Source organism: Acidovorax sp. K2F (assembly GCF_025246485.1).
Classification (GTDB): Bacteria; Pseudomonadota; Gammaproteobacteria; order Burkholderiales; family Burkholderiaceae_C; genus Acidovorax; species Acidovorax delafieldii.
Window position 1 is genome coordinate 1 of record NZ_JAOBSQ010000017.1, and the last position, 49948, is coordinate 49948.

Genomic DNA, 49948 nt, shown 5'->3' on the forward strand with positions numbered 1-49948 from the left:
GAAGCTGCCACACCGGAGGTCGGTGCTATCGAGATGTCGCACATTTCGCAGGCCCAGGGTTGGCCAAGCACATGGGCGCGCTCCAGATGGCGAAAGCTCAGCTGTGCCTGGCCTGCGTTGTCAGCAGTCTTGGCTGCCTGCAGTTCAGCATCCACGGCGGGGCGGATTCTTGTTCCAAACGTTGTCATGCTCAGGCCTTGTTTGACACGCCGCGCAGCAGGCGCAGGCCGTTGATCACCACCAGAAGGCTGGCCCCCATGTCGGCGAAGACAGCCATCCACATGGACGCGCTTCCGAACACGGCGAGGACCAGGAACAAGGCCTTGATGCCCAGGGCGAACACGATGTTCTGCAAAAGGATGTTGCGTGTGCGCCGAGAGAGCCTTATGACCTCGGGGATGCGTCGCAGATCGTCATTCATGATGACGATGTCTGCGGCTTCCATGGCCGTGTCCGTGCCCGCGGCGCCCATGGCAATGCCGATGTCGGAACGTGCAAGCGCCGGGGCATCGTTGATCCCGTCCCCAGTCATCGCGGTGCGACCGTGTTCAGCCTGCATTTTCTCGATGGCAGACAGCTTGTCCTCGGGTAGCAGATTTCCTTGCGCCTTGTCGATGCCCGCCTGCTTAGCAATGGCCTGCGCCGTCGACACGTTGTCACCTGTGAGCATGACCGACGCGACGCCGAGCTCGTGCAACTGCTCTATGGCCTCGCGCGAGCTGTCTTTGATTGTGTCAGCCACAGCAAAGATGGCAAGAACCTCCCGTTCATCCGCCAGAAGGGTGACCGTGCGCCCCTTGGCTTCGTGGCTGGCGAGCAGTTCCTCTATCGCTGGTGAGCACAGTCCCCGCTCTTCGATAAGGCGGTGATTCCCCAGCACCAGCGTCTGTCCTTGAAGTTGGGCTTCTATGCCCCTGCCGGCAAGCGCCTTGAAACCGCTCACACCGCCTTCTCCGGCATCCAGGCCCTGTGCGATGGCCTTCGATACAGGGTGATCCGAATGTCCTGCGAGATCCGCCGCCCATCGAAGCACAACAGCTTCAGGCTGCTGGGATGCAAGAACGGCCTTCTCCACGAGCTTCGGCTTGCCTTCCGTGATCGTCCCGGTCTTGTCCAGCGCGATGGCCTTGAGCTTGTGTGCATCTTCGAGGTACACCCCACCCTTGATTAGGATCCCGCGGCGAGCCGCCGATGCGAGCCCGCTGACCACCGTGACAGGGGTTGCAATCACCAGGGCGCAGGGGCATGCGATGACCAGCAAGACCAGCGCCTTGTACAGCGCCTGCATCCATGTGAAGTCCAGGAACACAGGGGTCAGGACTGCGACCAGGACAGCGATGATGAACACCGCTGGCGTATAGATGGCCGCAAACCGATCAACGAATTGTTGTGTCGGAGCCCGCGAGCCCTGGGCTTGCTCGACCGACTGGATGATGCGGGCCAAGGTTGTATTGCTTGCTGCGGCCGTCACCGTGATTTCAATGGTGCCGGTCTCGTTGATCGTGCCTGCGAATACGGGGTCGCCCTGCACCTTGTCCACCGGGATACTCTCTCCCGTAACCGGTGCCTGGTTGACAGCGCTGGTACCGCTGGCCACGGTCCCGTCGAGCGGTATACGCGCACCAGGCTTCACGCGAACGATCGTGTCTATTTGCACATCCGCCGCCGGCGTCATCGTCCAGCTTCCGTCGGGCTGGCGGACTTCAGCGGTATCTGGCGTGAGGTCGAGCAGGCTCTTGATCGCATTTCTAGCCCGGTCGACTGCCCGTCCTTCAATCAGCTCGGCGATAGCGTACAAGGCCATCACCATGGCAGCCTCTGGCCACTGACCAATGAGGAAGGCCCCGGTCACGGCGACGGTCATCAGGGCATTGATGTTCAGGCGCCCTTGCATGAGCGCTGCGAAGCCCTTGCGGTAGGTGGAGAAGCCTGCGAGCCAGATCGCTGCGGCCGCAACGGCCATGCCGATGCCCTTGAACACCGTGGTGTCCGGTGCGAAGAAAGACAGGGTCTCCGCAGCAATTGCCAGCGCAAGTGCCAGCACCATCCGCCAAAGTCCTTCTGCCGTATTGCCGTGGTCATCGCTATCAGCCCCACCTTGGGTAGGCGCCGCAGGCTCCGGATTGAAGCCCGCCTTGCGGATTGCAGCCACAGCCTCAGGGATCACGTCCTCAGGCGCGTCGATCGTCAGAGTGCGCGCACCCAACTGGAAGCCCAGCCCTCGCACACCCGATATGGGCTCCAGCGCGCGCCGGATTTCGCTCTCTTCAGCGGCACAGTCCATCGTTGAGATTCGGAACACGGTCCCCTTCGATACGAAACCCGCAGGGGGAGCGGGTGCTGGCGCCGATGCCTTCGCGTCTGCAGCGCAGCAGGCGTCTGCAGCATGGTCGTTGTAGGCGTTCTCTTTCGAATTCATGGTGTTGGTTCCTTGGTGTAATGTGATTGGAAACCTTCAAGTAACTTCAGAGTCAAGCGCTGCGATGTGTTGACTGCGGCGCCAACCCGGGCGGGTGGAAATCTGCATGGCGGCTTCTACTTTTTGGCCTTCACGACCTCCTGGGAAACCAGGTCTGCCAGCTGCTTTGCTCCGAAACTGGGAAGCGCGCGACCATTGACAAAGAAGGTCGGCGTCTTGTTGACCTGGAGCGCGGTGAGATCCTGCACATCCTGCTGGATGACAGCATCCATCGTTGGGGCAGCCATATCCGCCTGCGCGCGTTGCAGGTCCAAACCAGCTTGCGCTGCCGCCCTAGAGGCCAGCTCCAGGCGAGGGGAGCCGTGGTCTGCCCAGCTTGGCTGCGTGTCGAGCAAGGACTCAAGCACGGGAACGAATCGATCTTGCTTGCGCGCGGCTTCCAGCAGCTTGACCACCTGATCTGCGCCCCTGTGAAAGGGGGCGTACCTGATCACCAACCGAACATCGGAGGGGTATTGCCGCATCAGGTCTTTGACGATGGGATAGAAGGCGCGGCACGTCTCGCACGCGGGATCAAAGAACTCCACGATGGTGACCGGCGCTTCGCGAGGACCCAGGACCGGTGAGTGCATCCGCACAAGGTGCTCGGACTGGCTGATGGCGATTGCTTGCTGATCCAACTGTGCGTTGCGCTGGTATACGTATGCACCAACAGCGAAGGCACCTGCTGAAACGATCAGCACAAGGGCGACGATTGCTTTTCTAGAGATCATGACGGGTTCCGCGCAGGTAGACGAAGAGGAGCGCTGCTATGGCAGCGAAGGATGCAAACGAGAGCCAAGGCAGCTCCAGACCCCAAAAGATGCTGAGCTTCTGGTTGGCGCAAGACACTCCTGCGGAGCATGGGATCCACGCCTGAGGAACCAGCCCTGCCACCAGGAGGCTGTGATAGCCAGCGATCACCAAGCCAGTGAGTGCCATCGGCAACGCGTAGACAGCTCCTCGGCGGTCTTCTGCGTACAGTGACATGCCAAGGACCAGAGCGATGGGGAACATGGCGATGCGCTGGTACCAGCACAGCACGCACGGTGTCATGCCCATGACTTCGCCGATGAACACGGCACTGCCGGTGGCCACGATCGAGACCAGCCAGGCGCACAGGAGTGGTAGCCAAGGCCTGCTCATGGGCACCAGCCCTGCGTGCGAGATTTGAAAGCGCGCGCCCGTGTGGTGCTACGCGCCCATGAGATCAGTAGGCCGCACGAAACGTCGGCAAAGACCATGGGAACTCCCTGAAACGAACGGACAGGCCAGCTACAGCACGGCGGGCTGGCTCGCGAGTTGGCAGCGGTTTCGGTGAGGAACCGATGCCCTGGTCAGGCCAGGGCGCGCCACTGCGGGCGTTCAGGGCGGAGAGGCGCGGGAGGAGGTTTCAGTGCAAACGCGATTGCACCAAAAAATTCATGGACCGCCGCGATAGCGGCAATGAGGCTGGGTTGTGGTGCGGCCGGGTTGTGCGAATGACAGACGCCGCAGTCCAGGTCGGCCCCGGAGGCATCCGTTTGCTGCGAAGAATCGAGAGCGATCTCGTACACCGGACCCACGTCAAAAGGGTTCTCCTGCGATTGCAAGATCTCAAGACCATGCACGCCGGCAATATGCGCGGCACCGCGTGCATCTTTGTGCGCGTAAGGAGCCACTGCAGCCCAGCACAGTTGCAAAGGCAACAGTGCGATGAGCAGAGCGAGCAGTTTGGAACGCATTCGAAAATTGTAGTGGCCCCGCCTGGGAACCACCACTGCGAATGGCTGTGCCCCATGCAAAACATGGGAAGAATCGGCCCTACGAAGATGCCCGGATAACGCCAAGTTTTCGCGCAGATTACATCTCTGCAAGGTAGGCCCATGTCAGGCGAAATTTGTTGACCTTGAAGCCACTACAAGCTTTCAAATAGCCCCATCACGACATGCACAGGAGGATGTGATGGGTTTCTTCAACAAGCTTTTCAGTGGACACCACGGCGGTGGCCGCGGCCATCATGGCGGACATTACCGAGACAGTGACCACAATCGCAGCTATGGCAACGGATACAACACCCCGCGACCAGCAAACCTCGTCGCGTGCGCGAGCTGCGGCTGCGCGAACCAGCCAGGGGCAAGGTTTTGCCAACAGTGTGGAACCAGTATGGTCGCAACGCAGTGCACCAAGTGCTCTACGGTAATCGCACCCAGTGCACGATTTTGCGGGTCCTGCGGTCAGGCCAGAGGGTGACCGAAATCTACGTGCCGGCATGCCGAGCACTCGATTCGGGCGTGGGGCGCTCACACAGTGCCACGGGTGACGGCATCCGGGTCAGGACGTCGGTCAGGCCGCAACACATCTACACGATGCAAGGGGAGCAGCGTGCCATTGGAGTTTCTTCGAGAGATCGAAACTGGCACCTTGCCAAAGCAGGTAACGAAGACTGGGGACATCGACCTGCTTCGTCTGCTCTCCGCAGCAGGGATGGTTGAAGCAGACCTACCAGACGTAGCAGGCTCGGGCACGGCGACGGTTCGCCGGATCACTGGTCTTGGTCGTGCATGGCTCGCCGCGAACAGGAGCAGTGCAGCAACTTCGGCGTCTTCGTCGGGCCCCCTGGCTTGAGTCCAATGCGCATCAACGTGCCTGCTTGGTTCCTGGGTGCTGCGAACACATGACGAACTTGTAATCTCTCGGTGCGCAACTTGTCGGCATGCGGTCAGCAGACTGTCACATGTGCAATGTAGAGCGTCCAACGGTTGGTGCGGTCTGCAGTGCACGTTGATTCCAACCAAGGAGATATCTCATGGCAGTCCGTACCGTACTCACCGCTCTCTCTTTCGTAGCCCTTGCAGCCCCGGCAATGGCAAGCAGCGTCATCCACTCTGCGCCGACAGAACTGGGCTACACCACCCATCCAGAACATGCCGAGGTTGGCAAGTCGCGCGAACAGGTTCTCGCCGAAATGGACCAGTCCAAGAAAGACGGCACGTGGCAGTACCACCGCTTCGGTGCACCAGTTCCGGTGAAAGGCAAGGCCATAACCCGCGAAGAAGTGCTGGCTGACCTGGAGCGCTCTCAGAAGCACCCAAGCTGGGCGGCACGCCGCGTTGGTGCACCAGTCCCGGCCGTTCCCGCCCCCTGATCCCAACTGCGTTGATTGCACGTCAAACCCTCGATGTCGGGGTTTGGCTGGCAGCAATGAGTCTTGACTCTGGACCTATGCAAAGGTCTTCACCAGTACAAGGCCAATCTCGGTCTTGCCATTGGTACTGGCTGCGGTCGTGCGGCCTCCGTGCATGCGCGCAATCGCCGAGGTGATGGCCAAACCTAGTCCATGGTTCTTCTGCCCATGCTCACGGGAAGCAGAGGCGCGGAAGAACCGATCAAATATACGTCCCAGGATCTCAGGCGAGACCATTTCGCCTTGGTTCGCGACGACCAAGCTCACCTCTGTGTCTGACACGATGACTATGTTCACTTCGATGGCAGTGCCCCGTTTCGCGTATTGGGTTGCGTTCCCGATCAGGTTGGACACGGCGCGCCGAAGTAGCGGTTCATCGAAATGGCCGGAGCTATCGCCTGAGACCTTCAGTCGCAAATCAGCATCCGCCAGTGCGGCCTCATGGTAATCAGCCACTCGTTCGACGATTGCCGCAAGGCTTGGGACAAATGAACGTCTTGCAGTGGCGCCCCTGTCTGCCTGCGACAGAAACAGCATGTCGTTGATGATGCCAGTGAGGCGGTGAAGTTCTTCCAGGTTGGAGGACAAAACTTCCTCCATATCGAAGTTCCCTGGTCGTCGCAGCGCCAGCTCATTGCTGGCGACGAGCGTTGCCAAAGGGGTTCGCAGCTCGTGCGAAACGTCAGCGTTGAATCCCTCGAGTTGGGTGTATGCAAGATCCAGTCGGCCGAGCAAGCCGTTGAACTGCTCCACCAGAGGTACAAGCTCTGCGGGCTGACCGGCACCGTCCAAGCGCGGGCGCAAGTTGTCAGCGGACAAGGACCTCAGCTGGTACGCAAGCTGTCGCACTGGGGCCAGGCCGTAGCTCACGATGGACATGCCTCCCAGCGAGATGACGAAGGTCCCCACAACTGCGGCTATCGCCAACGTGATGGCCAGCCGGTTCAGGTGCTGGACATCGGAGGAGATGTTCATTGACAAGTCGACGTTGAAAGTCTGGCCTTTTCCGTCGGTGGGCTGGACGGCGAACATCCTCGACACCCTCCGAGAATTGTCCGGGGATGGTGCAGCTTTCGGGAACACCATGTCCCCATCCTGGGTGCGGACGAGCACGCGAAAATCTTCGTGCCCAATCAGGAAATCGCTCAACGGATGCTCCTGCGAGCTTTCCTTGGCATGCTCGTCGATGTTGCTCAATAGGTGCCTGACGATAGCTTCCTTCTGAGTGAGCGTTTCGACCTGGCGCTGCCTGAGGTTGTGGGCCGTGACCAAGTAAACGACAAGGCAGACGATGCCCAGGCCCACGAGGCTCTGCGCAGCGAGCCAAAGCGATAGACGAGCGCGCAGCGAGTGCGCGCGTGGCAGGGGGTTCATTGCTCTCGCTCTTCCATCACATAACCCATGCCACGCACCGTGTGCAGCAAGGTCTTGTCAAAGGGCAAGTCCATCTTCGTGCGCAGCCGTCGAATCGCCACCTCCACCACATTGGTGTCGCTGTCGAAGTTCATGTCCCAGACCTGTTCTGCAATTTCGGTGCGAGAAAGAACTTCGCCCTTTCGTCGCAGGAACAATGCGAGCAGCAAGAACTCCTTTGCCGTGAGTTCAAGCCTCTGGCCTCCACGCGTAGCCTTGCGGCGTATCAGGTCGAGTTCAAGGTTCGCGATGCCCAGCACGGTCGGCTCGCCAGCATCCTTGGCGCCGTGCGCCCGGCGAAGCAGCACCTGCACGCGGGCAGATAGTTCTGAGAAGGCGAAGGGTTTGACCAGGTAGTCGTCAGCACCGGTTTGCAAGCCGCGCACCCGGTCTTCGACACTGACCCGGGCGGTGAGCATCAGGACGGGGGTCTGCTTCGTCTTGCGAAACGCCGTCAAAAGCGTGAACCCGTCAATGCCAGGCAGCATGCCATCGAGTATCAGAAGGTCGTACCCACCCTCCAGTGCCATGTGCAGACCATCGACACCGTTGTGGACGATATCAACGTTGTGCCCCGCTTCGCCAAGCCCTTTCTTGAGGTACTCGGCGAGTTTGATCTCATCTTCAATGACCAAGATTTTCATTCGTTGATTCTCCTGGAGATCGACCGCGGAGCCGATTACAAATTCGTAATCTGGGTGTCTGCAACTTGTCCCCCACGCCTTTCTAGAGTTCGCACCAGGTCCTCGCACGCGGCGAGAACCATGTCAACAGGCGAACACTATGAATAAGCAGGCAAAACTCATTCTCTCGCTGACTACAGCAGCATTTCTGGCCCCGAGTGCGGCGATGGCCTCATCCCTGTACCACGAGGCAGGAGGCGAGGTCGGTGCAACAACCCATCCCAGCCATGTATCAGATGACCTGCTGCGTGGCGACGTCCAGAAAACAGTTGACGCGGCTCGAAAAGATGGCTCGCTCGATATTCTGTCGCGCGGAGGAGTGGTGCCGACGAAGTCCACAGAACCTGCAAAAACCAGAGAACAAGTACGCGCAGAGTTTCTGAATATGACTCCCGAAGAGAGGATACGGCTACTACGGGAGCGTGGAGGCCGCTAAACGGGCGTACGCAGCAAAATAGGGGGTGAGAGCAACTGATCGCCCCCGGGCTAGTTCCATCGCGTCGCAGAAGACATGGTGCGATTGCTAATTCTTTCTTCAGTACATGCAGGCCGATTGTGGGTCGATTCAGCGTACTGTTCAATGCTCTCGACGTCAGATGAGTTTCAGACTGCGCGGCTTCACGGAGCCCGGGCGACGGCCTACCCGTTGGGGGCAGTGGCTCCCGCGACGCCCTGCCATGCCAGCAGAGAGACTGGTGCTATGGATCAGTGTGTACGTGGCGCTGGCCTACAACGGTTCTTTTTTGAAGGCGAGCACGGCTGGCCGTGACTGGTTGGCACTGGACACATGGGTGTATGCCAGCGCACTGGTGGTTGCCTTGATTGCGCTGCACGGGCTGATCTTCAGCGCCGCTGTGGTCTGTTGGAGCGTTCGGCCTTTGCTCACTGCATCAGTGCTGGTTGCAGCCTTTGCAACCTTCTACATGCAACGCTATGGCGTCTATTACGATCCCAGCATGCTGCGCAATGTGCTGCGGACAGACACCGCTGAAGCCAGCGAGCTGATCACCTGGAGCTTGATCGCCCATGCCTCGCTGTACTCGGTGGTGCCATTGTGGGCGATATGGCGCATTCGCTTTACCCAGACTTCCTTGTGGCGTGCCGTCCTGCGGCGCCTCGTTTTCAGCGCTGCGTGCGCCATGGCGCTGGTGGCCGCCGTGCTCCTCATCTTCCAGGACTTTTCTGCGTTGATGAGAAACCAAAAGGAGCTGCGGTACCTCATCACTCCCGCCAACGTGATCTACTCGACAGCTCGGGTCTTGTCGGCCGATGTCGATACACCCAAGTCCCGGCAATCCGTCGGCCTGGATGCTCGCATGGCAGCACCAACAAAGACCCAAAAGCCGAAGCTGCTGTTCCTTGTAGTAGGAGAGACGGTGCGTGCTGGAAATTGGGGACTCAATGGCTATGAGCGCCAGACTTCACCGAACCTTCAAGCGTTGAACGCAGTCAACTTTGGCGACGTCACCGCCTGCGGAACAGACACGGAAACGTCACTTCCTTGTATGTTCTCGGCGATTGGACGGCGAGACTACGATGAAGCTCGAATTCGCTCATCCGAGTCGCTACTCCATGTTCTGGCACGGGCCGGCATCACGGTGCACTGGAAGGACAATCAGTCGGGCTGCAAGGGCGTCTGCGATGGCCTCAGCAACATCCCGGTGGACCCGCTTGCCGCTGCAGCACTTTGTTCTGAGGGGAGATGTCTCGACGAAGTGCTTCTTCAGGGGTTGGAGTCCGTCACTGAGACTTCTGACACTACGACGGTTGTGGTCCTGCACATGCTCGGCAACCACGGGCCCGCCTATTTCAAGCGCTACCCTGCAGCCTTCAGGCGTTTCGAACCTACCTGTGATACGGGCGAGTTGCGCAAGTGTGATCGCCAGAGCATCGTGAATGCCTATGACAATGCGGTGCTCTACACCGACCATGTTCTGGGCCAGGCCATAGCTTTTCTCAAGCGCCAGGAGAGCCGCTTCGATACGGCGATGCTCTACGTGTCCGACCACGGCGAGTCGCTGGGCGAGAAAGGGCTGTTTCTTCACGGCCTGCCCAGAGCAATTGCACCAGACGAACAGACCAAGGTGCCTATGGTCTGGTGGCTGTCGGAAGGCTTCAAGGAGAGCCGTGGGATCAACAGCGCCTGCTTGAAGGAGAAGGCGTCGGCCGCCTTGTCGCATGACAACCTCTTCCACTCTGTGCTCGGGCTGCTAGGTGTCTCGACCCAGGTCTATGAAATGGACCTGGACATTTCGGCGGCGTGCAGGCCGATTGACTGAAAGATCCAGGCTGGCGCGCTTGGGCGCCCCGCCTCAATGGCGAGTGCGTTGATCAGAACCCGTTCGTCTTCGGGCTCGCAGTTGGGTCAACCTTCGGTCTCGCATGCGATTGGCCAGACGCTGGCTGTACTTTATGCCTTTGGTTCGCTCCGGATGGCGTTTCAGCCAAATGCGGCGGACCCGCCAGAACGTCAGCACCGTGGCGATCAGGCTGATCCATATCCAAATCAGCTTAGCCGCTAGTCCGTGACCCATGGCCTAAGACGTTTCTGAACTGTGTTGTTGCCTGCATGAAACGGGGCGCCTGCCGTAGTGCAATCACATTCAAGCGCCCCGCCGCACCTTGGATTACTTGAGGGTGAATCGAACCGAGGCGACGGATTTGCCGCCTTTGGTGACTGCCGCAACGGCTTTCGTTCCTGCTGCCACCTTGAAGCTGCCCGAAGCTTCCAGCTTTCCATCGACTGGCAACAGCTGGACGTCCTGCTTCTCAGTACCGGTCAACAGCGTGACCTTTGCCGCCATTCCAGCAACGTCTGCAGGCTTGCCATGGTCGCGGACGTAGAGCTGCAGCTTGTCGGTGCCGGACACAAGCTCATAGTCCACGTCTTTTGCCTGGGCCACTACACCGCCATGCAGCGGCTTTGTGTCGTGGTTGTCTGCGGCGATTGCTGCGCCGGAAATGAATACGGTGAGTGCGAGGAGAAGCTTGGTTGCTTTCATTGGATTTCCTTTGCTGAACAGAATAAAAAATGGGCCCCGCAAACTGCGGGGCCCGAAGGCCCATTACTGGGCGGAGGGAACTGGGTGTACAGGTTCTGCGGTCACGTCCTCAACCTGCTCGTCAGGCTTGTGGGCCAGGCGATAAAGGATGGGCAGGACCAAGAGCGTCAGGAGCGTCGAGGAAAGAATGCCGCCGATCACAACGGTGGCCAACGGGCGCTGCACCTCGGCCCCGGTTCCCGTAGCGATGGCCATTGGGATGAAGCCCAGAGAAGCAACGAGTGCCGTCATGAGCACGGGACGCAGACGTGTCAGCGCGCCTTCACGGATCGCATCGTCCAGTGCAACGCCTTCCTCTCTCAACGTGCGGATGTAGGAGATCATCACCAGGCCGTTGAGCACCGCGACCCCTGAGAGTGCGATGAAGCCAACTGCCGCGGAGATCGACATGGGGATGTCGCGAAGCCAAAGCGCAAGGATGCCCCCCGTCAGCGCGAAAGGAATGCCCGTGAACACCAGCAGGCCGTCCTTGGCATTTCCGAACATTGCGAACAGCAGCACGAATACGAGCAACAGTGAGACGGGCACCACAATCTGCAGGCGCTTGGAGGCAGACTGCAGGTTCTCAAACGTGCCGCCCCAGCTTGTCCAGTAGCCCGTCGGGATCTTGATCTGCGCCAGGCCTTGTTCGGCTTCTGCAACGAAGGAGCCCACATCGCGGCCGCGCACGTTGGCGCTCACCACGATGCGCCGCTTGCCGTTCTCGCGGCTGACCTGGTTAGGGCCGGGGGCGAGCTCAAAGGAAGCGACTTCGGCAAGTGGGATGAAGTTGGTCCGCGCTTCCGCAGTGCCCGCTGAGCGAGGCAGCGGGATGGGCAGTCGCTTCATGCCTTCCATGTCATTGCGGATCGCTTCGGGCAGGCGCACCAGGATGTCAAATCGCCGATCACCCTCGAACATCGTTCCGGCTTCACGTCCACCGATGGCTGTGGCCACCGTGTCCTGGATGTCGGCCACGTTCAGGCCATAGCGAGCCGCCTTCTGGCGGTCGATATTCACCGTGAGCATCGGCAGCCCGGTTGTCTGCTCGACCTTCACCTCCGATGCCCCTTGGATCTTCTGCAGCATCGAAGAGATCTCTTCTGCCGACTTGTTCAGGACGTCCATGTCGTCCCCGAAGATCTTGACCGCGACGTCGCTGCGCACGCCGGAGATAAGTTCGTTGAAGCGCAACTGGATCGGCTGCGAGAACTCGTAGTTGTTGCCGGGAATCTTGCCGACCACCTCTTGGATGGCGGTAAGCAGTTCGTCACGAGTCTTGCGTGGCTCGGGCCATTGGTCCATGGGCTTGAGCATGATGTACCCGTCCGAGATGTTCGGCGGCATGGGGTCCGAGGCAATTTCTGCAGTGCCGGTTCTGGCAAATACCCGGTCGATTTCAGGGAACTTCTCTTTCAGCGTCCCTTCGATCTGGCGCTGCATGGCGATAGATTGCGAGAGGCTGGTACCGGGGATTCGCAGCGCCTGGATGGCAAGGTCACCCTCATTGAGTTGGGGAACGAACTCGCTGCCCATTCGGGTCGCGATCAATCCGCAGAGCACCACGGCCACTGCGGCAATGGAGAGCACTACTGCCTTGGCGGACATGACGCGATCCAGGAGCGGCGCATAGATTCGCTTCGCATGGCCGAGCAGGAAGTTTTCCTTCTCGCTGACCCGGTTGCCTATGAACAGTGCGACTGCGGCGGGGATGAAAGTCACCGACAGGATCATTGCGCCGACAAGTGCCGCGACCACGGTAAACGCCATCGGGTGGAACATCTTTCCTTCGACGCCAGTGAGGGCGAAGATCGGCAGGTACACCACCATGATGATGAGCTGACCAAACAGAAGGGCGCGGCGAGACTCTTTCGATGCCAGAAACACTTCATGGAAGCGCTCGGCCCGTGTCAGTGGTCGACCATGGTGGGCTTGGGCGTGCGCCAGGCGGCGAACGCAGTTCTCCACGATCACAACCGCGCCGTCAATGATGATGCCGAAGTCCAGCGCTCCAAGGCTCATCAGGTTGGCACTGACCTTGTAGTTCACCATGCCGGTGAACGTGAAAAGCATCGACAGCGGAATCACCGTTGCCGTGATCACCGCAGCCCGGATATTGCCCAGGAAAAGGAAGAGGATCACGATCACCAGGATCGCGCCTTCCATGAGGTTCTTCTTCACCGTGCTGATGGCCTTGTCCACCAGGACAGTGCGGTCGTAGACGGTGACCGCGTGCACGCCTTCTGGCAAGTTGCGGTTGATCTCCACCATCTTCTTGTCCACGGCTTGCGACACGGTACGGCTGTTCTCGCCGATGAGCATGAAGACCGTACCGAGCACGACCTCACGGCCGTTGTCCGTGGCAGCGCCAGTGCGCAGTTCCCGGCCGATCGATACGTCGGCGACATCCCGCACACGCACAGGGACACCGTTGGCACTGCTCAAGATCACGTTGCCGATATCTTCCATCGACTTGACCTGGCCAGGGGCGCGAACCAGGTACTGTTCGCCGCGCTTCTCGATGTAGCCCGCGCCAACGTTGCCGTTGTTGCGGTCCAGAGCAGTGACGATGTCTTGCAGCGTCACGCCGAGGGATGCCAGGCGCTCGGGGATTGGCGCAATCTGGTATTCCTTCGCAAAACCGCCGATGGAGTTGATTTCGGTGACGCCTGGAACATTGCGCAGCTGCGGCTTGATGATCCAATCCTGGATTTCACGCAGGTCTGTCGGGGTGTAGGGGTTGCCGTCTGGCTTCTTGGCTCCATCCTTGGTTTCAACCGTCCACAGGTAGATTTCGCCCAGGCCGGTCGAGATAGGTCCCAGCGCAGGGGTGATGCCTGCCGGCAACTTATCCCGGGCCTCCTGGATGCGTTCGTTCACCAACTGGCGCGCGAAGTAGATGTCGGTGCCGTCCTTGAAGATCACCGTGACCTGGGAAAGGCCGTAGCGTGACAACGACCGGGTCTGCTCCAGATTGGGGAGACCGGCCATGACCGTCTCGATGGGGTAGGTCACGCGCTGCTCTGTCTCCAGTGGTGAGTAACCGGCGGCTTGCGTGTTGATCTGCACCTGGACGTTGGTGATGTCCGGAACAGCGTCGATGGGAAGCTTCTGGTAGTTGAAGACGCCCAGGGCACCCATTGCAATGGCAGCGAGCAGCACCAGCCATCGCTGCTCGATCGAAAATCGAATCAGTTTTTCAAACATGTGTGAGGCTCCGTGATCAGTGCGTGTGCTCGGCGGACGCCTTGCCCAGTTCGGACTTCACGACGAAGCTGCCGGACGCTGCGTAGGGCGTTCCGGGCTTGATGCCCTGAAGAACCTCGATACGCTTGCCATCGCTGCGTCCCAACTGCACGGGCTGGGCAATGAAGCCTCCATTGACCTTGAGGAAGACAACAGGCTTGTCCCCAACCGTCTGGACTGCGTCTGCAGCGATCGTCACGGGCACAGTTGCCTCATCAGCCACGACCTCGACGTTCACGAACAGGCCTGGCCGCCATGCTCCCTTGGGGTTATCCAACACCACCCGCGCCTTGGCGGTTCGGGTTTGCTCACCGATGAGCGCGCCCACGAAGGCCACAGTGCCCGTCGCTGAAGCGTCGAACGCGGTGGCCTTGATGGTGACTTTCTCACCGACCCGCACGAGAGGGAGATCCTTGGCTGGAACGTTGATTTCCGCCCACACCTGGCTCAGATCAGAAATCGTGAACACGGCGGCGTCTTCCTTGACGGCTTCGCCGAGGCTCAGATGCTTCTCGATGACGATCCCATCAAAGGGCGCACGCAGCTCAAGCCGGTTCAGGCCCGAGGCGGAAGAGGACGACAGACCCAATGCCCCCAACTTCTGGTTGGCGTTGGCGACAGCAACTTCGGCTTCGTTGAGTGCCTGCTTGGCCTGCAGGTAGTCCTGCTCCGCCGAGACCTTCTGCTCCCAAAGCTTCTTCTCCCGCTCGTAGGTCGTCTTTGCCAAGGCCATGCGCTTTTGGGCCGTCTGCAGCTCGCTGCGCTGCTCCGATGCTGTGGGACTCGCGATAGCGGCCAGCACCTGCCCCTTCTTGACGACCTGGCCCAAGCTGGCGTTAACGCTTTCCACCACGCCAGCAAGGCGTGGAACCACGTGCGAGGTGCGATCTTCGTTGAGGCGGATCTCGCCGGGCAGCAGCAGCGCAGACTTGATGCTCGCAGCAGATGCCGAGTCAACGCCGATGGCTGCCGCCTTGATCTGGGCATCGGTCAGCTCGACCTTGCCTTCTTCCTTGCTCATCACGAACATGAAAGGCTCATTGCCCTTTTGCGCAATGATCTCGATGTCAAACGCGTGTGGTTCTGCCACGCTCTCGCGGCTCACCCACCCGTCCTTTTCCTGGATGAACGAGAGCGTCTGTTTTTCACCCGTCGGCCGGGTAATTGTTGCGGCGACCGTGGCGGCGCTCTGCGGCAGTGGCTTGTCCTTGTCGAACATCCAGACGCGAAGGCGCGGCTCGCCGCCGTCTTCCGCAAGCAGAGCTTCCAGGCCGAAGTCGCCTTCCTTGAAGAGGCTGCCACCGTTCGTCCCCTTGGACTCACTCTTCTCGTGATGCTCCCCGTCGGCATGGCCTTTGTCGTCATCATGGCCCTTGCCATCCGCTTTGCCATGGTGCTCGCCGTCTCCGTGCCCCTTGGCTTCAGTGTGGGTGCCGTGGCCGTGGCCATCTCCCTCACCGGCCGCAGCCTTCGTCTTGCCTCCCTGCAGAATGAGGGCGCCAGCACCAACGCCCATCGCGATGACGACGGCGATGGCGATCAGGTGCTTCTTGCTGATGCTTGATTTGATGGAGTTCATGGTCGATCTCAGTTTTGCTTGTTGGTCGGTGCATTGGGCGTCTGGCTGCCCAGGAGTCGGTCGATCTCCGCGGCTGCTCGATGGGCTTCGGCCAACGCCTTGAGGTACTGCGACTTGGCTGTGAAGTACGTGCGCTGTGCGTCGAGAACTTCGAGGAAGTTAAATTTGCCGTTCTCGAACCCCACGGTTGCTGCGTCGTAGGCCGACTTGGAACCAGGGAGCACGTCACCTCGCAACGCCTGCACTTCGGTAGTGATCGTTGCCAGTCGATCGTGGGCTTGGGTCACCTCGCTGTGCAGCCGCACGGTGGTGGCTTGCAATTCGTCCCTTGCTTTGTCCTCAAGCTTCAGGGCCTCCAGCAGGTTGCCCTGGTTGCGGTCGAACAGTTGTAGAGGCACAGACACTCCGAGCAGGAGCATGTTGCGCTGTGTCTCATTGCTGCGCTGCATACCTGCGCTCACAGTGACGTCCGGCACCCGCTTGCTCTGCTCCACCTCGGTCAAGGCGATGCGCCGATCCACTTCGACCTTGGCGACAACAACGGCAGGGGATGACGCAACCAGGGATTGCAGCGCCGCGATATCAGGAACGGCAGGAAGGCTCTCGGCCTCGCCTTCCAGCAGGAGGGTCATCCCGGTGGTTCGGCCCAACAGTGCATAGAGGCGGGTCAGTGCATTGCGCTCTTCGCCCGCCGCCTGCGCCAACTCCACGCGTATGCCGGCTTCCGCAACGCGTGCCTTCGTCTCCTCGACGGGGGAGACCTTGCCCGCAGCCACACGCTTCGCAACGGTGTCAGTGGATGACTTGGCAAGCGCTGCACTGTCCTTTGCCAAGGCCAACCGCTCTTGGGCCGTCAGTGCTTCGAAGTAGGCGGCAACCACATTGGCACGCACCGTGGATTTCACCTCAGCGAGCTGAGCCTGTGCCTGCTCCCGGGCCCTTTCCGCGGCCTTGGTCCGTGCCGTGCGCTTACCGCCGAGTTCAATCGGAAGGTTGAGCTGCCAGCTTTGCGTGCGCGTTTTGGACCGGGTGTCTTCGAGCGAGTACGCAAACTCCGGATTTGGGCGCGCGCGTCCCTGAATGACTTGCCCTTCTGATGCCTCGACCTGGCGCATGGCCGCGGCAACGTCTGCATTCCCTTCCAGTGCCAAGTCGATGGCCCTGGCCAACGACAACGGGGCTGCGGACGACGCCAACGCGCTGTGAGCAATTATCGATTGGCTTCCTTGGGTGCCTGCGGGCACGCCCTGGGCGAGCGCGACCGATCCGCTCGCAAAAATCGTGGCGGCAACAACTGCTGTGACCGCAAAACTCTTTCGGCCGGGTACAGCGACCAGGCGATTTGAAACATGAATTCCCTTGAACATCCGATTCTCCAGTGACCTTGAAACACGGGGAAATCGGCGGGATGGCAACAACAACGTCACCTAGCTGCTCAAGTCCATTTCGGCTGCGGCGCGCGCGGCGACTCCGCCCTATCGAAGGCGGATAAAGAATGGATCGAGGAAGAAGCCCCGCCGATTAGGCGAGGGAGGGCCACTGAGGGCGGTCTGGGGGGATGGGGCTGACGCCTGCTAGCGGTGACAAGACCGGGGCGTTCATTCCGTTACCGCGATCTGCAGGCATTTTGGAATCTGGCACGTAGACTGCACCGAGTCCAAGGCCATGGCATGAGCGGCAATCGGGGTCGAACTTGTCGAGATTCTTCTCGCCCACTTTGGCGTTGCCAACGGTCGTATCCGATTCATGCTGGTGTTCGTGATGACCCACGTGCTGCACAGTAGAGGCGGACGTAGCGCGCTCATGCTGGCAGTACGAAGCTACCGCAGCCCAGCTGAACTGGAGCGGTAGCAGTACGAGCATCAAAGCGACGACCCAGCGACTCATTTTTTCAGTCTAGCATGGCAAGTTGAATTCTGAGCACTAGGTATCGAAGAACAGCGCCGCAGCTTCACATGCCTCGGACGCTCCCCGTGTAGCCGCGTTCCGCTGCCACGTCCGCAGTGTGACTGCCACGGTACATGCCTGGAAATACGTCCTTGAGCATGCGCCCGTCTTCACCATTGGCGACGATCTCTCCGTGAAGAATTGCCTCGGCCAGTTCATGTTTGACTTCGTCGCGCGACTTCGGCGAAACAGCCGCCACTGCCTGCGAAGGATAGCTCCCTGGAGCGATCTCATTCAACTTAGCACCAGATTCGCCAGCGGCCATCATCTCTCCTGACTTGATCGCTTGGCCCAGTTCCTGCTGCACTTGCTCACGCGTCTTCTTGGGCGCGGTTGCTGCTTGCGCAGGATAGGCGCGGGGGTTCATTTGGCGTAGCGTCATGCTCGACTCACCGCTGCCCATGATGTCGCCGCTGCGAATGGCTTGGAACAGTTCAGCGCGAACCTGTTCACGGGTGAGTGGAGCCGATTGCGCAGAGGCGAGCAGAGGTGCGGCGCCCAGAGCGGCGAGAAGGAGTGCGGTCTTGAATTTCATGGTGTGGTCCTTTGAGTTAATGTGATTGAATAAATGAAGGGCGGATTACGGCAGCTGTTGGGCGTTGACCCACCCAGCTTCGCCGCCCATGTCGCGCATGCCATCTGCTGTGATCGGGTTGCGCTTGGCATATTCGAGCTCCTGCAGCACCTGGTCCCGGCTCTTGGTGAGGGTCGGCGCTTTGACGAGCGGGTAGGTGGCGGGATAGCCACGGCTGATCCATTGGAGCGAGCCGTCTTGCTGGGCTACAAGCACGGTATTGCGAACGGAGTCCCGGCTCACGGTGTTACCCAGGTGGTCGGGAGTAAACACAGCTCCCTGCTCCTGTACTGGGCTGGCGTGATAGGCCGACGCGGCGAACGAAGTCGTAGCGACGGTGGCCAGGCCAACGATGATGAGTGCGTTGCGAACTTTCATGATGTTCTCCAGTTGCACCGGACGCCTCTTTTTTTGGCTACCGGGGTGACACGCTTTGCATCACGAAGAAAAGTCTAAAAATCTCGCCCTATCAAGGCAGTGACTGCCGGATTACGCTTTTGACAGCTTGGATCTCCACTGCTGAGTTGGATACTCTTCGAACCTGAAACCTTGGGGCTGGCGGGAGGGCTCCTGATAGCAAAGTCGCTCAGTCCCCAAAGAACATACAAGATCGAAGCGGTCGCGCCGATCACGGGGCCAGGCCTCCGTGCGCCTGACGGCGAGCAGGCCGAGTAGGTGGATGGCAAGCAATCAGGTAATTTCGGAGGGGCAAACTCGTTACTTTTCTTGCAGTTGATGTCGCGTTAAATGCGAAAGCCCCCATTGCCGACGCAAGATCAGAATGGTCTCTGCCGACCTGGAGCTGCCACGCTGAAAGTCGGTTTAGCAGCGATTGCAGCCGTTCGCACCTCGGTCACGAAAGGGAGCTACCGGCTACAAGCTGTCATACGTATCCGATGCTGTCGCTAGTCCTTTTCCAAAATTATTCAGAAATCTCTTGTTCAGAAGGCCTAAGCGCCCTACATTAGTTCTGTTGCAGCAGCTTTTGCTTACTCGCGCTGCAAGCAGGTTCGATCTGGGCAGCGGTACCCCAAAACCGCACACCTCCACTGCACACCACGTCACGTGGGCTCTTCGGTGGTCTGACTTTTCCCTAGGCAAGCTTCAATTTAACGACTTTTACGCAGTCGTTTTTGCCCATGCTTCGTTGCACATCGTGACGGCATGAATCCGGGCTACACGCGCCCGAGCACCACTGTTCTTAATGTCATTTGTAAACACCCATTCGTTCGCCGTCGGTAAGTTCCGAATCACACCGCTTAGCCGCGCTCACGGTGGCGATCAACACACCGCCTTGCTCTCCATCAAGAGTGGACAAGGAAGCCAGACACATGACCGTGTCTACACCTTCAAGCCCGACTTCAAGACGCAAGACAGCGCACTGATGTACGCCGCCGCGCAAGGCCGTAACTGGCTGGTCAATCCCGCCTCTCTGGCGTAAGCCGCAACTTCAAGGAGGGTCTATGGCCAAGGAAGAACTCATCGAAATGAACGGCAAGGTGGATGAAATGCTGCCTGACACTCGCTACCGAGTGACTCTGGACAATGGCCACAAATTGATTGCCTACACCGGCGGCAAGATGCGCAAGCACCGAATCCGGATTCTGGCGGGCGACAACGTCACGCTGGAGATGTCACCCTACGACCTCACCAAAGGCCGGATCACCTTCCGCCACATAGAAAACCGTCAGCCTCGCTCTGCGGGTGCGCCCGCTTTCAAGCGCAAGCACTGATTTCGCTCACAACTGTTTTAACCTGCGCCCCCACTTTGCAGGGCGCTTTTTTGAAAGGCTCAAAATGAGCAACAAGCTTTATATCGGCAACCTGTCTTACTCGGTTCGCGACGACGATCTGCACCAACACTTCTCTCCCTTTGGCCAAGTCCAATCGGCGAAGGTCATGATGGAGCGCGACACAGGTCGCTCGAAAGGCTTTGGCTTTGTCGAGATGTCGAGCGTCTCGGAAGTCGAGGCGGCTATCCAGGCCATGCATGGCAAGAATATGGGTGGTCGTGACCTGACCGTCAACGTTGCTCGCCCGATGGAAGCCCGTCCGCCCCGCAGTGGTGGCTACGGCGGCGGCTATGGAGATTCCCGTCGCACCAGCTATTGATCGTTGACTGATCACCCACAAGAGCCAGCGCAAGCTGGCTTTTTTTATGACGCCCGCTGGGGGTCTGCCTCGGCCCGAGTGGTGCATAAGAGCAGCCGGTTTGCGTCGACGCCCCAGTGCTATCCATAGCGTATCGCTCACCTTTAAGGCTTACATGGTGTCGCTCATCGATTAGCCGTCGATACGCCTCGAACATAAGTCCATTGCTGAAGTTGCGTAGAGCCAGCCCTTAGGCACCAACGCGGACTGCAGCTTGCACGCACACTACTTTCACGGGGGATATGAACTCTCCCGCTGATCAGAAACAAAAAAGCGGTACCGACGCTGGGATCACGCCATGAAATTAGACCGCTTCCTGAATGAGCATATCGAGGAGATCCTCTCTGAGTGGGAAGACTTTTCGCTGACCCTGGTGCCAGAGGCCTCGACTTCTCATCTTGCTTTGCGGAACTATGCCAGAGGGATGCTGCAAGCCATAGCCCTTGACATCGAGACTGTTCAGAACCCCGAAGAGCAGTACCAGAAGTCACGAGGCAATGCGCCGCGACTGGTCGGTGCTGTTCAAACCGCCGCCTCCAGCCATGGTGGCCAGCGGCAGGCGCACGACTTTTCCTTGCTCCAGTTGTGTGCAGAGTTTCGTGCGCTTCGCGCGACGGTATTGCGTCTTTGGTTGCCTAGAGTTGGAGCGATGACCGAGGTGATCTCCAATCAGATGGTGCGCTTCAACGAGTCCATCGATCAAGCCCAGGCGGAAGCGGTGGTCACTTATTCGTCCAAGGCGGACCAGACACGCGAACTTTTCTTAGCCATTTTGGGCCATGACCTGCGGATGCCGTTGTTCTCGATGCGATTGGCAGGGGAGCGCTTGAAGCGGGCTGATTTGTCGGCCGCCGAGATTGCGGAAACCGGTGATCGAATCCGCAGCGGCACCCGGCTCATGAACAGCATGGTGGCCGATCTGTTGGGCTACACGCGTACACAACTTGGCAGCGGTATGCCTATTGTTCCCGCATTTGTAGATGTGCATACAGTGTGCGAATCAGCTTTGGAAGATGCCAGGGCCGCGCATCCACTCAATAGTTTTGAACTGCAGATCACAGGCAACACGACAGGAGTCTTTGACGGAGTAAGGTTGCACCAACTTTTTGCCAACCTTCTTTTCAACGCTGCGCAGTATGGTGACCGCGATAGACCGGTGGTAATCGGTGTTCATGGCGAAGCCAACGGTATCAACGTGCAAGTCATAAACCATGGGCAGCCGATTCCAGCTGCGTCGCTTATTGCGATCTTCAAACCGTTGGTTCAGCTGCCTGAAGATGGCATACAAGACGAGCGTCCGCGCACCAGTCTCGGCTTAGGTTTGTTCGTGGCGCGTGAAATCGCTGAAGCTCACGGTGGCTCAATTGAGGTGCAATCAGACGCTGAAAGGGGAACCGTTTTTACGGTGCAGCTTCCCGCACGGCAAGGGGCTAAGAACTGAAAAGTTAAGCGGCTGCGCGGTAGCTGGCTGAATAGTAGATTCTTGGTCGCTGTTTCATCCACAACACTCCTTCCACATATGCGGTGTTTAGTGTGTTGCATCGACCGGTTGAATCCGCCGTCCCTGACCAGGCAGTACAGCCCACACGCAAATGCCTCCCTCATGCTGTTGCAGTATGCGCAACTGGCCGCCAGCAAGACGTGCTCGCTCCCTCATCCCCGCAATGCCACGGCCCGAGACGATCTCCGTGTCGCTGAGATTCAGACCAACTCCCTGGCCGTTGTCGCTTACTTCGGTGTACCAGGTGCGGGAGTTCGGGAGGTATTGCACTCCCACAACCACCACTGTCGCCTGCGAGTGCTGTAGCACGTTGCTCAGAGCTTCCTGGAGTATGGCCAGCAATTGCGTTGCGCCCTCTGTATGGATTTGGTCTGTCGGTGCAAGGGTGCACATATCCCAGAACAAGTGGATTCCACGCCGCTCTAGTGCGGGTTTAATGCGGTGCCGCAGTCTTGCCAGTCGGTCTAAGAACGGCTCGCTCACTCCATCCATGGAGTCCACCAGCAATCGCAGGTCCAGCATGGACTTTTCTAGAAGACTGTGTAGCGCAGCGTCTTGCGCGCGCTGGCCGTCAAGAAGCGCCAAGGCACATACCAGTTGTGACCCCACGTTGTCGTGCAAGTCGCGAGCAATGCGCTTGCGTTCAGCGCACACCTCTGCGCTAGGACGTCGGGTAAGCCTGGGTCGCCACTGAAGCGCTCTTGGCAGTTGCGCGATCAACAGGATGCCAAGAATCAGGGAGATACCCAATGTAGCAAGCTCCCACCCACTTCGCGCATTTTTCGCTACGTTCGGGAGGTGGTGGAAGGCAGACAATGTCAGCCCAAATTGCACAAACCACAGACCAATGCAGATCGCCGCATACCTGGGAGGGCGGGTGCGGAACACGACTTGACCTTTTATTGTTCAGGCTGCTGCATTCTGCTCAGTGCACGCAGTGATTCCTTCGCTCAAAACAGCCCGCGAAGGGATGCGAAACGCACGGCCTGAGCCCTTGTTCGGACCTGCAGTTTGCGGTAAATGTTGCGCAGATGGGTGTTAACTGTCATGCCGCTGATTAGGAGGCGTGATCCCACCTCAGTGCTTGTATAGCCGCTGGCGACCATGCGCAGGATTTCCCTCTCGCGCAGAGACAGCCTACCGATCTCCTCGGGCTCTTGCCTGGCAGAACCCGGTGGGTGCGTGAAGTCAAACCTCTGGAGCAGGCGGCGCGCCAGATTGGGGCTGATGGAAGCCCCCCCATTGGCCACCTGTAGTACAGCCTGCGAGTAATTGCCGAACCACGAGTTTTTGCTCAAATATCCCATCGCTCCTAGCTCGAAGGCACGCATCATTTGTGAATTGTCTTCCATGACGGAGATGACCACCGCCTGAGCAGACGGGCGATTGGATTTCAGGAGGTCGATTAGCTCCAGCGCATCGCCATCGCCCAGATTCAGATCCACCAAAAGCACGTCGAACTCATGCATCTTGACGGCTTTGCGGCCTTCGCGAAGGCTGCCCGCTTGTGCCACTAGCAGAGTCCGCGGATCGGCCATCAGATCCTGAGCGATCACTTGTCTAATGTGTATGTCGTCATCCACCAAAAGCACACGCACAGGGTGCGCTTCCTGGCCCACTAGAAATGCAGGCCATATGGATGAAGGGTTGTCATAACTAGAAAACTGTCCGGAATTCGACAATGGCACGGCGCTTGGCTCAAAAAGCTCGGTTGAGGCTAGGGATCGCAATAGGTGACTCATTGTGGAACTCCTCTCAGGGACTTGACTTGTTCATTCGAAGGACGGCTTTGCATCTGCACGATATGCGTCTCTGCAGTTCGTGCTTCCGCATACATCTTTGAGCCCGACAGTAGTTCCATCTGTGCGCTAGGCAACAGAGTGCAACAAAAGAAACTTCCGCAAGATTGCTAAGCAAAAAATGTTACGTCAGTTGTAACTGGTTACTAGCAAGGTCTTGTCGAAACGAGTGGCAATGCAGGCCCATTCCTTCGTGGGTCGAGCAACACCATGCCGCAAACCATGCGTGTCGGCTTACTGCCGTTTTGCACGAACCATCATTGAGTGCGGGCTACACGCAGCAGCTCTTTCAAAGTGGATTCCTCAATTAGTTAGCTGTCCCGTGCTCCCCTGAACTGAGTAGCCTTGATAGCGTATTGGCCCCGTGTGGACGGCGGTACACACTTGATTCAGGCAGCGCAGATCGGCGGTTTTCTCTAAGGGACCCAGCCAGCCCGCAGTGCCCCCTGCACCGCAGATTCGCTGCGAATGCTTGCAACCTTGTCGATATCCATCATTGAAGGATTTGTCATGAAAACCCTTGCTTTCATCACGCTCAGCGTCATCGCCTCCGCCGCCATGGCCACCGGTCCGGTCCCTTCTACTCCGGACATCACCATCACAGGCAATTCCACGCAGTCGGTATCCCTGACGTCGGTGTCCGTCAACAACAACTCGACGGGCTCGAAGAGCGAAGCCTTCCAGAACCTGGCCTCCAACACCGGCAACGTCACCATCAGTGGCAATTCGACCCAGACGGTAACGGGCTTTGGCGGCAATCTGACCAACACCGCCAGCGGCAGCGAAGCCTACGCCAGCCAGAACCTGTCATCCAACGTGGGCGAAGTCACCATCATTGGCAACTCCAGCCAATTCACCTCGATGATCAACTCGTCGGTCAACAACCTCTCCAGCGGCAGCAACAGCAAGGCGGTGCAAAACATCGCCTCCAACAACGCCTGCTTCACCTGCCAGCCCACCAAGCCCGCCGGCTGGCCCTACTGAGATCGGCACCAGCTCGGCTGGTGAATAGACCCGCGAGGGTCTGATTCCGGCAGCACATCAGTGCCCGGATGAGTTCGTGCCAGGGGCACACCGGCAAGGCTGCAAACAGCAGCGCGGGTGGGCCCTCATTCTCACCATAGGAGGTGTTCCATGAACACACGTTTTCTGGCGCCATGCGCAGCGTTGCTCACGGTCTGCGGCCTGATGCCAGGCCCCGCGTGGGCGCAGGCCCCCGGGGAAGACCCGGTCATCCTGACCAAGAAGCTCTCGGTCCAGATGCAGCCCACAGGGCCAGTGGCGGCCTCGACGGGACTGGAGGGCAGCAACACCATGCCATCGTGGCTACGCGCCCGCATCGCCCGCTACGAAGCCAAGGCTTTCTCAGACGACACCACCGGCGTGCTGACCAACAACGACGTGGTCACCACTGCCAATGCACAGGGCATGCAAAAGACCTGCGTCCAGGAGGTGGGCAGCAACACCGTGTCTGCCAACACCACGGGATCGGCCAAGTACGGTCCCAACCAGGCGCCGCAGGTGGTGGTGCTGCGCGGCGATCTCGTCAATATCTGCAAGTAACAGGCCAGGCGCCATACGCCCGGCCGCCAGGAGAGAGAACATGCCGCCCACCCCGCCGAGCCCCGCCATGCCTGCATGCTCTCGCCCCCAGCGCCCACGCTCCCCGCACCCTGTGATGCGCGCGATCCATGGAGCGCTTTGGCTAGTCGTCGGGCTGGGACTGGCTGGCTGTGCCACCCCCAGGGACCCGCGCAAGGACCAGGCCTTTCAGAGCCTGGCTTCCATCACCGACCGCCCCGTGGTGCGCCCCACACGCTCCATCTCCAGCTTCTCCGACTCGCTGATGTGCATGGACCACATGCTGCGCGATGCACAGCTGCCCACCACACTGATCACGAGCAAGCAGATTCCCGACTACTCCACCCGCGTCACCGTGGCCACCAAGGACATGGTGATCACGGCCCTGTCCCAGATGTCGCGCCTGAGCAATGCCTTCCGTTTCGTGGACTACGAGGTGGACATCGCGCGCCAGGACACGGTGCAAAACCTCACCACCATCCTGCTCAACAACAACCAGATGCAGCTGCAGCGGCCCGCGCTGTACCTGTCGGGTGCCATCTCGTTCGTGGACCAGAACGTGATCAACAACCGGTTTGACACCGGGCTCTCCGGCCCCCGCATCGACATGGGCTACAGCCAGAGCCGCAACGCCACCATCATCGGCCTGGAGATGCACCTGGGCGACTTTCGCACCCGCACGCTGATTCCCGGACTGGACTCCGCCAACGAAGTCATCATTGGCAACGGCGGACAGGGCGTGGACCTGGCCGGGCGCATCGGCACTTATGGCGTTCAGTTCAACGTGGGGCGTGACTACACCCAGGGTTCTGGCAGTGCAGTGCGCACACTGGTGGACCTGGCCACCATCGAACTCATTGGCAAATGGGCCAGGGTGCCTTATTGGCAATGCCTGACGCTGGAGCAAAACCACCCGGACTTTCAGCGGCAGCTGCGCGACTGGTTTGACGAAGGCTCGCCCGCCGTGCGCACCCACCTCATCACACGCTCGCTGGTCAGCCGGGGCTACCTCGCCCCCGTCGCGCAACCTCTGCCGGACAACGACCCGGCGCTGCGCAAGGCCCTGGCGCGCTTTCAGGCGGACAACGGCATAGTGGTGACGGGCGTGGTGGACTTTGCGACCTACGAACGGGCGCTGCGCCACTTTGTCGGGCTATCCCCAGACGGCAGCCTGGCCCGCATTGGCTGGGCCAGTACGCACGCAGAGCCTGAGCTGCAGGTCGCCGCCGGTCCTGCCACGCCCGATGCTGCAGTCCACGTGGTGAGCAGCAATCCGGTGGCAGCCAAGTACGGAGACCCGCCGCCCGCGCGCAGCATCGATCTGCAGATCGAGAACGTATTGCTGGAGCGCACCGCGTTCGAGGTGGGTGAACAGGTCTTCCTGTCGGCCACAGTGTCCCGAGCCTCCTACCTGCAGTGTTATCTGGCCGATGCCACCGGCACTGTCATCCGCCTGCTGCCCAACCAGGCCAACCCCACCGGCTGGGTGTCTGCCAACCAGGCCATACGCATCCCTGACTGGATGAGCCCCAATCCAGGTTTCATCATGGATGCCGCAAGCCCCGGAACAGAGGGTGCAGCATGTTTTGCCACTGACGAAGATAGTACCTCGCGCTTGCCCGAAGACCTGCGTGGCCCGCCGCTCAAACCCATCAGGAGCTACAGTACGTTGGAGAAGCTGAACGAAGCCTTCGCAGCCGCTCTGGGCAGCGAGGGGTATACCGGCAACGCGATTTACTGGCAGGTGGCGCCACGCCGCGTGCAGCCTAGCGTCCCCGCCACACCTTCCACCCAGACGGCGCCGCGCAAGTAGCTTAGGACAAATGCAAATGCCTCCAGAATGCTATTTACGCAAGTCATGACCTACATCTTTCCCCCGCTGCTTCGTCCCACCGGGCTGTGGTGGGCGCATATCACCTCCATGCAAGGGTGGGTCAGCGCCGTCGGCGGGGTTTGTGTTCGGTGTTCTGTTGTTTTCGGCATTCTCGGTGCGCCTGTGCAGGCGTCCGTTCTTCCACTCCAGTCCCCAATCCCCGACCCGATCGACTGGTCGTCTCTGAATTCCGCCTCTCCGTATGTGCAAGGCCCCGACAACCAAGTCCGGGACAAGCGGCTGCAGGAGCTTCGCTACGCCGCTCAAGGAACGCGCAAGTCGGGTGCACAGGCTCCACAAGATGGCAGCCTGCAGTCATCCGATGCAGCCTGGGTTTTGGGTTTGCTCGCCTTGCACGGGCTGGCTATGCCCGCAGACCTGCCCCAGGCGCAACACTGGTTCGAGCGTGCCCATGTGTTGGGTAACCCTCGCGCGGCTGCTGGCCTCGCGTGGTGCCAGATCATCGGTTGTGTGACCGGCCCAAACCCAAGCGCCGCAATGCCCTGGATTGCAATGTTACGTCGCACTGACCCAGGCTTGGCCAAATACCTGGAGTGGCACGCAACCCAGTTGATGACACCGGTGTCAGAACCTTCGGCACAAGTACGGAAACAAGCACAACTGCAAAAACTACTTCGGGAAGCTGCTAACGCAGGGAGTGTTCAGGCCATGAACGAACTAGGTCTGGAGTATGTGGCAGCAGGAGACCTGACACTTGCACTTACACAGTTCAAAGCAGCGTCCGCGCATTCCGAAGTAGCTACAGCCAACGCGACACTCTTGGCCAGTCGCATCAATAGCAGTCCCGAGACGCAACCGAGCTCGGCCCGTTACAGTGCGCATGACTGGTACCTAGAGGCCCGACGATACCACCGGGGTGAAGGCGTTCCAGCCAACTACACCGAAGCAGTGCGCCTGTACCAAATTGCTGCGAGTAGCGGTGATGTGGAGGCCCGCAAAATGCTGGCGCTCATCTTTTCCCGCCCTACGCAAGGTGGCCTCATTGACACTGTATGGATGCAGCAACTAGCCGCCATTGGCAACAGCCCAGGTGGAATTCTGCAACGAAGCCCTCCTGGCCCCACAACACCCTTTGGCTGGAAGCGAGCTCCTAGTCCCTTATTCGAAGGAGTGCCGCAAGAGTGGCGTCTGCCCGCCATGACCCGTTGATTGATCTTGAACTCTTTTCCTCGGGTCGCGAAGCGCAAGGCCACCGTCCGTTCGCCAGCGCACCGACTCGGTGGTTCCCGGGCATGTACAACAGCACTGAATCGCTGCAATCCCGTAGCGGCAAAGATCATCTCTATCAGGAGTTTCTATGCCCCCAAAGTCCGCCCCAATCTCCGCGTGGGAAACGTCCTCTGAAGGGCACCCGGCGGACGTATCGCTGCAGGAACTCGCCCACCTTGGGCAACATTTGGCACACTGCGGCGCCCTGAGGGGGCCATTGGACCTGTTCCTGGCAGGGGCAGGATGGCTGCAGATTCTGGTTGCAGACCATGTGGCCACAGTTGCCCTTTTTGTGATCTTGCTGATTGGGGGGATTTCGCTGGTGCGGTAGGACTTGCGTATGCGCTTACGCACAACATGGCCTTGGGTCCCTTACACGATGGACTGCATGCTCGATGCCAGAGCAGGTCCGTTGCTCGATCCCTTGAGGTCTGAAGTCTTGGGGATGGCGCGTTTCCAGGCGCATGGAAGACACTTAGGTGCGCTACACGAAGCAGGCAAGGCTCCGTTTGGCCGCACTATGTTCTATCCGCGCTTGCAGACCAACATCCGTGCGCTGCGGGCTGCGCACCGCTACCTTTTCAACGTAACGCACGACGAGCATGCCATCAGCCCAGCGGCTGAATGGCTGTTTGATAACTTTCACCTAATCGAAAGCCAGCTCAAGGAGATCCGGGCGGGGCTACCACCCCGTTACTACCGATCATTGCCGGTGCTCAAAGACGCTCCGTTGGTGGGTCTACCGCGTGTGTACGGCGTGGCGTGGTCGTTTGTGGCCCATACCGACAGCGCGTTTGATGAGTCGCTGTTGGTGCACTACCTCAATGCCTATCAGGAGACCCGCGAGCTAAGTCAGGGCGAGCTCTGGGCGCTGCCGACGACCTTGCGCGTGGTGTTGGTGGAGAACCTGCGCAGATTGGCTGAGCGCTTGGCCAGTAACAAAGCAGCGCAAGAGCTGGCCAGCTTGTGCGCCGTACGCTGCGAAGCATTGACGGCCGAGACGCTCGACGCTGCGTGCGCTACCATGGCGCGTCGAGGCGTGGCCCCAGTGTTCCTGGCCCATCTGGCGCATTCCATTGCAGGGCGCAGAACGCCGGGGGGGCACACGGCGGCGCCACTGATGTTGGTGCAGGATTGGTTGTTGACCGCTGTGCCCGACCTGATGGCGCTGCAGGCGCAGCAGCATATCAACCAAGCGGCTGACCAACTGAGCATGGCTAATGCCGTCACGGCGCTGCGATTGGTTGGGGCGGTTGATTGGTCCGACATCGTTAGCCAGACGAGCTTGGTGTTGCGGGCGATGCTGCAGTCGCCCGTGTTCGCGGCCGAGGACGAGTCCACGCGCAACACCACATTGCACGGCATTGAAAACCTTTCGGCCCGCAGTGGGCAGGGTGAGGCTGCCGTGGCGCAGGCGCTGCTGGTACTGATGGTGGGCGCCGACTGTAATCGAAATGGTGCGGAGGCTTTGGCAGGCTATTGGCTGCAAGGCGCTGGGCGCAACCAGCTGGAGCATGCCTTGGGTGTGCGCCGACATACCGCCGATGCGTTGTCACTGTGGCGTTCTGCGGTGGGCCTTTCGCGCGTGCCGTTGTACCTGGGCGCCTTGCTGCTGGGCTCGCTCGGCCTGCTGGCCTGGCTGATGGCGCCCCTGTGGGGCATGCCACCAGGGCCCTCGGCCCGTGCAGCCCATCTTGCGGGCCTGGCGCTGGTAGCCGCCTTGTTGCTGCTGCCCGTGTCCGAGATCGTGGTGGCCGTGGTGAACCGGCTGATTGGCGAATCCGTCCGGCCCACCTACATGCCCCGCTACCTGCTGCCAGCGGGCATTCCGGCATCGGCTCGCGTTTTGGTGGCGATCCCGGCCCTGCTCAGCAGCACCGGCACCATCGACCGGCTGGTGCACCGCCTGCACCTGCATTACCTGGCCAACCCCGAGCCCTGTGCGCAGTTTGCGCTACTGACCGACGGTGTGGATGCCGATCTGCAAGACCTGCCCGAAGACGGTCCGCTACTGGCCCATGCCCAGAGCCAGATGCAGGCCCTGAACCAACAGCACCCCGACACTCCAGGCAGCGCCCCGCGTTTTGTGCTTCTGCACCGCGCGCGCACCTACAGCCCAACGCAGCAGCAGTGGATCGGCTGGGAGCGCAAGCGCGGAAAGCTCGAACAGCTGGTGGCCGCACTCGCCACCGGGGGGCAGGGCGCCTTTCTGGACCTTGACGAACTCTCGCACCTGGCCCCGCAGACCCGCTATGTGCTCACGCTGGACAGCGATACGCAGCTGCCCCCGGGCCGCCTGCGCAGCCTGGTGGGCGTGGCCGAGCACCCCGAGAACCAACCCCGGCTGGATGCCACAGGCCAGCGCGTGGTGCAGGGCTACGGCATCCTGCAGCCCCGGGTGCTCGCGCCACTGCCCACGTCTGGCACCACCTCGTTGTGGCAGTGGCTGTCTGCGGGCCAGCAGGGGCTGGACCCCTACAGCGCCATGACGTCTGACGTGTACCAGGACTTTTTTGCTGAAGGCAGTTTCACTGGCAAGGGCCTGCTGCATGTGGCCACCGTGCACGCCGTGCTGGGCGGGCGCCTGCCAGCCGACCAGGTGCTGAGCCATGACCTGCTCGAAGGTGCGCTGGCACGCTGCGCCGTGGTCAGCGATGTGACGCTGGTGGAGGCGGAGCCCGAACACAGCGATACCGCCGCCGCCCGCCTGCACCGCTGGACGCGGGGCGACTGGCAGTTGTGGCCCTTTCTGGCCCAGGCCCATTGCTGGGGCCTTTCGCCCATCAACCGCTGGAAGCTGCTGGACAACCTGCGCCGCTCGCTCGTGGCGCCCGCATCGCTGGTACTGGTGGTGCTGGCCATCGCGGGGCTGGGTCTGCCTTTGGCCAGCACGCTGGCGCTGGTGGTGGCTGCCTATGTGGCTGCGCCCTTGATGGGCGCGCTGGCGGGCTGGGTGCCCAGCCGCTTTGGGCTGGTCGGCATGCGCTTTGTGCACGAAGCATCGGGCGACCTGTTGCGCGCCCTGGCCAGTGGTGTGTGGCACCTGGCCCTGCTGCCGCAGCAAGCGCTGCTGCTGGGCGATGCCGTGGTGCGCACCGTGCACCGACAGACCGTGAGCCGCTGGCACCTGCTGGAGTGGACCACGGCCGAGGCCGCGCAGAGCAGCCTGATCACAGGCCTGGCGGCCACGCTGCGCAGACACAAGGCGGCACCTTTGCTGGCGCTGGGCTGTGGCCTGGCACTGTGGGCCGGTGGAACCTTGGCGCCTTGGACTTTGGTGGGTCCGCTGCTGGCGCTGTGGGCGCTGTCGCCGCTGCTGGTGTGGCTGGCCAACCGCGTTCCCTCTGGCCTGGGCAACCCAACATTGTCGGCACAAGACCATGACCTGCTGCACGGCGTGGCGCGCGACACCTGGCGATTGTTCGAGCGCTGTGTGGATGCCTCCAACCATCACCTGCCGCCCGACAACCTGCAGACCGTCCCGTATGAAATGGTGGCACACCGTACGTCGCCCACCAACATCGGGCTGTACCTGTTGAGCGCCAGTTGCGCGCGCCGGTTCGGCTGGATCGGCACGCTGGAGCTGCTCGACCGGCTCGAAGCCACACTGGCGACCCTGCAAGTGATGGAACGGCACCGGGGCCACTTCCTGAACTGGTACGACACCGAAACCTTGCAGCCTCTGCACCCGCGTTATGTGTCCACGGTGGACAGCGGCAACCTCTGCGCCCACCTGGTGGCCGTGGCGCAGGCCTGCCATGCGCTGGCCGCGCAGCCGCTGTCTCCGCAGGCGGGCGAGCAGGCCATCCGCGCATCGCTGGCGCGGCTGCAACCCCGGCTGGGCATCCACCACCCCGGCATGCGCGGGTTGCACCACCCCTCTGCGCTGAGCCGCCTGCTTGGCATGCGCCCCCCAGACGCAGCGCATCTGCCAGAGGCCACGGCGTTTCGCGCGCTGCTGGCGCAGGCGCAGGACGAACTGCGCAGCATGGCCCAGACACGCCACCCAGCCATCGTGCACAGCCCGCCGACGGAACAGGACGAACTGCTGTGGCTGCTTGCCGACCATCTGGTCACACTGCAGTCGGTGGACCGTGACCAGCAAGCAGCACACCACGGCGGCGCACCCGAGACCACGCACCGCCTCATGGCCCTGGCCGAGGGGCTGGACGCCCTGGCCTGGCAGGCAGACTTCCGGTTTCTGTACCACCCGCGGCGGCACCTCTTGCACATTGGCTACCGGGTGGACGAGCAGCAGTTGGACACCTCGTTTTATGACCTGCTCGCGTCCGAGTCGCGCACCACCAGCCTCCTGGCTGTGGCCAAGGGCGACCTACCGGTGAAACACTGGGCGGCCCTGGGGCGGCCGTTTTTTGCGAGCGGCCACCATGCGGTGCTGCGCTCGTGGTCAGGCTCTATGTTCGAGTACCTGATGCCCACGCTGGTCATGGCTGAGCCGTATCACAGCGCACTGGGCGAGGCCGGACGGTCGGCCCTGCGCGAGCAGGTGGCGCTGGTGCAGGGGCTGGGCAAAGATATGCCCTGGGGCATTTCTGAATGCGCCTATGCTGGGCGCGACCACACCCTGGCGTACCAGTACGCGCCGCAGGGTGTGCCGCGCCTGGCCTTGCGCCGCACGCCGGTGGGCGAGATGGTGATTGCACCCTATGCCACGGCGCTGGCCACGCAGGTGGATGCCCGCGCAGCCTGCGCCAACTTACGCACCCTGGAAGCACTGTCGGCGCGTGGGCGCTACGGCTTCTACGAGGCATTGGACTTCACGCCCGAACGGCAGACCCACGGCGAGCGGTTTACCCTGGTCAGCACCTACATGGCCCACCACCAGGGCATGACCATCGTGGCGCTGGCCAATGTGCTGCTCAGCGGCGTCGCCCAGCGCTGGGGCACAGCGCATGCCCGCATCGAGGCCGTACTGCCGTTGCTGCAGGAGCGCGCCCCGCGCGAACTACCCACCTTGCAGGCCACACCGCCGCGACTGCCGCTGCATGCGCGCCAGCAAAAAACGCCGGACTATGTGCGCTCTGTCACCCCGGGTGCGCACGCGCTGGAGCCGACACACCTGCTAGGCAACGGGCGCTACAGCGTCACCCTGCGCGCCAATGGGGCAGGGTGGAGCCGCTGGCACCAGACGGGCATCACCCGCTGGCGCGACGATGCGCTGCGCGATGCGCACGGCAGTTTTCTGTATGTGCGGCAGATGGGCTCCAGCGTGCCCGCGTCCGTCACCAGCCACCCCGCCCCCGACGCGCGAGCGGTGTACGGCAGCATCTTCCACACCGACCGCGTGGGTTTTGATGCACTGTGGCCGGGGTTGCGCGTGCACGCCACGGTTTGGGTAAGCCCGGAAGACGACATCGAACTGCGCAAGGTGGTGGTGAGCAACCTGGGGGACGCGGTGGTCGAGCTGGAGCTGATCTCGGCCTTGGACATCACCCTGGCCACCCACGCGGCCGACGAGGCGCACCCGGCGTTCTCCAACCTTTTCATTACTGCCGACTGGCTGCCAGAACAGCAGGCTCTGCGGTTCATCAGAACGCCCCGCCTGCAGACCGAGGCCACGCTGCAGGCTGCACACTTTGTGGCCGATACCCAAGGTCATGTGCTGGGCCTGCGTTGCCAGACCGACCGGCAGCTATGGCTTGGGCGCAACCACACACCAGGCCAACCGTTGGCGATGCTGGACTGTGTGCCGGAGGTGCCCGCCACGCTGGACACGGGCTTGGACCCGGTAGCCGCCCTGGGCGTGATGCTGCGCATTGCGCCTGGCGCGCAGGCCTGTGTCACGTTTGCCACGGCGGCATCGCCAGACCCGGCCACGCTGCTGGCCATCATCGACAAGTACCGCCAGCCCAGCTATCTGGAGCGGGCATCGGCCATGTCGGCCACGCTCGCCAGCATCCAGTGGGCATCGCACCGCCCGCACCGCGACTACCTACCCGCGCTGCAGGCATTGACCACGGCGCTGGTGTTCACGCTGCCCAAGGTCCACAGCTCCCACCTGAGTATGCTGACCGAAGCCCAGGCCGCCCGCCCCGTGTGTGACCGGCGCACGCTGTGGCAACTGGGCCTGTCGGGTGACCGGCCCATTGTGCTGGTGATGGCCGGATCGCCCCAGGGCATGGGCCTGCTGCGTACGCTGGCCCAGGCGCTGCGCGAATGGGCGCGTGGCGGCGTGGCCTGCGATATGGTGGTGCTCAGCAGTGAATCCCACTCGTACCACATGCCCTTGCAGCGAGAGCTGACGCTGCTGCGCGAGCACCATGATGCCGACCTCGCCACACACACCGGCCCGGCGGTGACCAGCATGCGGGTGCTGCGGCTCGATGAGCTGTCGGCTGCACAGCTAGGCACCTTGGCGAGCCTGGCCCGCATCACCCTCCATGCCGATGGCCATGCCCTCATGCACCAGGTAAAGGCCTGGGTGGCGACCCATGGTGTGTCCATGGTCAGCCCTTGGCGTGGCGGTGCCACGGACGAAGTACCCACGCACCAGGGCAGCGCCCAGGTGCTCGCGCCGGTGGGCGGTTTTGCACCTGCGACCGGTACCTTTGGGTTTGAGGTGTCGGCAACGCTGCGGCCCGCCAAACCTTGGGTCAATGTGCTGGCCAATGCGCAGCTGGGGACCATGGTGTCGGAAAGCGGCGCAGGCAACACCTGGGCGCTTAACAGCCGCCTGAACCAGCTCACCGCCTGGTCGAATGACCCGGTGGCTGACCCGCCCGCCGAATGGCTGTTGTTGCAGGACCGCCGCACGCGCGAGGTGTGGAGCCTGACGCCTTCGGCCTGGGGCGCCGCCGATGTGATGTACGGCGTGGAACATGCCCAGGGCACCACCACCATCCGCCACCGCAGAGGCGCGCTGGAGGTGGTGGTGCGCTGGTGTGTGGACCCCGACACCGCCATCAAACAGGTGTTTGTGCAGGTTCGCAATCTGGGCAACCGGCGCGAGCACTTACGCCTGGTGGGCATGGTGGAGTGGATGATGGGAGAAAAGCGCAGCGACCGCGCCACGCTGGCCACCGCACCGTGTTTTGCACCGCTGCCCGACGGCCGCTTGCTGGGCTTATTGTGCACACAGGCCGAGGCGGCTGCGGGCTTTGGCGGGGGCACGGCCTTTTTCTGCGAGGCATCGGCTGGACCGGGCGCGGACGACCGTGCCAATGACAGCCTGGACTGGACCTGCGACCGCCGCGAGTTTTTCGATGCGCAGGGTGATCTGGTGGTGCCCCTGCAGCTGGGGCAGCGCAGCGGGTTTGGGCTGGACCCTTGTGCAGCGTTGTCGCGTTTTGTGACCTTGCGGGCCGGGGCGATGTTTGAGCGCGTGTACCTGATGGGCTACGCCCCCACCGAGGCTGCGGCAAGCACGCTGGGCGCCCAGGCCATGGCCGTTGCGGCCCGCACGCGAGAGAAGGCCACCCTCGACCAGTGGAATCTGCTGCTGGGCGCGACGCAGGTGGCCACGCCCGATCCACTGTTCGACGTGCTGGTCAACAGATGGCTGCTGTACCAGACGGTGTCTTCACGCCTGTTTGCCAAGGCTGGCTTTTACCAGGCGGGTGGTGCCACGGGCTACCGCGACCAGTTGCAGGATGCCATGGCGCTGGCCTGGGCGCAGCCGGGCACCTTGCGCGCGCAGATCGTGCTGTGCGCATCGCGCCAGTTTGAAGCGGGCGATGTGCAGCATTGGTGGCACAAGCCGGGCGGGGCCGGGGTGCGCACCCATTTCTCGGATGACCTGTTGTGGTTGCCATTTGCCTGCGCTCATTATCTGGAGCGCACCGCAGACCACGGTTTGCTGCAGGAACAGGTGGCGTTCCTTGAAGGTTCTGCGATCCCCGACGGGGCGGAAGACATCTACGAATCACCCAGCGCCGGCACCACCACGGCCAGTGTGTACGAGCATGCCGCCCGCACCATAGACCGCAGCCTGCGCACCGGAGCACACGGCCTGCCGCTGATGGGCGGCGGCGACTGGAACGACGGCATGAACCGCGTGGGTGACGGTGGGCGCGGCGAATCGGTGTGGCTGGCGTGGTTCCTGTGCGCCATCGTCACCGACTGGATTCCGATCGCCCGCGATCGGGGCGATCTGGATCGGGTGCAGCGCTGGGACTCCGCCCTGACCGGCTGGCGCGTGGCACTGGAAAACCAGGCGTGGGACGGTGACTGGTACCAGCGTGCCTTTTTTGACGATGGCACGGCCCTGGGTAGCCACACGCGGGATGAGGGACGCATTGACCTCATCGCGCAGGCTTGGGCAGTGCTCTCGGGCGCAGCAAAGCCTGTACGGCAGCGCCATGCGATGGACGCGGTCGAGGCGCATCTGGTCAACCACGCAGCAGGCTTGATCCAGCTGCTGGCGCCCCCGCTGCGCCATGCATCACCCAGCGCGGGCTACATCCAGGCCTACCCGCCCGGCGTGCGCGAGAACGGCGGGCAGTATGCCCATGGCGGCGTATGGGCGCTGATGGCCGCCGCAGAACTGGCGCTGCAGAAGCCTGAGCACCCCGGTGCGTTCGATGTGCCTTACCGTTACTTCACCTACCTGAGTCCGGCGCACCGCGCCCAGCACCCCGTCTGGGGTCCGGTGTATGCCGTCGAGCCCTATGTGATGGCGGCCGACATCTACAGCCAGCCGCCCTATGTGGGGCGCGGTGGCTGGAGCTGGTACACCGGAGCAGCAGGCTGGCTGCACCGGGCAGCGGTGGAGTCCATCGTGGGGCTGCAGATGCGGGCGCAAGAGCTGTTCTTCACGCCTTGTCTGCCGCCACACTGGCCGGGTTCAGAGCTGACGCTGGTGCGTTCAGGGCGCACGCTGCGGTTTGTGTTGGTGCGCGTTGCCGCAGGGTCCTCAGCAGTCTTGCCATCGAACGTCCCACCGGACGCCCGATGGTTGCGGGTGGGTGAGCGGCTACGCTGGGATGAAGGGCCGGATGGCCAGTGTTTTGTGATTCCATTGCCTGGTTAAGGCATGCGCAGAGTGCATCTTTTCTGGACCCTGGGTGCGACTTGACATCCATCATTTGGTAATTGTGTGTATGTACGATACCGTACAGACCTTGTTCGGCGCGCTGCCACAAACTTGCGGCATGTCCAGGCGGCAGGCAAAGCCGCAGGGGCCCAGCACCGCGTTACACCAAGGTGCCACCATCAAACGCTCCAATATCCCCCATCAAAATCAGCTGCTGGCAGCCTTGCCTGAGCCAGACCTGCAGCGCTGGCTGCCATTGCTGGAACCTGTCGAACTGGCTTTAGGACAAGTTCTGTACGAGTCAGGAGCGGCTGTGCCGCACGTGTACTTCCCCACCAGCGCCATTGTGTCGCTGCTCTATGTGCTTGAGGATGGTGCCTCGGCGGAGATCGCGGTGGTGGGCTTCGAAGGCCTGGTGGGCATCTCGATCTTCATGGGTGGGGGAACCACGCCTAGCCGGGCAGTGGTGCAAAGTGCGGGAGCGGGGTTTCGGCTGCGTGCGGACGTCATCAGATCCGAGTTTGAACATGCAGGACCGGTCATGCACCTGTTGCTGCGCTACACGCAGGCACTCATCACCCAGATGGCACAAACCGCCGTGTGCAACCGCCACCACTCGCTGGACCAGCAGCTGTGTCGCTGGCTGCTGCTGAGTCTGGACCGCTTGCCCAGCAGCCAGTTGATCATGACGCAAGAGTTGATCGCGAACATGCTGGGCGTGCGGCGTGAAGGTGTGACCGAGGCTGCTCTTAAGCTGCAGCGGTCGGGGCTCATTAGCTATGCACGCGGGCACATCAACGTGCTGGACCGCCCGGGGCTGGAGCGCCGCACCTGCGAGTGTTATGAGGTAGTCAAAAAAGAATACGACCGCTTGCTGCCAGCTGGAGTGGCAAGTTAGACCATTGAGGTCCATGGACGGCGCTAGCGCGCGGATTTGCCGTGCACTGTTCGGTGGCAGACAGTCATCACGTTCGGCACCGCCCACAATGGGCACCACCCTGAGCTAGACAAGGCGCTGCGCAGGCGTCATGGCATTGCCGCCCCGTGCATTGCTGACCGACCATCGAGGCCTTCACCGATGCAATGCACAGATCCCACTCTTCTTCAGCAGCTGCCTGAACCTGCGCGCGAGCAGCTGCTGAAGCAATGCGAGCCTTTCGAGCTGGTGCTGTCTGCGGAACTGAGTACGCGGGGGCAACCGCTGGCGCACGCACACTTCCCCACTGAGGGCTTTTTGTCGCTGGTGGTTGATGTGGACAGCCACCCACCGCTCGAAGTGGGCATGGTGGGGACTGAATCAATGCTTGGCTCGGAGCTGCTCCTGGGCCTGGCAACCACTCCATGGCGGGCACTGGTGCAAGGGGCTGGGTCCAGCTGGCGCATTGGTGCGCAGGAGCTGCGTGGCCAGATCCAAGCCATTCCTGCGCTTAATGCCTTGCTGCAGGCTTGCCTGCTGGCTCGCCTGCATCAGCAGGCCCTTGCAGCCGCCTGCCAGCGCTACCACCTCATTGCTCCCCGCCTCGCGCGCTGGCTGTTGATGAGTCAGGACCGGTCGTTGTCGGACTCTTTTCACTTCACCCAAGAGTTCATGGCACTGATGCTAGGCGTGCGGCGCGTGGGGGTAACTGAAGCGGCGGGGCACTTTCAGGATGCGGGCCTGATCACCTATCAGCGGGGTGAACTCACCGTGGTCAACCGCAAGGCACTGGAGGCCGAGGCCTGCAGTTGCTACGCAGCGGACAAGATAATCTACCAGCGGTTGATGAAGTACAGCAGCCCGTAGCTCTGGGGAATCCTGGCATAGGACCGCGGACGGCGGGGTGACCTCGAACTCATGGTTTGATCTTGAGATCGTCCTGAATGCTGCGCATGCCAAGTACGCTGTAGGCAATCGTCACCCAGCGGCTGGGGCATGGACTATCCTGCGGCTGCATTGCATTGAGAAATTCAGGCGTCGGCGACGGTGGTGGTGGAGGGGTAGCCTTGCCATACACGACACTGGACGGTTTGGGAGGCTCGTCGGCGCCCGTTTGGGCTTGGCGTCCTCGGTATTGCTGGCTTGGTACAGAGGTCAGCAGTCGCTGGGAGCGCAGCGCCTGCAGATCCGGAATATGACTTTGGCGTACAACCAAGGCAGGCGCTGTGCTGTTGGAAAACATGAAACTGTCCACCGATTTCACGCCGGGTACAGTTTGCGCCACGAACACAGCCAGGTCGATCTGTGTGGGGTCTTCGGCCATGCCGCTGAGCAACACCACGCCGTCGTGTGACTCTACGCTGATGTTGTAGCTATTGACCACGGGCGAGACTATTAGTGCGGCCCTCACCCGCGATGTAATCACGCTGTCTTCCAAGTATGCAACTGGTAAGGGGCTGGCCGGTGCCCACAGGGTCGTCAAATCACTGCGCTTGCAGCCGAGCAGCGGTAGCAGCACAAGTAACGTCAGCAGCATAAAAACACTACCGGGAATCGGCTGCAGGGTGTGGTGAATTGTCAGGTAGCGCATGGCGAAACAGTCCCATGAAGAGCTCGGTCATCCAACTGGTTGGCCTTGTGTGCACTGTGTGCTCCCGTGGTGTGTTTGTCTGTTCGTAACCGTACCCACAGTGGAGTGAGCAGCTGCTGCGAGCGGTGATAATGACTGGGGGCTTCCAGAAGCCAATGCCGCGAGCTTAGGGGTGCAGGACCGGTTGGTGTGCGATGCCGGCACCATCCGCTGTGGCAAACGCATACCCGCGTCGGTCCCGTTTGGCGGCATACATGGCTGCATCTGCGCTGACCAATAGAGCTTCTGCCTGGGTGCCATGCTGTGGACAAATGGCTACGCCGATGCTGGGACGCACCAGCAGCTGGAGGTCGGAGATCTTCATGGGACTGCATAGCACCTGCAATAACTTCTCGCACAACTGGTGCAGCGGTGCAGCATCCGAAACGCCTCGCAGCACGCACGCAAACTCATCGCCACCCATTCGAACCACCAAGTCACCTTGGCGTACAGCAGCGCTGAGGCGGGCCGCTGTGATGCGCAGTACCTCGTCGCCCACGCCATGCCCATGGCTATCGTTCACGGCTTTGAAATTGTCGAGGTCGATGAATAGCACCGTGGGTCCGTGTTCGCACGCCTTATGCTGGGTCAACAGGTTTCCCAGCCGCTGTAGCAGATGACGCCGGTTGGGCAGATCCGTTAACTCATCGTGCAATGCCTGATGCCGCGCTTGACGTGCGCCATGTTTTACCCGGTCTAGGTCTGCCCTAGCCTGCGCCAGTTCTGACTGGGTGACGCGCATGGCGCGCTCCAAGGCTTGGCGTCTAGCGGTTTCACGCAAGATGATTTTATGCATCCGGTCCATCACCAGCATCTGGGCAGCAAGATTGGAGTCGGTGTTGAAAACCGGCGGCTGGGTCAGCAGGGACCGGCTGCGCTGCTTGGCACCACGCACTGCATACCGTGCTTGTATTGCGCGCAGCCACTGATTCCATCGTGCCAACTGCACCCATGGCCCTCCTGATGTTGCCGAGGCCTTACTTTGCATGAACGGTCTTTGCTTGCTGCCCATATGCTTCGCCAGATGGCGCCACCGCGCGGCGCGGGGCGGCTATCTATCAGCACCGGCGCCGCGCCGGTGTGCCAGTCAGAGCCAGCAAAAGCATATGACCAGCTTTTGTAGTGCGATCAGGACAGTGATCCAGTCTGAGCGCGGCGCGCATCCATCACCGTCTGGCAGCGCACATAGACATGGCAGGCCCAGCGTTGTAAGGCACCTGGATGGGGGAGCAGGTTTTACATCGCTTTGTAGTGTTCATGCATTTACTCCATTTGCTGGCCAGTTTTCCGATGGCTACTGTGTCCGCAGAGGAGCCGCCGCATGTCACCTGAACGCCAACTGCTGGCTAGCGTGCTGTTTGACGAATATTTCGCCATGTACGCGTCAAATGATGCCCGTTAGTGGAGTGCTTCAGCGGCCTTGTGGGCAGCAACGGCAAGCTCATCATGATCTGCAGCGAATGGGTGTACTTCCCTCAGCTCAACTCTGCAAATCTGGCACAAACAGCCGTTTGCAACAGGAACCACTTATTGGCCCTGCAATCCGATTGCTTTCCGCTGAGTCTGGACTTACTGGAGATTAATCGTCGGCGAGTGCCGCTTTGTCTTTCAGCATGACTGGATTTCCATTTCGAGATATGTGCTAGGGGCGGGCAGATGGATAGACCCTGATGCGCTGTGTTCAACGATTCTTTGCTTCATCGTACACAGCGCTGCATCAAGGGGCGCTCCGAAACTCAGAGGCAACGAGGTCTTTATGTGCGCAGGAGTACCATGGGTCACTTCAGGGGTGCGCTGAACGTGACACCGCCCCACACCGATTTGCTTGAATCGTCATTAGTGGCAGCGCCGCCCTTGGCAGGACAAGTCCTCTCTAGGAGCTGTCCCTTGTCAACCAGACCTACCAAACCGCCGGCCATCGGCCCAGGCGAACACGCAGAGCTACACCGGCAGGGTGCTAAGGCCGCGGCCCGAGGAGAAGCCCGGGCGACAAACCCGATGTTCGAGGAAGTCAATCAGCCCTATGCCACAGGCGAGAGCAACAACGTGTGGACGGAGCGTCGAGACTCATGGGATCGGGGCCACACATCGCAAATTGCGCCAGCCAGCGAGCCTTTGAAGAGTGTGAAGATTGCCATACCGCCCATCGGCCCAAAAGATGAGGCCCTTTTCGGCGTCACTCGTGTGCTCACCTTTGCGGGTGCTAGAGGGCTGACGGAAGCCAGCGGCTTTTTTTTCGAGCGAGAGACCCGTCTATACCTCGTCACTAGCCGGCATGTGCTGTTCGACGCGGAAAGCGGGCACTCACCCGACCGCATTGAAATCGAGATACATACCGATGAGCGCGACCTGACGCAGATGGACCGTGTCTCTATCCCGCTGTACCGAAAAGGGGTGGCCACCTGGCATCAGGCCAGCGATAGCGGCGGAGAGATTGATGTCGCCACCATACAAATCGATCGGGACACGATGCCGAAGTACTTCGTGTTGCAGCCATTCAAGCCGCAACACCTGATCGTGGAATTTGGTCACTTTGATGTGGGTGATCGGCTGGCCATTCCGGGTTTTCCGCTTGGGTTCTTCGACACCGTGCATCATCTCCCGGTGGTGCGCCAAGCTAGCATCGCGTCGTTCTACGGCATCCGCTTCCAGGGACAGGGCCTATTCCTCACCGATGCCCGGATGCACCGCGGCAGCAGTGGCTCGCCGGTGCTTGCGCGGCTGGATGGCAACGATGCCGGGCATCGGCTTTGGAGTCTGCTGGGCGTGCACTCCAGTCGTATGGACATGGCCACTCGCGACCTGGAGCAGGACGAATCACTGGGGCTGAACTGCGCCTGGTATGCCGATGTACTGATGACCTTGACGGTCGATAACCTTTGAGATGGCCCTCCTAGAGTGACTCTGTCTTGCTGTCCAGTAAGACTTGTCCACACCAGGGCTTCCGCTGTCGCTGAAGCGGGCCTGAGTGTCTAGGAATCTCAAGGCGATCTAGCTGACCGGTAGATCTGACCACCACCAGTAGAAGATGATTTTCTGCATCGTGGTGCGGCGCGAGCAACTACCCATAATGACCTGGCCGCTTTCAGCAGCTTAGCAGTCGTTCAAAGGACACAGATCAATTTCCGTTATCAGCCTTTTGCAGCCTTTGGGTATTGAAGGAAGCCTCTGCAGGAATAGCCGATGGCCGCGCCTTTTGTCGAATGAGCACTATCGGGCCGAAACAGCCTTCGGAGAACTAATGCCGCCGACCACTTGAGGCAAGTTGCAGCTGTTGGGCTCCGGCGGGCTAGATGTCTGCAGCAACGCTGACAGCGGTTAGGGTTTGGGGAGTATCGCGATGTCAGTGCGGCCCACGTGACCAAGCCACAATGGGGGCAAGAAATGGATGAGGAGAAGGAACCGTGAGCGATTGGGATTTTCTGTACGAGATGAACGACCGTGGCTATAGCGCCGAGGACATCGCTGGCGCTGCCGCCTGCGGCTACGCGCCTTGGGAAGCGAAGTACATCGACAGGCAGTGGGCCGAAAAGCAGCTTGAGGGTGAGCCAGAAGAGGACGCCCGCTCAGTTCAGCCCGTCCGGAGCAGAGATGGGTTTCCGTTCAGCATTCTGGAGCAGACGGAAATTTTTCAAAACTTGGTCGAATGCGCCGAGCGGCATTTCGAGAACACCGGTCGATACCTTCAGGTATGGGGCGAACTGGGCGAAATTTACGCAGAGATCAAGTTTGGTCTTCGCCGCCATGCGACCCACGCGCCCGGTTCGGACGGCACGATTAACGGCAAGCGCGTTGAGGTCAAGACCATCTCGCCCGAAAAGACCAGCGACCAAGTCCTGGTCAAGAGCCAAGGCGACTTCGAAAAGCTGCTTATCGTCCGCATTGATCGGGACTTCCAGTTCCAAGGCAAGCTCATCGACCGCAGCGAGTTGAGCGGCGGCGCGGGCAAGTACCTCAAAGGTCGGCTTCCCTGAATACGTTTTGGAATTGCGGTTTACGGCCGGTAGTGGCCGATAGTACGCATTCGCCGAAGATCAGTGGATGACGGCAATCGCTGCAGAACCGACTTCTGGCGCGGCAGTTCCAGGCGGGGAGCAGTCGTTCTTCAGGGGCTACTTTGCGATCCGAAGTTGGCGAACGCAGGCTGTAAAAGTGCGACGCTCTTCCCGGCCTATACGTAGCGGTAAGCATTGGCGACTGGCTGTAAGCGCGAGCAACCTGTAGACTGGCCGCCAACTATTTTCATCAGATGGCCCGTCGGGAAACTACCCATAACCGAACGACTGCTCGGCGCGTTTTTTCCTACAGAAAGAACTTGTAAGGAGGGCTGCATGCAGCTGCAGCAGATCGACGTCACAGGCGCGCGTCTCGTGGGCGCTATCACCAAGGAACTGGGTTTCGATGGCCCCAAGCACCATGCCGTGGTGCTCGGTCAAGGGGTGTTCGACGGAGTGGTCTACCTGGCAGAGCTGATGAAGGACGGCTACCAGGTCGCGACGTTTAAAGATTTCCAGCGACGCTACGCCGCGAACGGCGATATCCGGGTGGAGCCGAACGCCGGCCCCCACAGCAACGTCGAGGTGGCCAAGAGGGCACTGACTGAGCTCAAGCAAGGTCAGGCGAAGTACGACCTCGTTGCCAACAACTGCGAGTGCTTTGTCAACCGTGCGATGCACGGGCAGTCCACCAGCACCCAGGTGATCAACACGGCGATCGGTGCGGTGTTGGTTGCTGGACTCGTCTATCTGATCCGCAGCTCTCGATAGGCGCCTCGACGCATGCTCCGGCGCCAGAGCTCGCAGCCCGCATCTTTAGTCATCAGATGCTTCCGAACCCGGCGGGAGAACTGTTCTCATCTCGCCATCACAGAGACGGTGCCAGTTTGGCAAAGCTCTCCAATTTATCGATTCTGTCGAGCATGGCTTGCTGGTTGGCAGCCTCCTGGAGCTTCAATTGCCCGTCGACGGCGAACTTGACAATCCACAGTTCGACGATGGCGTCTAGGTCGCCTTTGACGGCCTCTTCCAGCCAAAGGTTGACCAGCCCGACTGAAAGTTCGGCAGCCGCACTGAGCGCGTGACGAATCAACTCTCTCGCTGCGTGGTCGATGTCCACCGCGAACTCGAAGAACTGACTCTCCTCGTCGGTATGTATCAAGCACCGAGAGGCCGTTACAGAAGGAACAGGCGTTTACATACAAATCCCAGCGCCGTCACTAATATAAAGGTGCCATCGAAACAGCCTTAGGCGGCTTATTACATCGATCCAAAGGGGAGTCCATTGAACAATCGTCGCGAGTTTCTCAAATCCAGCACTGCTGGTTTGGCCGCCATCACACTTTCTAGCAATGCGCTCGCGCAGTCCGTCCCTTCGGTGTCTCTGTCATTCGCACCGGCCGGCAACATTTGTGACTACAACAGCTTGCCAGATTACAAGATCTTTGTGGGCGCTGGTAAGCCCTACGGAAGCTGGGCAGATGGCCCTTTAAACCCCTATCGCCGCAGTTCAGCGGATGTCATGCGCGCCGTGGTTCCACACAGCGAGAACCGTACGCTTTACCTCGTACCAGGATCAATGGCGGCACCCAGCTTGTCGCCCGTCGCGCCAATGACGATGACATCTGCACGCATTCCACAAATGGGCAGTATGGATATGCGGCACTGGCTTTTCTCGGTTTTCAACGTGGATCAGACACAAGCTTTCGCCATTGCCCACTCCGAGAATTACACGGAGCTCTCGACAGACGCGGGCACCTACTGGCCCAACGAAGGCAGCAGCACGTTCCAGTGGTTCAACAGCCTGTCGCTGTTCAAGACGGTGCCTCGAACTGGTGATCACGATCAGTTCACCTACGCGTTCAGCCCCCAACCTTTTTCTGGCACGACTACGCACAGCGACAACCACCTGATCATCCACCCTGCGTTGCCCCAGTACGGCAGGCTGGGCAAGGTGGCGCACTACGGGTTTTTGCACCCTTCTAACCTCATTGAAGACAGCGGCTACGTGTACACGTTTGCGCAACATATTCCCGCAACGCGGAACCCGACGATGGCCGATCCGTTTGGTGCGCCTGACTCTCCAGAGGGCAAGGCCGGCCCCGTGCTTTTGCGATGCGCCACCTCGTTGCTTGGGCAAACCGGTAACCCTAACAACCGAAACGGCCACTACTGGGAAATCTTCAACAACGTCGGCGCTTGGCAGTACATCACCCGGTGGGAGTGGGCTGATGCCAGTGTGCCCGAGGCACCGATCAAACCATACGTGTTCTATCGGGGCAACTTGCCGGGCCAGTGGATGGCCAATATGGCTATGGCCCAAGCGGTGCGCAAGGTGGGAAGCAAGTTTGTGGTGCTTGGAGTGGCGTATCCAGGCGCACTGCACTTTTCTTACTGCACCACACTGGCCAATCCGCTTGAGCTGGAGAGCCATCTCCAGCCGTTCGGACAGGGACACCCTTTCGGCGGTGCGTTCAACCTGCAATCTGGCGCATACATGTCAGTATTTGATCCGAGCGATGCCGACCTCAATTACCGCAATGTTGCCCAGAATGGCGCAGGAGTAGTTCTGGCTGTTCGCGACACCCAATCGGCATCTCCCAATGACAACTATGGCCGCTACATGCGCTACACGTTGTCGTTCGCGGGGTTTTAGTGCACTGATTCTTTTAAATGCAGGCACTGAAGCGCTCCTGTCATCGGGCGCATTGGGTGTCACGGTGCGAAGCTACCGGGCACCCAGGCGCATGTCTGGGGGGAATGCGCAACGAGTGCGGTTCCAAGGGTTTCCGAAGAAGCTTGGGGTACTCGAAGATTCATCCGGCTGCGGGGGCTGGTGCCGGGGGCCGCTGGTCCATACCAGACAGCCCAACGTGTTTACAGATGGTCAAACGCGTAGTAGCTCACGACCGGCTCACTCGGAGAGCCAGGCGTTCTTGCCACGGTCGAGTAGATAGGTTTTGCCCCCTGAAGGGGAAACGGAGAGTTCTGTCCGGACAAGGGGAAGCCAAACGATCCTGTTTGTTTCAGCACAGGCGTCGAGCCGGGGGTTGCCGAGTCCTCATAGAGTTCTGCGACCAACGTGCCATAGCCGGTCGACGCATTCGCAGAAATCGTGGTGCGAACCCAGTAGTGGTAGCCGTAACGCAGTTGGAACGCGGACGGCGTGATGTAGCCGCCTGGCGCTGGTGTGGGAGAAAGGCACATGATGCCGTTCTCTCCGTTCGGTCCAGGGGTTGGGACAGTTCCTGCTATCACAGATTGCGCGCACCGGCCATGGGTTTGATACCAAACGAGGGCATCTTGAGCGGCATAGTCGATGTTGGGCTGCACATTTGTATGGCGGAACCACAGCTCCATGGCCAAGCCAGTTTCACCGACAAAAGCGCCGATGCCGTGGCTGAAAAAGTTCATATCCTGGACGTTCTTCGCGGTGTTCGTTGCACCAATCTGTGTGAAGGCCACGATGGCATGTTGGCCAGTTGCAATAGGCACTCCGTGCGGGCCTTGCCACGTAAGTCGGGCCTGCAATTGGATGGGGACTCCAGCCATGAAGGTGCTGTAGTTGTGGCTTTGGTTCAGTCCCGTGAGATAGTGCACATCAAAGCCGCCCAAGTTCGGATCTCTGACGAGGGTCCCTGGTACTTCGGCTGCCTGAGCAAGCGAACACAGTGTGGCGATACAAGTACTGGCGATCAGTTTTCTGAGCATGGTTCCTCCCAAACGTTGGTAAAGCCTTTCGTTAGCCGGCATATGCAGCTAACTAGGCCAAGGCAGTCTATGCAACAGAAATTCGTTTGGCAGTAACAAGAGGTTTTTGGGCGGGGCACACTCTGCCATGCATGTCACGCACTCGGGACACACTTGAACACTGAGTCCACTTTGATCTGACCATTTCGCTGGCAGCCATGACGGGTTGTCTGCAACCGGTACCGGTGCTCTTGTAGGACAGAATTTGGTCAGGAACATACATTTACAGATGACGACACCAAATCAAGCGATTGACGAGGCGATTTCAAGATTCATGACCGATGTCGGTACAGGCAATGTCGTCTGCGGACCACTCAACGGCTTCGGTATGTTCGGTTGGAAGATGGAAGCAGGGGACTCATCATTCCCGGATGAAATGCAGGGAGGGGTCGATTACGGCGTTGCATACTTGATGCACATGGCGGGACAAGGCTTCAAGACGGGATATGCCGTATGGAAGCAACCGAGCCAAACGTTGGTTTGTCTGAAGACCTGGGAGCCTTGGGAGGATGAACCCGAGTGGCTCATGAATACGTCAACCGCAGTGATCGTTAGCTATTGGAGAAGAAAGCCGCCCTTGGCTTTACACCAAGCGCCTTTTCTCCACCATCGCAGCCGATCAGGCCATCCGAGACCTAGTCAGTCAAACGATGGGCACTTCATAGTACGAAGTGCGGCCTAATCCTTCAATGGAGAGGACGTCACAAGGGCTACGCCCTTGCGCCGCTTCTCACGTCAAACGTTAGACATTACACGGAGCAAAAAATGAACTGGCAGGAGCTACTTACCGCAGTGAGAGATGCATATCGCAACGCACCGAATTCGAACTTACCCATTTCCCAATCAAACTACATAGCCATGCTCTCTGCATTTGGCGCGCTTGTGCCCTTGGCGAAAATTTCTGATACCTACGACACCGACTTCCGTCGCAATCTTCCGGGGGGCGGGCTATCGGGGCTTAAAGTCGCGTCATTACCCCAACGCATTGCAGATGCTGCGTCGTATGCGAACACAAGACCCTTGTATCCCTCAGCCGGTGAAGGTATCGCTGAGAACATCAGAGCCATTCTTAAGCTGCTTGCGCCTGGTGCTGAGCAAGGTGTCCTGGCTCCACTTAAGGGTACATTCCAAAACATTCTTGCCGGGAACCTGTAGTTTCTAACCCTGCGTTCGAGGCGACCTGCGCGAAAAGCCGCGCAAGCGCCTCAACTCCACGTTAGGCTCCATGAATCACGAGTCTCTTCCCCTGGCGCGAATACTCGGCTGGCTAGTCGCCGGAGTTGTGCTGATCTTCGGCGCCTACACAGCCATGCTGTTGGTAACGACATGGCCGATTAGCACACTCTCCATCGACAAAGCATGGATGGCACGAGCCATGGAGCATTCCAAAGGCACGCTCCCGAAGGAACCAGGCAGCGCCGCGATGAACATCTACGGCAAGTCTCTGGTTGTGCTCTCGTCACTTCTTTCACGCATCGACAAGGGAGCGTTTTGGCAGCCACCACCGATGGCGTTTGGCTTTTGGCCGACTACAACGACGAATAGCTCTCCTTCAGCTCAAGGGTGAGTTTGCAGATCCTGTCTTCGGTGTCCAGATCTCCCGAATCGACTGTCCAACTTCTTCCGAACTGGGTGTCCAGCTCCTGCTGCGTGGACTGTCTAGGAGGTATTGCTCTCCCTGGATCCGAAATACGCAATCAGCCAAGTAAATCGGGCAAAGCAGCCTCGGGCTGTTGCTCCTTACTTTGACCACGGATGATCCGACATGTCCCCGGACTCCGGCGGCGGTGGTTCCGGCCGCAGATGACTTGACCCTCGGACGGCTACGGCGGACCTCCCTCGCTCAGGCTACGGGGTCGGCCACTGCCTTCCTCCATTCTTCGCTGAACATGTCGAGCCTCGTCTCCCGGTCTTTCCGCTCTGGCGGTGGTTAACACAGCGCTGGAGCCGGTTCAGCATGTGCATGGTCTCTGCGCCGGGGGCGGATAAAACCTTGGACTTATTTTATGCCGCAAGTCCGAGGCTCTCCCGGTACTCAATGGGGTCGAGAAAGCCAAGGGAGATCTTGATCCGCTTCTCGTTGTGCCACCGGATGTAGTCGTCTAGCACTTAATGAAATGCTCAACGATGACACTCGTCCAATTCCGAGGATAGAACAGTTCGTTCTCGATGCGACCGAAGAACCCTCGCAGGCTGCGTTGTCCACCGAGCAGGCCTTGCGGGACATCGAGCAGGTGAGGTTTGCCTCGCTCATTCTCGATGGCCACCTAGGCCAGCGGTAGTGACCTCCGCCGTCTGCGTGGATCACTGGTCGATCGCTTGTCTCTGTGACGGCCTCGATGGCTGCATCCAGCATGGTGTTGACCAGCTCTGAATCTAGACTCGTTCGGACAACGCGACTACGAATTCCGCGAGTAAGGGGC

At 60.4% G+C, this 49948-nt stretch carries 41 protein-coding genes and 1 pseudogene; 21 read left to right on the forward strand and 21 right to left on the reverse strand.

Features of this window, described 5'->3' with window-relative positions; all coding sequences use genetic code 11:
- The 5 genes from N4G42_RS06205 to N4G42_RS06225 all read right to left on the reverse strand — a co-directional run.
- On the reverse strand, positions 1-188 hold a 188-nt coding region (locus N4G42_RS06205; RefSeq protein ID WP_260666553.1), incomplete at its 3' end, for a DUF3703 domain-containing protein.
- 2 nt (positions 189-190) lie between these two features.
- Positions 191-2419, reverse strand: a complete 2229-nt coding sequence (locus N4G42_RS06210) for a heavy metal translocating P-type ATPase (RefSeq protein ID WP_082576856.1) — start codon at positions 2417-2419, stop codon at positions 191-193.
- A gap of 116 nt (positions 2420-2535) precedes the next feature.
- Positions 2536-3192: a DsbA family protein gene (locus N4G42_RS06215; protein ID WP_056642951.1), complete on the reverse strand. Its 657-nt coding sequence runs from the start codon at positions 3190-3192 to the stop codon at positions 2536-2538.
- On the reverse strand, positions 3182-3604 hold the full coding sequence (locus N4G42_RS06220; RefSeq protein ID WP_056642948.1) for a disulfide bond formation protein B: 423 nt from the start codon (positions 3602-3604) through the stop codon (positions 3182-3184). The genes N4G42_RS06215 and N4G42_RS06220 overlap by 11 nt, the downstream gene beginning before the upstream one ends.
- 191 nt (positions 3605-3795) lie before the next feature.
- Positions 3796-4182 (reverse strand): hypothetical protein, encoded by a 387-nt coding sequence (locus tag N4G42_RS06225; RefSeq protein WP_056642945.1) that lies wholly within the window; start codon positions 4180-4182, stop codon positions 3796-3798.
- 220 nt (positions 4183-4402) lie between these two features.
- On the opposite strand from N4G42_RS06225, the gene N4G42_RS25640 reads away from it, so the two are divergent.
- Together N4G42_RS25640 and N4G42_RS06230 are read left to right on the forward strand one after the other, a co-directional pair.
- Positions 4403-4690, forward strand: a complete 288-nt coding sequence (locus N4G42_RS25640; RefSeq protein ID WP_082576855.1) for a zinc ribbon domain-containing protein — start codon at positions 4403-4405, stop codon at positions 4688-4690.
- 556 nt (positions 4691-5246) lie between these two features.
- Positions 5247-5585 (forward strand): DUF4148 domain-containing protein, encoded by a 339-nt coding sequence (locus N4G42_RS06230; protein ID WP_082576853.1) that lies wholly within the window; start codon positions 5247-5249, stop codon positions 5583-5585.
- Positions 5586-5660: 75 nt separating this feature from the next.
- On the opposite strand, the gene N4G42_RS06235 is transcribed toward N4G42_RS06230, so the two are convergent.
- Entirely contained in the window at positions 5661-6998 is a 1338-nt protein-coding gene (locus N4G42_RS06235) for a heavy metal sensor histidine kinase (RefSeq protein WP_121943789.1), read from the reverse strand.
- Complete coding sequence (locus tag N4G42_RS06240) at positions 6995-7681, reverse strand: heavy metal response regulator transcription factor (RefSeq protein WP_121943788.1); 687 nt, start codon at positions 7679-7681, stop codon at positions 6995-6997. Before N4G42_RS06240 ends, N4G42_RS06235 begins: the two co-directional genes overlap by 4 nt.
- Positions 7682-7820: 139 nt before the next feature.
- On the opposite strand from N4G42_RS06240, the gene N4G42_RS06245 reads away from it, so the two are divergent.
- A complete protein-coding gene (locus N4G42_RS06245; protein ID WP_121943787.1) occupies positions 7821-8156 on the forward strand; it encodes a DUF4148 domain-containing protein in 336 nt (111 codons plus the stop codon).
- 241 nt (positions 8157-8397) lie between these two features.
- The gene (locus N4G42_RS06250; protein WP_056637682.1) at positions 8398-9999 is read left to right on the forward strand and encodes a phosphoethanolamine transferase; all 1602 of its coding nucleotides are present in this window, start codon (positions 8398-8400) and stop codon (positions 9997-9999) included.
- Between the two features lie 348 nt (positions 10000-10347).
- On the opposite strand, the gene N4G42_RS06255 is transcribed toward N4G42_RS06250, so the two are convergent.
- From N4G42_RS06255 to N4G42_RS06280, 7 genes are all read right to left on the reverse strand, one after another.
- The gene (locus N4G42_RS06255; RefSeq protein ID WP_056637607.1) at positions 10348-10722 is read right to left on the reverse strand and encodes a hypothetical protein; all 375 of its coding nucleotides are present in this window, start codon (positions 10720-10722) and stop codon (positions 10348-10350) included.
- Between the two features lie 63 nt (positions 10723-10785).
- Positions 10786-13968, reverse strand: coding sequence for a CusA/CzcA family heavy metal efflux RND transporter (locus N4G42_RS06260; RefSeq protein WP_056637604.1), 3183 nt, complete (start codon positions 13966-13968; stop codon positions 10786-10788).
- Positions 13969-13984: 16 nt separating this feature from the next.
- On the reverse strand, positions 13985-15586 hold the full coding sequence (locus N4G42_RS06265) for an efflux RND transporter periplasmic adaptor subunit (protein WP_137747156.1): 1602 nt from the start codon (positions 15584-15586) through the stop codon (positions 13985-13987).
- A gap of 8 nt (positions 15587-15594) precedes the next feature.
- Complete coding sequence (locus N4G42_RS06270; protein WP_056637599.1) at positions 15595-16953, reverse strand: TolC family protein; 1359 nt, start codon at positions 16951-16953, stop codon at positions 15595-15597.
- 154 nt (positions 16954-17107) lie between these two features.
- Positions 17108-17473 carry a cation efflux protein, CzcI family gene (czcI, locus tag N4G42_RS25645; protein ID WP_343736098.1) on the reverse strand — a complete coding sequence of 122 codons (366 nt, stop codon included), beginning with the start codon at positions 17471-17473 and terminating at the stop codon, positions 17108-17110.
- A 64-nt stretch (positions 17474-17537) separates the two neighbouring features.
- Positions 17538-18068: a DUF4148 domain-containing protein gene (locus N4G42_RS06275; RefSeq protein ID WP_056637596.1), complete on the reverse strand. Its 531-nt coding sequence runs from the start codon at positions 18066-18068 to the stop codon at positions 17538-17540.
- A gap of 45 nt (positions 18069-18113) precedes the next feature.
- Complete coding sequence (locus tag N4G42_RS06280) at positions 18114-18485, reverse strand: hypothetical protein (protein WP_056637592.1); 372 nt, start codon at positions 18483-18485, stop codon at positions 18114-18116.
- Between the two features lie 916 nt (positions 18486-19401).
- Here N4G42_RS06280 and N4G42_RS06285 point away from each other — a divergent pair.
- The 4 genes from N4G42_RS06285 (at position 19402) to N4G42_RS06300 (ending at position 21699) form a co-directional block, all read left to right on the forward strand.
- Positions 19402-19548 (forward strand): hypothetical protein, encoded by a 147-nt coding sequence (locus N4G42_RS06285; RefSeq protein WP_260666556.1) that lies wholly within the window; start codon positions 19402-19404, stop codon positions 19546-19548.
- A gap of 22 nt (positions 19549-19570) precedes the next feature.
- On the forward strand, positions 19571-19840 hold the full coding sequence (gene infA / locus N4G42_RS06290; protein WP_108626288.1) for a translation initiation factor IF-1: 270 nt from the start codon (positions 19571-19573) through the stop codon (positions 19838-19840).
- A 64-nt stretch (positions 19841-19904) separates the two neighbouring features.
- Positions 19905-20219: an RNA recognition motif domain-containing protein gene (locus N4G42_RS06295; RefSeq protein WP_260666557.1), complete on the forward strand. Its 315-nt coding sequence runs from the start codon at positions 19905-19907 to the stop codon at positions 20217-20219.
- Positions 20220-20556: 337 nt separating this feature from the next.
- Positions 20557-21699: a sensor histidine kinase gene (locus N4G42_RS06300; protein WP_260666558.1), complete on the forward strand. Its 1143-nt coding sequence runs from the start codon at positions 20557-20559 to the stop codon at positions 21697-21699.
- Between the two features lie 87 nt (positions 21700-21786).
- On the opposite strand, the gene N4G42_RS25650 is transcribed toward N4G42_RS06300, so the two are convergent.
- Together N4G42_RS25650 and N4G42_RS06305 are read right to left on the reverse strand one after the other, a co-directional pair.
- Complete coding sequence (locus N4G42_RS25650; protein WP_409557802.1) at positions 21787-22647, reverse strand: sensor histidine kinase; 861 nt, start codon at positions 22645-22647, stop codon at positions 21787-21789.
- 62 nt (positions 22648-22709) lie between these two features.
- Complete coding sequence (locus N4G42_RS06305; protein ID WP_260666559.1) at positions 22710-23501, reverse strand: response regulator transcription factor; 792 nt, start codon at positions 23499-23501, stop codon at positions 22710-22712.
- 567 nt (positions 23502-24068) lie between these two features.
- On the opposite strand from N4G42_RS06305, the gene N4G42_RS06310 reads away from it, so the two are divergent.
- The 7 genes from N4G42_RS06310 to N4G42_RS06340 all read left to right on the forward strand — a co-directional run bounded on the left by N4G42_RS06310 (position 24069) and on the right by N4G42_RS06340 (position 39017).
- A complete protein-coding gene (locus N4G42_RS06310; RefSeq protein ID WP_056062488.1) occupies positions 24069-24542 on the forward strand; it encodes a hypothetical protein in 474 nt (157 codons plus the stop codon).
- A gap of 150 nt (positions 24543-24692) precedes the next feature.
- A complete protein-coding gene (locus N4G42_RS06315; protein WP_260666561.1) occupies positions 24693-25121 on the forward strand; it encodes a hypothetical protein in 429 nt (142 codons plus the stop codon).
- Between the two features lie 115 nt (positions 25122-25236).
- Complete coding sequence (locus tag N4G42_RS06320; protein ID WP_260666576.1) at positions 25237-26952, forward strand: DUF4384 domain-containing protein; 1716 nt, start codon at positions 25237-25239, stop codon at positions 26950-26952.
- Between the two features lie 45 nt (positions 26953-26997).
- Positions 26998-28182 (forward strand): tetratricopeptide repeat protein, encoded by a 1185-nt coding sequence (locus N4G42_RS06325; RefSeq protein ID WP_260666562.1) that lies wholly within the window; start codon positions 26998-27000, stop codon positions 28180-28182.
- A gap of 448 nt (positions 28183-28630) precedes the next feature.
- Entirely contained in the window at positions 28631-37231 is an 8601-nt protein-coding gene (locus N4G42_RS06330) for a GH36-type glycosyl hydrolase domain-containing protein (protein WP_260666563.1), read from the forward strand.
- A gap of 181 nt (positions 37232-37412) precedes the next feature.
- Positions 37413-38132 (forward strand): Crp/Fnr family transcriptional regulator, encoded by a 720-nt coding sequence (locus N4G42_RS06335; protein WP_260666577.1) that lies wholly within the window; start codon positions 37413-37415, stop codon positions 38130-38132.
- A 180-nt stretch (positions 38133-38312) separates the two neighbouring features.
- Entirely contained in the window at positions 38313-39017 is a 705-nt protein-coding gene (locus N4G42_RS06340) for a Crp/Fnr family transcriptional regulator (protein WP_260666564.1), read from the forward strand.
- A 49-nt stretch (positions 39018-39066) separates the two neighbouring features.
- On the opposite strand, the gene N4G42_RS06345 is transcribed toward N4G42_RS06340, so the two are convergent.
- A complete protein-coding gene (locus tag N4G42_RS06345) occupies positions 39067-39741 on the reverse strand; it encodes a BON domain-containing protein (RefSeq protein ID WP_260666565.1) in 675 nt (224 codons plus the stop codon).
- 166 nt (positions 39742-39907) lie between these two features.
- The gene (locus tag N4G42_RS06350) at positions 39908-40792 is read right to left on the reverse strand and encodes a GGDEF domain-containing protein (protein WP_260666566.1); all 885 of its coding nucleotides are present in this window, start codon (positions 40790-40792) and stop codon (positions 39908-39910) included.
- Positions 40793-41553: 761 nt separating this feature from the next.
- Here N4G42_RS06350 and N4G42_RS06355 point away from each other — a divergent pair.
- The 3 genes from N4G42_RS06355 (at position 41554) to N4G42_RS06365 (ending at position 44546) form a co-directional block, all read left to right on the forward strand.
- The gene (locus N4G42_RS06355) at positions 41554-42663 is read left to right on the forward strand and encodes a serine protease (RefSeq protein WP_313771899.1); all 1110 of its coding nucleotides are present in this window, start codon (positions 41554-41556) and stop codon (positions 42661-42663) included.
- Positions 42664-43184: 521 nt separating this feature from the next.
- Positions 43185-43754, forward strand: coding sequence for a DUF6998 domain-containing protein (locus N4G42_RS06360; RefSeq protein WP_260666568.1), 570 nt, complete (start codon positions 43185-43187; stop codon positions 43752-43754).
- A 357-nt stretch (positions 43755-44111) separates the two neighbouring features.
- Positions 44112-44546 carry a lecithin retinol acyltransferase family protein gene (locus N4G42_RS06365; RefSeq protein WP_260666569.1) on the forward strand — a complete coding sequence of 145 codons (435 nt, stop codon included), beginning with the start codon at positions 44112-44114 and terminating at the stop codon, positions 44544-44546.
- Between the two features lie 97 nt (positions 44547-44643).
- Here the strand turns inward: N4G42_RS06365 and N4G42_RS06370 are convergent, their stop codons facing one another.
- Positions 44644-44895: a hypothetical protein gene (locus N4G42_RS06370; protein WP_260666570.1), complete on the reverse strand. Its 252-nt coding sequence runs from the start codon at positions 44893-44895 to the stop codon at positions 44644-44646.
- Between the two features lie 165 nt (positions 44896-45060).
- Here N4G42_RS06370 and N4G42_RS06375 point away from each other — a divergent pair, with 165 nt between their 5' ends.
- The gene (locus N4G42_RS06375) at positions 45061-46431 is read left to right on the forward strand and encodes a hypothetical protein (RefSeq protein WP_260666572.1); all 1371 of its coding nucleotides are present in this window, start codon (positions 45061-45063) and stop codon (positions 46429-46431) included.
- Positions 46432-46652: 221 nt separating this feature from the next.
- Here N4G42_RS06375 and N4G42_RS06380 read toward each other — a convergent pair whose 3' ends face one another.
- Positions 46653-47486, reverse strand: a complete 834-nt coding sequence (locus N4G42_RS06380; RefSeq protein ID WP_260666573.1) for a hypothetical protein — start codon at positions 47484-47486, stop codon at positions 46653-46655.
- Positions 47487-48290: 804 nt separating this feature from the next.
- On the opposite strand from N4G42_RS06380, the gene N4G42_RS06385 reads away from it, so the two are divergent.
- Positions 48291-48680 carry a hypothetical protein gene (locus N4G42_RS06385; protein ID WP_260666574.1) on the forward strand — a complete coding sequence of 130 codons (390 nt, stop codon included), beginning with the start codon at positions 48291-48293 and terminating at the stop codon, positions 48678-48680.
- Positions 48681-48750: 70 nt separating this feature from the next.
- Positions 48751-49092, forward strand: a complete 342-nt coding sequence (locus N4G42_RS06390) for a hypothetical protein (protein WP_260666575.1) — start codon at positions 48751-48753, stop codon at positions 49090-49092.
- A 437-nt stretch (positions 49093-49529) separates the two neighbouring features.
- Here the strand turns inward: N4G42_RS06390 and N4G42_RS06395 are convergent.
- Positions 49530-49948: pseudogene (locus N4G42_RS06395) on the reverse strand (transposase); the annotation flags it as partial.

What these genes read in the sequence shown, in the direction of transcription:
- N4G42_RS06365 (WP_260666569.1), top strand. Translation starts at nt 44,112, where the DNA reads ATGCAGCTGCAGCAGATCGACGTCACAGGCGCGCGTCTCGTGGGCGCT.
- N4G42_RS06305 (WP_260666559.1), bottom strand. Translation starts at nt 23,501, where the DNA reads ATGAGTCACCTATTGCGATCCCTAGCCTCAACCGAGCTTTTTGAGCCA.
- N4G42_RS06390 (WP_260666575.1), top strand. Translation starts at nt 48,751, where the DNA reads ATGAATCACGAGTCTCTTCCCCTGGCGCGAATACTCGGCTGGCTAGTC.
- N4G42_RS06235 (WP_121943789.1), bottom strand. Translation starts at nt 6,998, where the DNA reads ATGAACCCCCTGCCACGCGCGCACTCGCTGCGCGCTCGTCTATCGCTT.
- N4G42_RS06215 (WP_056642951.1), bottom strand. Translation starts at nt 3,192, where the DNA reads ATGATCTCTAGAAAAGCAATCGTCGCCCTTGTGCTGATCGTTTCAGCA.
- N4G42_RS06300 (WP_260666558.1), top strand. Translation starts at nt 20,557, where the DNA reads ATGAAATTAGACCGCTTCCTGAATGAGCATATCGAGGAGATCCTCTCT.
- N4G42_RS06315 (WP_260666561.1), top strand. Translation starts at nt 24,693, where the DNA reads ATGAACACACGTTTTCTGGCGCCATGCGCAGCGTTGCTCACGGTCTGC.
- N4G42_RS06225 (WP_056642945.1), bottom strand. Translation starts at nt 4,182, where the DNA reads ATGCGTTCCAAACTGCTCGCTCTGCTCATCGCACTGTTGCCTTTGCAA.
- N4G42_RS06320 (WP_260666576.1), top strand. Translation starts at nt 25,237, where the DNA reads ATGCGCGCGATCCATGGAGCGCTTTGGCTAGTCGTCGGGCTGGGACTG.
- N4G42_RS06280 (WP_056637592.1), bottom strand. Translation starts at nt 18,485, where the DNA reads ATGAAAGTTCGCAACGCACTCATCATCGTTGGCCTGGCCACCGTCGCT.
- N4G42_RS06250 (WP_056637682.1), top strand. Translation starts at nt 8,398, where the DNA reads ATGCCAGCAGAGAGACTGGTGCTATGGATCAGTGTGTACGTGGCGCTG.
- N4G42_RS06275 (WP_056637596.1), bottom strand. Translation starts at nt 18,068, where the DNA reads ATGAAATTCAAGACCGCACTCCTTCTCGCCGCTCTGGGCGCCGCACCT.
- N4G42_RS06380 (WP_260666573.1), bottom strand. Translation starts at nt 47,486, where the DNA reads ATGCTCAGAAAACTGATCGCCAGTACTTGTATCGCCACACTGTGTTCG.
- N4G42_RS06210 (WP_082576856.1), bottom strand. Translation starts at nt 2,419, where the DNA reads ATGAATTCGAAAGAGAACGCCTACAACGACCATGCTGCAGACGCCTGC.
- N4G42_RS25640 (WP_082576855.1), top strand. Translation starts at nt 4,403, where the DNA reads ATGGGTTTCTTCAACAAGCTTTTCAGTGGACACCACGGCGGTGGCCGC.
- N4G42_RS06260 (WP_056637604.1), bottom strand. Translation starts at nt 13,968, where the DNA reads ATGTTTGAAAAACTGATTCGATTTTCGATCGAGCAGCGATGGCTGGTG.
- infA (WP_108626288.1), top strand. Translation starts at nt 19,571, where the DNA reads ATGGCCAAGGAAGAACTCATCGAAATGAACGGCAAGGTGGATGAAATG.
- N4G42_RS06325 (WP_260666562.1), top strand. Translation starts at nt 26,998, where the DNA reads ATGACCTACATCTTTCCCCCGCTGCTTCGTCCCACCGGGCTGTGGTGG.
- N4G42_RS06265 (WP_137747156.1), bottom strand. Translation starts at nt 15,586, where the DNA reads ATGAACTCCATCAAATCAAGCATCAGCAAGAAGCACCTGATCGCCATC.
- N4G42_RS06340 (WP_260666564.1), top strand. Translation starts at nt 38,313, where the DNA reads ATGCAATGCACAGATCCCACTCTTCTTCAGCAGCTGCCTGAACCTGCG.
- N4G42_RS06345 (WP_260666565.1), bottom strand. Translation starts at nt 39,741, where the DNA reads ATGCGCTACCTGACAATTCACCACACCCTGCAGCCGATTCCCGGTAGT.
- N4G42_RS06230 (WP_082576853.1), top strand. Translation starts at nt 5,247, where the DNA reads ATGGCAGTCCGTACCGTACTCACCGCTCTCTCTTTCGTAGCCCTTGCA.
- N4G42_RS06310 (WP_056062488.1), top strand. Translation starts at nt 24,069, where the DNA reads ATGAAAACCCTTGCTTTCATCACGCTCAGCGTCATCGCCTCCGCCGCC.
- N4G42_RS06385 (WP_260666574.1), top strand. Translation starts at nt 48,291, where the DNA reads ATGAACTGGCAGGAGCTACTTACCGCAGTGAGAGATGCATATCGCAAC.
- N4G42_RS06270 (WP_056637599.1), bottom strand. Translation starts at nt 16,953, where the DNA reads ATGTTCAAGGGAATTCATGTTTCAAATCGCCTGGTCGCTGTACCCGGC.
- N4G42_RS06350 (WP_260666566.1), bottom strand. Translation starts at nt 40,792, where the DNA reads ATGGGCAGCAAGCAAAGACCGTTCATGCAAAGTAAGGCCTCGGCAACA.
- N4G42_RS06220 (WP_056642948.1), bottom strand. Translation starts at nt 3,604, where the DNA reads ATGAGCAGGCCTTGGCTACCACTCCTGTGCGCCTGGCTGGTCTCGATC.
- N4G42_RS06330 (WP_260666563.1), top strand. Translation starts at nt 28,631, where the DNA reads ATGCTCGATGCCAGAGCAGGTCCGTTGCTCGATCCCTTGAGGTCTGAA.
- N4G42_RS06255 (WP_056637607.1), bottom strand. Translation starts at nt 10,722, where the DNA reads ATGAAAGCAACCAAGCTTCTCCTCGCACTCACCGTATTCATTTCCGGC.
- N4G42_RS06240 (WP_121943788.1), bottom strand. Translation starts at nt 7,681, where the DNA reads ATGAAAATCTTGGTCATTGAAGATGAGATCAAACTCGCCGAGTACCTC.
- N4G42_RS06295 (WP_260666557.1), top strand. Translation starts at nt 19,905, where the DNA reads ATGAGCAACAAGCTTTATATCGGCAACCTGTCTTACTCGGTTCGCGAC.
- czcI (WP_343736098.1), bottom strand. Translation starts at nt 17,473, where the DNA reads ATGAGTCGCTGGGTCGTCGCTTTGATGCTCGTACTGCTACCGCTCCAG.
- N4G42_RS06355 (WP_313771899.1), top strand. Translation starts at nt 41,554, where the DNA reads ATGGGTCACTTCAGGGGTGCGCTGAACGTGACACCGCCCCACACCGAT.
- N4G42_RS06245 (WP_121943787.1), top strand. Translation starts at nt 7,821, where the DNA reads ATGAATAAGCAGGCAAAACTCATTCTCTCGCTGACTACAGCAGCATTT.